The following is a 41,913-nucleotide window of genomic DNA, read 5'->3' as shown; positions in this document are numbered from 1 at the left end:
ACGGGTTTGGGTCATGAACACTCCTTGGTGGAGATTATCCACCTTAAGTTAGTGTCCACTGAGCCCGGGACAGACCACAATCTCGAAGTGCCGTATGACTGAGGCGTAGCTACGATGTGTGTTTTACCTAATAGGTGCATGAAGATAACTAGCAACTACCGAGGATTTATCGAAAGCAGGGATGCCTACAGAAGCCGGAGCAGTCCACAGCAGAATTAGACTTGTCGGTGGCAAGACTTCTTTGGCATATATTGCAAGCAGTACTCGTCACCCCCATTTCCCAAATGCCCTTTGTCGCATGGCGTGAGCTTTCCAAATCACCTTGTCGCGCAAATTGCAACCTGGCGTAATAACATCCGCACTCTATTGCCAGCGCTCGCAGAGCCGCTCCACTGCCCATCACCTGTAACATGGGGATGGGTTGACATGACATAGAAATGGCCCCAATGATCTCACTTACATACCCTTTCAGGAGAAAATTAAATATTATTATCTATTGTAGTAAGGTGTGGATGCATAATTTTCAAACTTGAGTATGGCTTCTTTCAGGCGCAAACAACATGGATTGGCTGAGCTGACTGGTATGTGAGGCTTTGATTTTAACTTTCTAAACATTAAATTAATGCATTGGTATGATTTTTAATCAAGCTGGCGTTTGTTATGATAGAAGCTAGTCAAGGTAAGGTTGGAGTAAGTTTTCTGCCCAGTTGATAAAAGCATTTAATCGTGGTGAATGTTGATGTTTCTTTGGATAAACAAACGAAATATTCATGGGTTGTGCTCTCGCATGTGGCATGACTTCAACAAGCTCACCTGTTCGCAATAGATCCTGAACATCAAATTTGGGTATTTGAATAAGGCCAAGACCAGATAAACAACATGCGATGTAGCTTTCCACATTGTTAACAGTTACTTTGCTTGGCATGATAAGAGTATGAGTTTGATCTGATGAAACATATTCCCATGGTAGTTCAACTCCCGTGGAGGGTGATGCATATCCAACCGCAAGGTGATTTTGATGTAATATGTCAGTTGATTTGGGTGTCCCGTATTTATTTAAATACTCGGGACTGCAACAATTAATTAGAAGTAAATGTCCAATTGGTTTGATCTCCAAGTTGCTGTCACATGAGTTCCCGACGCGAATTGCGCAATCAACCCCATCTTGAAGCAGATTAATAAATCGATCGGAAGACCCTAATGAAATGCTCAAATTGGGGTACTGTTCAAATAAAATTGGAAGCGCTGGCGCGATTAATCTTCTGGCTATCCTGCTGGGGGCTTCAATATTAAGGCGCCCAGAGACCTGCTGCTGATTGGTGCGGAATAAGATATTAATTGTCTCTGCATTTTCTAGCAGTGTGCATACATGCTCAAGGAGCATGGCACCATCTGTAGTTATGCTAACTCTTCTTGTGGTGCGATAAAATAGTTTAGTGCCAATGTTTGACTCAAGGCTTTGAATGGCAATAGAAATTGTAGCTCTAGGCATGTTCAATATGTGAGCAGCTTTTGTGAAGCTACTCACCTCTGCAACTTTTGCGAATATTCGGAACTGGTCAAGAGTGTCCATGTGATTTTGGGCGTGATTTAATGTGTTAGTTCGTTAAATGTTTTTATTTAAGAAAGAACTGTCGAATGCAATATGACAACAGTCTGTTGTCTGTATATTCAGACATGGGTTTGATTTTGTCAACAATGAGGTCTTCCCCCATCAGCGATACAAGCAATGAGGAGAGAGGTCCTAAGTTTGCATGGTGGTGGAAAATACCTGAACGAGCATGTCTTTAGACTCTGTGGTGGAGGCCAAGCAGATCATCGCGGCACAGGGATACGATTGCAATCTGGTCCACCCCTAGGCCGAATACCTCCAGCGGAGTTTGCTGCGCGCTATCGATAGAAACAAGCAGTAGCCCATTCATCATGGAACCTGGCATTGAAGCTTTCGACGTAGCCATTCTGCATCGGCCGGCCCGTTTGAATCAAAATGTAACAGATACCAAGGGCTTGCGCTCACCCGGCTGGTGAACTCTGGCCCATAGTCAGTTCTGATTGCTGCAGGATAGTCGCGAAGTTGTGCTGCCTGGTCTAGCATCCCTGCAACGTATTCGAAATCTACCGCTTCTGCACTGCTTCGTGGCTAAAACCATCCGCTACCGTTAGAACCTGTTCAAAGTCTTTTGAGTAAGAGCCCCAAGAAGGCCAGATGGATAAACTGTAAGCTGGTATTGAGTTTCCGCTCGCAGTTCTTCCACAGCCTTCTGCTCTTTTCCAACCAAGCGAAGCTGCGCTCATCAACCCAGCGTTTGGGCATCACCTTGAAGGTATGCAGTTCGCTCCGTTTGGCAATCTGCACCGTCACGTCCGCACCTAAAATCTCGCTCACGCCTTGAGCAAACGGTTTGCCAACATAGCCACTATCCGCCAGCAGGCTCTGAACCCCAATCAATCTGGACTCACATTGCCGTAATGACCTGCCCCCCCGGATTAGGGCCAAGGCCTACTTAGTAAAGTCGGTTAAAAATTCCTGCTTTTGCTCCAGCTCCGCTTGCTCCCCCGTGCGGAAGCCCGCCGTAAATGCGGCTGGCGTTTGATAGTTCAGCGAGCTGTGTGGTCGTGCTTCGTTGTAATCCTTCCGCCACACGGCAAGCTCGGCCCGAACATGCGAGAGACTCATGAACCAGTGCTCATTCAGGCATTCATCGCGTAAGCGCCCGTTGAAACTTTCGATATACGCATTCTGTGTGGGTTTGCCCGGCGGGGTCAGCTTCAGCGTGATTCCTCTGACACTGGCCCATTGATCCAGCGCGTTGCCGGTGAATTCCGGTCCCTGGTCGGTACGGATTGCCGCTGGATAGCCCCGAAATCGAGCGGCCTGTTCCAATACCCGCACGACGTAATGTCCGGAGATTCCGTAATCAGCAACCAGGTCGATACATTCCTTGCTGAAATCATCCGCGATGGTGAGCACTTTGATGCGACGCCCGTTGGCTAGCGCATCGGAGACAAAGTCCATCGACCATACCGCATTCGGTTTCCCAGGGCGCTCCAGCGGCTCTCGCTCAACGGCTACACCATGGCGCCGCCTCCTGTGTTTCACCATCAAACCGGCTTCACGATATAGCCTGTAGACCCGCTTGTGGTTAACTCTGACACCATCTCGGCGCAGGAGAATGTGCAGGCGGCGATACCCAAAGCGGCGTCTCTCGTGGGCCAACTCAATCAGCCGGTCCTTCAAGAGCGTAATGTGGTCCGACGTCTTTGCCTGATAGGCATGGACGCTGCGTGACACCCCCACCAGCCGGCAGGCCCGTCGCTCCGAGATAGAGGTCATCTCGCGCATTCGCTGCACCGCCTCACGCTTCTGTTGCGGGGTTAACGCTTTACGCCGAGGCCCACTTTGAGTGCTTCGGCATCAAGAATCGCCTCGGCCAGTAAGCGCTTCAGTCTGGCGTTCTCAGTCTCGAGCTCCTTCAACCGCTTGGCGTCAGAGACATCCATGCCACCGAACTTGGCTCGCCAGTTGTAGAACGAAGCATCACTAAAGCCATGCTGGCGGCACAATTCCTTCACCGGACCGCCTGCCTCGGCTTGCTTCAAAAATCCAATGATTTGCTCTTCCGTGAAATGCTTCTTCAAGTTCGTTCTCCCTGTGTAAAGCGAACTTTACTAAGTTTCGGGTGGCCCTGTTTAGGGGGAGCAGGTCACACCTATTTGTCGCGCCATTTGTAGAAGGTGGCCTCGGAGAAGCCGCCTTGGCGGCAGACCTCCTTGATGGCTATGTCAAGTTCGACTTACTTGAGGGCGTCGATGATCTGTTTTTCGGTGAGTCTGCGCTGCTTCATATTCATCACTCTTCTTCAGTGATGGACTTTTCTCAAATGTTGATTGGCATGTGCTAAGGGGGTAGATAAGTAATATTCGCCAATTATTAATACAGAATACTACTACTGAAGTTATTTTATTTCAATGCTGATATTTTACCCCGTAGAGTATTGCGTGATTAAGTATATTTACAATTGTTTAGAAAGTGCAAACAAACAATTATTGTATTGATAGACAATAATCATCTTGCAACCGCATCGAACATAATCTAACAATAAATACGCGCCAACTTTGTCATTGATGGTTGTGTTGCATCCGTTTTTGTTAATTCATTAGCGCTACTCTAAGTAGGGTTAAAAAGATCACTCAGAAAATCTGTGCCAAAGTGCGTTGCTGCAGGCAATGCAAACTGTACATTAAGAGCCGCTAAAAAAACCCGCGCAGCGTACCTGAGCCAAGGTGCGCCAACGCAGGCAGTACAAGTCGTACGACAAGGAGGCGCAACGCAAGATCAGGGGTTTTGTTAGCGGCTCTAAGGAGATGCATGCTGGGACAGGAGTGTTTGTTTGCGGGGTCCATACAGTCCACTACCAACAATACCCGCATGCCTCCCCCTGAGTGTTTTTAAAATTGACGTGCCTTGGTTGGTCATTGGCGCGAAGGAGAGTTGTTGTGGAACTAAAATTTAAACTTGAATTTTATGATGATAAGGTTGCAGATTGGTACCATAAGGCCGAACTCACCGAATTTAAAACCGAGTCTGGCGATGGCGCTGATATTACGAAAAAGCTAGTGGTGAGATTTTTAGCGCCTGGAAAAATTGAGATTGGAGATGTTACTGTTTCATTCACTCCCACTTGGCATGATTATTTGGTAAATATCCATTCGGATGATATTGGTGATGGTGTTTTTGATTACAAAATTACGGTGACACCGAAGAGTGCTGGCGATTCATTCGAACACTCCCTTAGCAAAGTCCATATCGGTGTGAATAAATCCTCCGAGAAAGCACCTGTATGGTCTGCGTTCCGCGAATCATTCGTGGCCGCTGCGGATTCAGAACCTTCAGTCGAGGGGCTGCTAGATGTCAAGTGTGATGACGCCCCTGCGGGACTAGAAACAGCCGAACTAGAATTGCGTTGGGTTCGCGGCAGCAAATCTGAGCCTCTGTCGCTGGAGTTTGGCAAGTCGAAGTCATTTTCTCTCCCAGCTGGGACCTATCAAATATATGCTGCAAGTGAACTGAAAACAAAAGATGGTACGCTACGCGCTCCAGCAATATTAAGCTCGAAGGAAATAATTATAACGAAAGGGCAGTCCACTGAGTTTCATATTAAATTTGGCTCGCTCGAGCACAGCTCTACGATCGACGTCCTCTTGGATCTTAGCGATTATCCTGAATTGCATGGCGAAGAAGTCATGATTTCCTTCAAGCTCAAGGGCGATGCGGGGAGTCAAAAATATTTCACCTTACTTTCTGGGAAGAAGTTGCATTTCGAAAAACTTCCAGTTGAAGGCGAATTTATTATTCATGCGGTTGATATTCGGCTGAATAATAAATACTACAAGTTCAAGGATGAAGCGGTAAGGCTAGATGGTCGCTATCACCAAGTTACGTTCAACAAGGATTTCATTCAGGTGGAGGATGATTCGAAGGCAGACGCCTTGCTCCACATCAATGTTCGGGCCGAGAAATCGGTTAGCAAAACTTTTTCCTTACTCCTTGTTGATAATCATAATGTAGAAGCGCCGCGACAATATCGATTTGGCGACATACTTGCGAAAAGCGGCAGCTATGAGCAGTCTGTTCATCTCGCTGCTGGTAGTTATCAGGTGGAATTTGGCGCATTTGTCCATGAGGGTATTGTTTATCACCTTGATGTCAACCCTAATCCCTTGCGAGTGGGGAGCAGTGAGTCGGTAACGCTGGACATCGCTCTTGTCGAAGGAGCCAATCTATACGTGAAAGGTTTCCCCAAGTTTCTCAGCTTTGGTGGTTGCGCCGATATGGTGCCAAGCGACCTGGACGATTTCGTCGAAGCTCGTGTTTCTTCACTGTTCAAGTATGCCGGTAATGATGGCGCAGGAGATGAGAATGTTTTCTTGGAGCCAGAAAAAGAACCAACATCCAAAGCTATCAAGTTGGCGCGTGAGGTATCTGCGAAACTGAAGGATTCAACACCTGTTCTTCCCGTCATGGTGTCGTATACGTGCAACTTTTCTGGAGGTGATGCCGTAGGTAAGCTAGGAAACGAGAGTGCACATAAATTCAGTTTTGCAAACTTTATTCAGGCATTGAGTATGGCGGAAGACGCGTATCACGAAAAAGACCATCCCGTTCCTGCCGGATTTATTGTTAATCCTGACTTTCTTGGTGAGTGTCAGAAACATGGCTTTTTACCAGAGCAAGAGGTGAAGGTAAGAAAACCACTCGAAGAAGCACTTGCCTATCACAAGAGCCATTCAACGCACAAGGTCAGTAATGCAGACATAGAGGTGCCTGATGACATTACCGATACTCTCAAAGGCTATATCAAGGCTGTAAACTGGTTGGTACGTATTATCGCTCCCCATGTAGTCATCGGTTGGCAAGTCAATTTATGGGGGGTGGCAAGCTCAAGCTGGATTTACGGAGATGCTGAGTACGCAGAAGTCTATGATCCACGGGATGGTGGACTTAAAAAGCACAAGATGACCATTAACCCTCAGTTGGCGGGTGAGTTGATCGCTAAATATGCGCTGTACCTAGGTGTTTTTGAGGATATCAAATTCACACGCAAAAACGGTTTACATGAAGTAGTCAAAGGCGCGGACTTTATGGCCGTAGATCGCTACGAAGCAGACGATTTCACAGATCGAGGCTATGGCAATGGTTACTGCTATTCACCTTACGAGTGGGGTCGACTGTTCGAGTTTTGTGCCAGCCTAAGCCGCCACTTGCGTAAACCAGTCATGCCCTGGCAGATTCCAGCAAGCCACCTCGCAACGAAGCTGGATAACGTTGCCCGTTTCAGCAATGTGCCTAGTGAACCATTTGAAAAACAACATTGGGGAAGTGGGGGTAGTTATCTGATGGGGCATCCGGAGATCGGTGCAGATGCCAATAAGATACATGATACGCTGCTTGCTGTGAAATTCACTGCGCACCCCGAAATGGGAGAAGATGCGAAGGCCTTGTTCTCACGTCATAAGTGGGATCTGTCTAAGCCAAAATATTTGGATTTTCCCACATACGGTATTTTCCACGTGCAATTAGGGGGGGGGATGACCACTGGAGTCGTTAGCACTATTGGTGATCCTAGCGATTGGATGCGCAAACGTCTCCATGACTATCGCGATAAGCCGGTGATGTTCGAACCTGAGAAGCGAGCATAACGAAATTCTTAAGCTTTCTTCAGTAACAAGCTAACAGTGTGGTTTTACGATTATTAGAAAAGTGGTAACAATATGAAGCTGAACTTAGCCGCTGAGTACGAAAAGGGAGTAAATCGCCAGTTGATGTAGTGGCAACGGTTTGAATTGATTGGTAGTAAATTTTTCTCCTCGACACGATGCGGGCACACTGGGTTGCTGCCGGTGCGCCCACATCATGCTTGTTTTCGAGCGTCGTCGGAGCGGAATATGACAAACCGCCTGTTGACTACGCCGAGGGCTGAGGAATTCTAAGCGAACGATATTGGTTATGCGCAGCTAATGCTCCGTTTTACAAAGCTTGTGTTGTTTTGAGAGTGAAGCAGACTGAGGTGAGTCTGCCTAAAATACTTAGAGTGCTTTTTGCCGTAGGAGACGAAATGATTGACAAACCGAATCAATTTTTGCCGAGTTGATGGCATCTCTGAAGTATATTTTGCTATGGAGAGATGTATGAATATGCAAATGCTTCGATGGATTTTTTGGTTATTGATCGCAATTGCTTTTTCCATTCCAAGTTATTCATTTGCTTTCAATGATGGTTCGGAGCTTTACCTTAGCTCTCGCTCTGAATTGGCTTTTAATAATTGTCGGACCGCTCAATCTTTATGCCAGTTCGAAGCTGGGCAGAAAATACGGTTAGAGCTCGAATATCGCCCGGATTGCCAAGGGAGCCAACCTGGAAGCATGAATTTATACTTGGATCGTGGAAGTGGGTATGAGGAGGTGTCTCGGCTTTGGGGTGGTTTGGTGCCTAGTAATTTTGGTTTTCTTGCAGGGTATGTGACTACTTTGCTTAAAGCTGCAGTAAAGCCTGAAGCAATTGATTATTTTAAAACATTGCACCCATTCTCTATCTCAAAAGAGGGTGATGATTCTGTCAGAATTAAATTTATCGAGCCAGGGAAGTATATGGTAGAGCTTATAACAAATCGAGAAGAAGGCTTTCCAGGTTGGACGTGTCCGTCTTTTGTGAATAAGTACTATTTCGAGATTAAAAAACCATCTCATTCGGCTCTTAGATTGATTGTCGCGCAACCTAATGCAGTATTTCCACTGACTAGTGAGAAAGTAAAGGTGGATTATGGCAACAGAGAATGGGTCACGATTACTGTTGATGCGTATGAAAATGATAAGGAATTAAATGCGAGAAATATTGATAGTTGCGAAATAGATGCAAAGACCAACTCTGAAAAAACTAATAAAGAAAAGAAGGGTGAGTATTTTGTGCACTTGTCTGGCAGCAAGACGGCAACCATTCATCCAGAATTCCTCGAGAGGGGGAGGTCTGTCACCTTGAGTGGCACATGCACATACCAGGCTTCAAATGGGTATCGTGAAACGGTCCCTATTGAAAGTCGTACTTTGGAAAGAAAGCAGCCGGATTACGGCTCGCCACGCATGCAATGGGGCGATGACAGTAATGCATCGAAGCAATTTGATTGGGCCGGTGGGGCTGGCGGCGCGGCAAAGAGCCTCAGAATAAAGGTGGTGTCAACACAACCCAATCAAAAAAATTTAAGCTGGGACTATTGCCAGATTACTGGGACAGGAAGCCAGTCGTACTCCTTTTCAGAAAGGATTACCACCGAGACTAAAAATTCTCTTGGCGTGGAGAGATTAGGAAAAGGGCAAACAGCTCCGGGTGGAGCTGGCAAGGAGGGAAATGCCACGTTTTCGGGAACTTGCTACGAGGATGAGGCGCATTGGGATTATTATTCCCAGCCTCTTAATTCGATTACGCTGCAGCGGCTGGCGCCTCGAATCATCACACAAAATTCGGTCAATCAAGGGGACGTGAATGGCGCACTCGCAAACAGCCCTCGTGAAGTTCATCCAGACGGGGTCTTCTCTGTCGACGCAAGGGCCTCGCTTACCAATTTTTATCCTGGTATCAAATTTGTAGTGGCTTTGTCAGACAATTCCCTAGCTGCGATTACAGACTGCGGAAAAATTAGCATGAAAAGTAATAATATTTGCCTTCTGGGAATGCCTGAAGATAAGGTTACCGTACAGGCCGCCTCGAAAGACAAGATCAAAGTAAAAAAACAACTGACGGTTAAGATGAACGTGGAAAGCCAGGATCTTAACGATGTCAGCGATGTCTTCACGTTTGCTTCGACGCAAATCGAAATCGTGCCGCAAATCACCGTTCGAGGTCGCTCCACTGTCCTTGATGTCAAGATGGGAGATCATTCGGTAAATGCCCAAAATATTGTGTTGCACCAGGGGCGTGAGTTGGAGGTTACGCTGTCGAATTACCGATTGATTGGCGACATGCCGGGGGGGGGAGAAAACGGGCAGACGAGCGGTGAACTGAAGGCGTTGACGCTGGCTTTGCCCCCAGAACTGGATAAAACCGCCAGACCAAAATGGGCGATTGCAGCCACGGCATTAACTGACGCTGATGCCGCGTGGACAGGGCACGATACGGCAACGAAGCTGAATTCGCAGGCAGCGAAGTATAGTGAGGATCAGCCCCTCAAGGTGACCGTTCCTATCAAGGTGATTGGAGATGCTGCGAAAAAGGTGAAATTGAAAATTTCGGGCCAATATGGCACGCCCCAGGCGGAGGTACTGAACCCGCTAGGCTCCAATGAAACGATGGTGACGATTGATATTGGCGATAAGTTACTGCCGGCAGATAAGGTATTTTCGATGAACGTCAACCAAACGGAGGCGTTACAGCTTAGTCATAACCCGCCAAATAATCTTAACTATGTCGAAGTTCACTTCAAGGCGGCGAAAGATGTTTCTGGCGTCGATTTACGGGTGGATTTGCCAGAGGGACTCCAGCGCGGTGTCCACGGCGAGTTGCAGCTTCTGAAAAACAATGTGATCTTTAAGAGCGAGAATTGTCCTAATTCTTGCTTGGTCAATGAGTGGAGAAAATCGGGGGCGGTGGTCGGTAGTTTGTCCATGAGCAAGGATGACGCATTTAACCTGAAAATCCCAGTTGAGTTAGCGGCCAGTGCGCCTGATACGCTGCATCCGATAGCCATCACAATTGAGCAGAATGACGAGAGAGTGGATCAGGATACGAAAGAGCGTGTGGTGGAGTGGAAAACGGCTAACTCGATGCTTGAGATGCGCAAGCCAGTGATCGTGAAGTCGCGGGAGCAGGTTGATGTGCATGAGATGGATCCTGCATTACAAGTCGCCGATGAGAATGGGAAAACCTTTAGAGCCGTGGTGGACGTGATGAACGCGGATGCGACGGACAAGGTAATACTGAAAGGTGGAAACCGGGAGTGGGAGATGAACGCGGTAGCTGTCGATCATGCTTCTTCTAATCAGAAGCGCTATGAAGCAACAGATGTACCGATGTTGAAGAAACTTTCGGATACGCTGACGGTCGTCGTGAAGCCGGGCAACGGCGATCCAGTGTTAAAGCGGGTGGTTACGGAAGCGGATGTGAATCGTGCGTTAACGTGCAGGACTGCGGAGAGTGATTGTACGTTGATATGGCGAGGTGCAAGGGTGCCTTATTTTCACTCGGCTAAAGATAATGCGCTGGAATTTAATCTATCCAACCTAGGAAAAGAAACATGGTTTGACAAACTGTATCAGCTCTCTGTAAGGGCTGATCCATGGGCTCCCGTGTCTTTGTTCTTACCCAAAAAATATACGCTACCGTTGCTGGATGAGGATTCTGGGAAAAAAACGCAGAGTTTTATGTTGGATGGGACGCTTCCACAGGAAGGTGATTTCCACTTTGATTATGTGCATGAATAATGTGAGTTAGGACGTGTCGGAATCTGTTGCAAGGAAAGATTGGTATGGACAATTTGGTGAGTAGTTGCCGCGGCGACTTCTCGGCGTGATTGTCTAGAGACAGTATTTGAAGAGGGCCGAGGTGAGGATCTCTCTCCCCCGGATTTCGATTGGGTATTGAGTTAGGAGACTGACGATGGGCGCCGCTTTCGATATGGATACATTACTCCCCTTTCCTGCCGATGTTGCTGCAGTATTGCGGAGCCTGGGTTTCGAGTCGGTATATGACATCAATATGATGGAAGCCGACCGCTTCCGGCTGGATTTTGATGTGCGCCTGAATGGCTGCGCGGCGGCTATTTATACTTATGCCCAAAGACAGGTTGCATTGTTGGACAACCAGTTCCGCCAGAATCTGATTCCGTTGATGGGTTCGAGCGCTAACGATGTGCTTTCTTATTCCTCCGGGCAGGTCGAGCAACTGCAGCAGAATGCGGTACCGCGAGTGGCGCGTTATCACGAACCGCTCTACCAGCAATTGTTTGATGACAAGGAAGAACGCTGCGTGGAACCTGGAGCGTTGCAGTCGCTCGATTCGCCGGTGTGCTACCTCGTGTATCTGGTGACATTATTGCGGGGGGTAAGCGGCGGGGAAGCATTACGGCGGTTGGTAGCGCAACGGCCCGATCTGACGCAATTGTTGTTGGACGAGAGTGCGTTCAAAAGCACGCTGGCCAGTAGCGAACTGACGGGCGAAATTCTGATTGATACCCTGGACGCTATTCTCGCGGCATTGCCTCAATCTCGATATCACAGGGCGGGAGGGCACGTAGGGGCTGGCGAAGCGGTATACCGCTATCTGGCAACGCAGGCACGTTATCCGCTGACGATGCCATTTGACGAGGCGATGCGCCGTATCGAGCTGGTGCTTGCGCCCTCCGGGCATGTACTGGGCGATGTGATCAGTCAACTGGGGGTGGGTTATCGGCAAGCAAACCCAGTCGAGCTTTCGCTGGACGCCCGGCGCAGGGCCGAGGAGGTTTACAGTGGGCTGAGTCCCGAGCAGATTTCCATTATTACGGGGCCAGCGCCAGATAGTGCTGTGCCCTTTAACGTGGTGATCGATGAAAACGGCCGGTTCGAGGAAAGCATTACGCCGTCGTTGATTCTAGACGGGCTGTGGCCAACCTTACGCGTTAATAGCGTGAGTCTCGAGGCTCAGGTAAGCCAACCATTTGTATGTGCATCGAAAGACGGCTCTACAACGACGGTGACACTTAGATGGTCGAGCAATCAGGCGGACGGTGTTCGCCTTGACAAGCCTGAATTTGCTCAGACGGTCGATAACCGCAAAGTGTATTGGGGAACCAGCACGTGGTATGCACGGCACGATGGACTCACAGCTGACCAGGTCGCTATTACGATTGGCGTACTGGTGATAGGCAGTCAGGCTGAAGCGAGCGTTCGCAACGGTGCACTCTCATCCAGTCGAATGGCACTGGAGGCCGATTTTGGCGTCGATGTGAGTCAAGCCACGGCGGTGCCGATGCGCGTGCCGGTGCCGATGCTATGCCAGGCAGCGCAAATATCGCGGGAGGAGCTGGAGGCGTTTTACGCCATCGGTAACGACAGGCCATCGGTATCCGTCCACGTTCCTTGGAAACTCCCTGATCGAGAGGCCCTGCCAGGACTCTACGGCGCCAGCTTTTTGTGGGGCGGCCAGGCAATTTATGACCGTGCATACCGTCCCGGCACTATCGATGCCGATCAATTAATTTGTACTCCATTTCAACTGGATAACCTGCAACGTCTGATCAGGCTTAAGAATCACCTGAACCTGCCGGCGGGACAACTGGATATGCTGCTGAACGCGGCGTTGCATGCCGAACATGTCAAGGATGTCGGAACGTTGCCGGTGTGGTCACTGAGTTCAAGCACGTTGCGTGCGTTGGGCATGTTCTTGCGCTGGCGAGACGCCTATGGCCTGGACGCCGAGGGTGGCGCCGCGCTGCTATTTGAAATTTCTCCTTATGCGCGTGTCGGGCAGGCGTCATTGCTCGACAGGCTGTTACGGGAGGACGAGGCCTGGGAGTTAAACGACAAGGTGTTGAGCGATGGTGACAAGGCGATGCTGGCCCGCGCATTCCGGATACCGGGCAATAAGCTTGAGGACCTGGTCAAGCTGCTGAAGGCCGCAAAAAATGGGGCAGAGGTGATCCGCTCGCTGTCCATGTTGTCCGCGCTCTATCGGCCGGTCCTTGTCGCGCAATTACTAGGGATCACGGTGGACGATTTGCTGGCGTTGTTGCAACTGCTCGGCGGGGAGGCAGTGACATCGACCAGTCATACTCTGTTGGCGCTGCTGTTTACGCCAAGTATTCAGAAGGAACACTACGATACCCTGGATCTGCTGCTAACCCTGGATCAATGTGTGCAGTGGTGCCAACAGAGCCACTGTGCGTTGAGCGAGTGGGTGGCGGTGGCCCGTCCGGCCGATCAGGGTGTTGACCGCGATAAGAAGTTGCGTGAGGCGTTGAAGGGGGCAGTGGAGCCATATGACATCAAACAGGTGCTATTGCGGGCAGGTCAGGAGGGTGACGGGAGTGGCAATAATCTCGGCGAATCGGACAGGAATAATGACCAGCTTCTCGATGGGATTATTACGACGTTTAAGCTGGAGTCATTGGTTCCGGCAAAGCATGCCAGTCCCCGCGCGGATAACAAGATATCGGAATTTTTGGATTTGAATCCTGCGGTGGCTTCGCATCTTCAAGTCCGCTTCCAGGCGGCCGCTTCGGCGGTGGCGAGCCAGACTGGATTGTCGCAGGGAGCGGCCGCAATCCTGACCAGTCATCACGCCGATTTGCTGGACCAGGCGCTGAAGGACGACACAATATCGTTGACCCCGTTGTTTATCAGTGCAGCTGTCGTTGGTCGCAATACTCTGGATGAGATGCAGTTGCTGCCGCTGACTGTCGGGGTTGAGGGACTGGGTTTCGAGGCGGGCCATGCCCTGGCGGACTGGCAGCGGTTACTTGTGTTGTGCGATTACGCACAACTCGCGCAGGCGGATCCAAGGCTTTCGCCGCTAGCCTTGTGGACCTCTGGGAAGTATGTCACCGCTGATGTGTGCGAGCGGGTCGGTGCGGTGATTGGCGATACTTCCCTGGCCCGGGCACTGATTGTGAGCGGGTCGGAATCGGTCATTACCAAGGTTGCCCGCGTGCAACGTATGTTGGGTGTGAGCGAGTGGACCGGCTGGTCGGTGGCTGATCTGAATGCGTGGCTGTCGGGACAAGCGTTGCAATGGGACCGGCGGTGGCAATTGAGTCTGAATTGCGGCCCGCAGTCCGGGCCGGCGGCGGCGGAGCTGGATGCCCGCTTCAGCGAAATCAGGGCCGCTGCGTTGCTGGCGTTTTACAAGGCGATTTGTCGCCGCTTCACGATCCAGTACCGGCAACTGGGGTGGAGCCTGGCCTATCGGGAAAAACAGCCGGAAACGGTCGATGTGGCCAGTACCCTGTTGATCGATCCGGAGATGACGGCGAAAGTGCCGACCACGAGAGTGGCGGAAGCGATCGCAAGTTTTCAGACGTTCATCCAGCGGATTGCAGAGGGTGCCGAAACGGGATTGGCATTGACGCCTGCGGAGCTTGAGCGCTGGCAGACCAACGATAGCCGTTATGCGATCTGGGCGGCCAATGTCCAGTTGCGCTGGCACCCGGAGCAGTATGTGAATCCCGCCGCGCGGATGAACAAAACGGACTTGTTCCGGCAGTTCGAGACACGTCTCGCGCAATCGCATTTGGACCGGGACGCGGTTGAGGGGGCGCTGAGAGAATATCTGAATGGCTTCGAAAAGATCGTCAATTTGGATGTGATCGGCGGTTACCAGGATGGCCTGGATCAAGCCAGCAGCACGATGTATTTCCTGGGACGCAGCAAAAACGCACCTTATGAGTATTACAGTCGAAGTTGGGGAATCGACGGGGCGGGCATGCGCGTCTGGAGCGAGTGGAGCCGAATCGATTTGCCCAGTCTGACCAATGCTACTCCTGATGCCGACAGCGGGGCCGGGGGGGCGGAGGCAGCCTGGACGAAGCGGTTTGGCGATCTGCCCGCATGGCAAGCTGTCGGTGACGGGAAGCTGTGGTTACCCGTGCAAGCGCGGCTGGTGGTTACGAGCGGTCGCCTGTATTTCGTTTGGATCGAGTCGAGAGAGGTGAATGGCCATTCGCAGACCAGTATGTCGGAGAATATGAAGGCGACGACTTCGGTCAAGGCGTATCAGTATGTGGTGAGCGTGATGTATCGGCGCCTGGGAGGGGGCTGGAGTGCACCGGTCGAAGTATATAAAAGCATTCCGACCTTGAAACCGGATGCCTCTCCCCCTCATCTGGCGGCGTTTTCTATTCTCGAAAATGCGGCGGTGTTTCCGGAAGAAGTATTGAACCACCCAGCACCGACGGGGGACCTGCTGTTCATCGGGTTGCTCGGCGAACCATTTTCGTTGCCGCGCACGGAAGATTCTAAACCAGATCCGCAGGTAGTGGCGTGGCAGGAGGCCGGATATAACATCAGCTTTCCAGCAGGCAAGCCGGCGAGTGTCCCGGAGCCGGTCGCCGAGAAAGTTAGTGGTGCGACCTACTTGTTGCTGGATTCCTTCCTGAGTGAGGTGACCCGGAATACGCTGTGGGGCGAGGCGGACTCCGCGAACCGACCAGGGGTGGCGAAATGGGGGGGCGATCACGTTCTCGGGCGCACGATCCAGGGGTTGATCCTCAATTCATATCGCTGGATTGTGCGAGGCAAAACAGAGGATCCGGCGAATCCCGATGAATACTTCTATTCGACCGGGGTGGCGACGCCCTGCGTGCCCAAATCGTGGCTGCTGGAGCGGCGTTACATGCAAAACCTTGGATCGTTGGTATTCGGTCCAGAGATGACGGTAACGCTAGACGTTGACGGTGCGGGCCAAACCGGCCGGGGTTCCTATGAAGTGATTTCGAAGGTGGCAGTATCGGCAACAATGTTGGCCAAGGTCCCATCGGACCGGAAGCTGGTTCATTTTCTGGAAATCAATGGCAATAGCCGCTATGCGGCAGTGAGTTCCGGCGACGATCGCCTGTCCATGTTCCTGGCCTTCGACAACGGCCTGTCGCCTTGCGTCTCGAGTATCAAGCATGGTTTGGTGCTGGTTGCTAAGGCGGCTAGCAACGTGGTGCTCACAGATGGCGTGGACGATGCATTGATCGAAACCGGTGTGTTGACGGTCGCGCGTGGCGAACTCCAGACAATGACGGCCGATATTCGCGAAAACCGGTTGGGCGTGCAATTTCTACTGACCCGAAAACCCGGTGCCCAGCACGTAGAGCCGTTGGAGTCCGATACCCCGGCGTCCGTGATTGGGATCAATGTCGCGCCGCAGGGCGTGGAAACTCGGTTGCTCACGGGGGGCAAGTTCAAGCTCCTGACAAATGTGTCGGATGCGAATTTCGGTCCGGCTCTGCAGGAAGAAAAAGACTGGATGGCGGCCACGTACTGTGACGGCATAGACGGCCAGCGGTTTTCACCGTGGGCCTATAACCTCACGCCAAAAGCAATCAAGGCGGGCGTACACCTTGCGACCAAGTGCACGAAGAAAGAGATCGCGGAGTTGAAATTGGGCGCGGGGCAAACTTTATATGCGAGCGATGCTACTACCCAAGTCCATAACGTAAAAGAAATTTCAGGCGACGCTGACACCGTCTACTTGGTTCAAGCCGTTGATCTGAGCAACTTGACGCGGGCGTCTTCGGAGCCTGAATACAAGAGTATCCCGCAGCCGACGGGAACGGGCGGGACCTTGTCGCCGATGCGCTTCGAGTTCCATGCGTTGTCGGAAGGCGAAAGCGGCCAACCATTTACCGTGCCTGGGGTCGGGCTCGCTATCTTGTCAAAATCGATGCTGAGCCGGTATCTGGCGAATTTGAAAGCGCAGACCCCTTTCGTGAAGGAGGATTGGGGCTGGCTGCCGGCGGAGTTCAGTCAGGATGTGACTCCGGCATTGCTGAATCGTAGTTTCAATCTGGCCTCCGCCGACGAAATGTACTTTGCTGTCAAGATCGATCAAGCGAAGATCAAGGGTGCACTCGACAGCAATACCAAACGATGGGTGGGTTGCAGTGTGTCGGTGTTGTCGATGTTGTCACCCGGCGATGGCTATGTACTGGGTTTGAAGTCTGGGGGGGCGGCGGAGAAGTTTTCGCTGACATCAGGCTCAGACGGATCGTCTTTGTCAACGGCCGGGTTTCATTGGGAAAATAACCGTATTTATCTGGATGCGCCAGATGATCAGGCATTGGATAAATTCCTGAAGGAATATTCTCACTTTTTCATCGTGCTGCCGTGGATTGCCAATGATTTCAAGACTGCCGCGGATACTGGCCTGTTGTTCACTCTGGCCAACGTATATACCAAGGTGGTGGTTGGCAAGATCAGTTGTAACGTCGCGCCGCTGGCCCGTAGTGTCGTGACTTCCTCATGTTCGCCGGCCGTCGTTCGGGTGGGAGAAAGCGCTCGGTTGAAGGTTACTGTGGATCTGAGCGCCGAGCCTGAGCTGAGTGACGCGGCGCATTTGACTATCGCATTGGGGAATGCATTTCAGGTTGGATCGCCGGCGGTGGTGCCGGCCGGAACCGTACTGCCGGCGGCGGGTGCCATCGGCGGTAACGTTACACTGAGCCATTTGCGCGATAAGGCCCGGGTGCTGGATTTCAACATTCCGGTTCAGGTGCGCAGTGTGCCACCTAGGAGCGCAGCCCTGCTGGCCACTGTGACGGTAGAAGATCGTCAATCGGCGCAGCGCATGACCATTGACACGCCCCAGGTATTGCCTGCGCAAGGTATGGAATGGCAGTGGCGCTTCGGGGCGAGCTTGGATCACCTCACCAACGTCGATTTCCAGCAAGCCATTAGCACTAACGATTTGCAGTCGACGTTCCTGTTGGCTGCATTCAATGTATGTCTGGGCAGCTCGGCGTACCAGCGAGGGAACAAAATCACCTTGACCCTGGTTTTACCAGACGGGTTGCTGGCCAATACGACGCAGTGGGGCGAGGTTAAGTCAAAGTTTCCGGATATCGTCAAGTTGACGAATGATTGGGACAAGTTGAATGACGGTAAGCTAGTCGTAGTCAAAGACCTGATGCTGACGGAGTCTTTTCAGACGATCCTGGTGCCATTGACGTTGACGCCCGACGCCAAAGCCGCAATTGACAACAAAAAACCGTTATTCTGGAATGCCGTTGAGGCATGGGTGAGTTCGTCGGATAGCAGTCCGACGACACTGGAGAGCGCGTTTTTTAAACAACCCAAGGTTGGCCTCAAGGCTAATTTGAGCGCTGTTTGCAATCTGCCAGACCTGAAAAACGTACCGTTAGGCCAAGCTTTTACTGATGACTTAAGGATTCTGGTGGGTGATGCCGACACGAAGATCAAAGAAGTCACATTCGAATTTCCCAAGAGCTGCCAGTCCATATTTCAATCAGCCACATTGATTGATCCAAATGGGAACACCACTGCCTTAAGCGGTCAGTTGGAGAAATACCAATTTCTGACCTTTGATTTGAGTGGAATCAATTTGCTGGCGTCCCAACTCTACACCTTGCAGGTGCCACTGCTGGCTCAGCCGCTCGAGGCCAGTGCCAGTGTTCAACGGAAAAACAAGGATAACAGAACTCAGTTTTCCGTAACGTTCAGTGGCGAGTCTGCGCCCGTTATCGTCAAGCTGGACAGCATTCTCGAGGTTCAGCCCATTGTAGAAACGAGCATCGTTGTACAAAACGCCGATGGCACCCCGCTTGACGGAAGACAGCTCTCAGTCGGTTCAACGTACCGTTACCGGATCGACGTCCGTATGAGCGAGGAGGATCTGCGAAAACAGGTGGGACAAAGCGTGGACCTTACCCTTGTTCCGCTGGCAGGGTTGGTGATGACAATTAGCGTGTCGCCGACGCTGAAGATAATGACAACCCCAAAGCCAATCACTACCACTTTGCCGACTTTGACGCAAAGCGCATTCGACGCGATCAAAGCAAGATATCCGTCCGTCAAGGGGTACCCGCCGTTTGGAACAATGGCAAGCAAGGGTTTCTATGTGAACGACGTCGGGCAGCAATGCATCATCTTTACCTTGGTGCAAGCTGGCGGCCTCAATGGGACGGTGGAGCTGCCGTTCGACGTTGTGGCAGAGGGGGATTGCTGGGCGGCGGTGTCGGTAAAACCTCCAGCGCCTGGTCTGACAAGCGACGTAGCGAGTTATCACTGGCTGAGCCTGGCGCCGGCGACCCGATATTCGGCGCCCCTGCTATCCTTCGACAGCGCGAGACTGCCGTTTAGCGATCTACGTTTCTCGCACAACGAACTAGGCAACGCGTTTTCGGATCCGCTGCCGCTGCCGCGGCCGATTCCGATGGGGGACGGCAAGCCTGCCCGCCGGCCATTGGACACTCTGATTCGGCTCAACACCCAGTTTGGGAAGGACTTGGCGCGCATCGCGCAACGCGATGGCGAAGCGGTGTTTGAATCGGCCACGCAGGAACACCGTCAAGCGCCACTCGAAAGCAACGGCGAGCCTGAGCTGCTTGAAAAGGACAGCGCAAACCTGTTGTACTTTTGGGAGCTGTTTTTCCATGCCCCCTTCCTGATCGCCTATCGCCTGAATCTGGAAGGGCGTTATGAAGAAGCGCAGAACTGGCTGCGGCGGTTGTTCGAGCCTTTCCCGGTGAGCCGCGGTGTCACGAAGCCAACCGATTATTGGCGTTGCCGGCTGCTAACGGCGCAATTCCGTTTCGTACCGCTTGCCGAGACATCCGGTCCGGTGGACCCCGATGCGGTCGCTAGCTATCAACCGGTGTATTACCGCAAAGCATTGTTCTTTGCCTATGTGAAAAACCTGATCGACAAGGGCGACAGCTATTTCAGGGAGCTCACGCGAGATGGTGTGAACGAAGCCAGGCAATGCTACCTGCTGGCGATGAGCCTGATGGGCGAACCTCAACTGGTGAGCGACGCACGGATGTGGCAGCCCTGCACGCTGGACGAGGCAAGTAAAAGGTACGGGCGAGGCACTGCCGACCAGCCGTGGCAACTGTTTTACATTCCGCGCAGCCATCTATCTCAGCAGCTTTGGGAAAAATTGACGACGCGTCTGTACAACTTGCGTAACGGCTTGACGTTGGATGGCAAGCCGCTGTCCTTGCCGCTGTACGACCAGCCGTTGAATCCGTCGGAGTTGCTGGCCGCGCGTAGCGCAACGGCAGGAGGCGGCGCTGCGGCGTTGCGAGGCAAGGTCAACGTGCCGCCGTTCCGCTATGGAGTGATGTATGCGCATGCCTCAAGCGCTGTCGACACGCTGGTGCAGTTCGGCACGACACTGCTGACGGTGATCGATAGGCAGCAGGATCTCCAGTTACAGAGCTTACTGTTGCGCCAGCAGCAGGAAATCACCCAGTTTCTGGTCGATATTCAGGCCGATACCGTGCGCTTGAGTGCGGCGAACCGTAAAGCGATGCAGGCTGCGCATGATGCCGCAGAGACGCGTGCGGAGAAGTTGAAAGCGTTAATCGAAACGGATGTGTCCAGTGATGAAATGCATGCGTTGCAGTTGCGCAGCAATGCCCAAATCGTCAGTGCGACGAGCAGTTCTTTACGGGCCGTGGCGTCGGGGCTGGACGTGGTTCCGAGAATTTTCGGGTTTTCCAATGGCGGAGGGAGGATAGGGGCCATTCCCGATGCGCTAGCGCAGGGATTGCTGGTAGCTGGCGACATTCTATTGTCTGACGCCGCGAATGCCGAGATAAGAGAGCAGTATCGCCGACGCAAACAAGAGTGGGAGCTGGCCAAGCAACAGGTTGATGGCGAAATCGATCAGTTGAAATTGCAGCTCGATGCCGACGCGATCCAGGCGCGGATCTATGAAAAACAACTGGCTCAAACGAAGGTGCAATTGCGCCAGTTTAGCGAGCAGGCTGCGTTCATGCGGGCGCGCTTTACGAGTGAAGCGCTTTTTCAATGGATGATCGGGCAGGTTTCAGCACTCTATTATCAGGCTTATGACACGGTGTCGTCTCTTTGCCTGTTGGCACAGGAGGCTTGGCGCTACGAGATGGGCGAGTATGATGGGAGCAGGAATTTCTTCCAGACCGGTGGCTGGAATGATGTGCGCCGTGGCTTGCTTGCGGGCGAGACATTGCGGTTAGGGTTGTTGAGAATGCAGCGCGAGTATCTCAGCCGGGCCGAGCGGCAATTGGAGTTGACGCATACCTTTTCGGTGAAAAATGCGTATGACGGATCGAAAGGGCGCCAGGATGGGGATTGGCGCAAAGAACGCCTTGAGGCGCCATTGAAGGGGTATAAGAAAAGAAAACCAAAAGAAAATCAGGGAGGCATCGAGGTTCAGTGGAATGGTGACGATTTCAAGAATGCGCTGGCTTTGACCATCCCATTCGCGGTCACGGAAGAGGACCTGGCGAAGCGTTACCCGGGACACTACATGCGGCAACTGGTGGCCGTGTCGGTGACTTTACCTGGCTTGGTAGGGCCTTACGAAGACGTGTGTGTAATGCTGGTGCAGAAAAAAAGTCGATTCGCGTTGAAGCCGACCGAGGCAACATTCCAGGCAATGTGTAGCGGTAGCCAAACGGCGCCAGAGATCGTTGAAAATGTGCGCCCAGGTCAGGTGGTCGCGTTGTCTTCAGGTCTGGATGACAGTGGTCTCTTTGTGCTCAATTTTGGTGATGACAGGTTATTGCCTTTTGAAGGCAATGGCGTGGTCGGCGAGTGGGAATTGAAATTTTTCAATCCCTACAACCCGTCGCAATGGCGTTTGCTGGATTCACTTTCCGATGTGATCGTCCGGTTCCATTATCGAGCCAGGGACGGCGGAGAGGCTTATGCGGCCATGGTTTCCAAATACTTGTTGACCAAGGGCGTATTCGGATTTACTGCAACAGAGACGTCGTAATGATCGTACTTCAGGAGGGGCTACCAAGGTCCACCTGCCCCCGGAACAGAGCTATATCCAGTGGAGTTAGACATGCGTAACTTTGAATCAGGCAAGGTCGCTTCGAGGCTGTCGGGAGTGTTGGGCGCGCGTCACCGGTACGGGTGGTTGCGCAGGGTGGCCGGCACGATGCTATGCGGCGTGGCGATGATAGCAGCCGTGATGCCGGTCCGGGCCAATCCGTTGGAGGGTGGCGAATATGAGATAAAAGCGCTGCCAATGCGGACGTTTACGTTTTTTCAACGTCAACAGGTGGTGTTTTTTCTAATTAAGAAATTGACTGACTTGAACGATGAAAAGGGGTTTAGACAAACCATAAAAGTGTGTGATGGCGAGCGGTATGTAGTAGGTTATAAAGAAGATAATCATTTCGCCGCTCCGGCCAAGAGCTTACTTGTCTCGATTTTTCCAAAAGGGGATGCAGATTATAATGGGCAATATGCTTCCGGTTTTTTTCGTACGATGGTTAAAGGGGATGAGGTAATAGTGCGGGTGCCCGTCAGACTGAATACACCTAACCTGGAGACGACTTCGGGAAATATATTCTCATTGGGAATCAATGATGTTCATTCGCTTGATATAAACTGCAAATATGGAAATAATCCGCCAACGATTTTGTCTCAGATCAAGTACGATACCCTATCCGATGAGGACGCCACGCCTATCGTCGTTCCGCTTGACTGGAAGGAGCAAAGGGTTGCATCTGACTCAAGCTTCATTGCCAGCGTCAGGATACTGGGCGCGCTGAAGGACGATGTCGTCAAATGGAAAGGCAGTGATGGTGCCGATGTCTCGATGACGATAGGGGATCCTATTTTGGATCGGGTCGATCACAGTAATATCGGCTATAGCTTTACGGCCACGCTAGCGATGCCGACTAGGCTGGATTACCATGCCTCAGTCGAATTGTTGCGTAAAAATAAGATAAAATCGCAAGAGCAGGTAATTAGCAGTATTAATGATGAGAGTGCCGATTCCATTGGCAAGAAGCCGATGTTGGACGTTCATGATTGTAATCCGAAACAACGCTGTACGCTGACCTGGCGTGCAACCATTCCTTACCGCGTGACGCCCGATCTCGGCGTGAGCTTGTCGTCATTCCGAAAGAATGCTGAGCTCGCACAGAAGCTGCCGGAAGACATTTTCAGTCTGGATTATCGTAGTGCGTGGCAAAATCACCATGGTTTTGACATGGCGAGCCCCGGATTGCTTCCGGCAATCAATCGCGTGTATTACCAGGGCAGTAACGATTCGTTATTGACGCATGATACGGTGATGCCACACTCGGGCGACTTTACCCTGATGTTCGAACCGGTCGGCGGCCTATGACCATGTTTGCCGACTGCATGAGAGGCGAAGGTCGGGAGTCGCTCATGAATCCCAAAACATGAGCTATCCGATTTGAACATGCTTCTGTCGGTTCATGGTAACTGAGGGAAATGCTGTTTTACCTGGTCAAGTTTGAAATTCAGAGAGGCATTATGGCCACCTCGGAAAGCATCGCTGAGCTGTGTCAACGTACTCCCATGCTGCAGGTGATTAGCAACCGGGGCCAAGTTGTACGCGTGCTGCAATACAACCGTACGCCTGGCGAAGGTGCGGAACTGGACGAGCGAGTGACACGCCAAACGGTGAATGCGCTCGGCCATATCGACAGCCAGATCGACCCACGGCTATTCAGCACCGGTAATTTGCGGCCGAACTTTCGCTATGGCTTGTCGTTGTCGGGACAGACGCTGAGCAGCGACAGCGTGGATGCCGGGATGCGTTATCAGTTGATGGATATCGAGGGCCGTCCATGCTGGAGCCAGGATAGCAGGGGTAACCAACGGCGACTCCACTACGACCGTTTGGGTCGCCCTAGCACTTTGAACGAACGAGGGAGGGGATTGCCGGAGCGGATCAGTGAGTACTGGCAATATGGCGATGAGTTAGCGGCGGCGACTCCGGGGTGCAATCTGCGCGGCCGGATGGTGGCGCATTACGACACGGCGGGTGTGCAGCGAGCAACCGCCTACAGCCTGCAAGGCCAGCCTTTGAGTACTAGTCGCCAATTGCTGTCATCGGAGAAACAGGCCAGCGATTGGTCGTTGGCAGAGGAGGCGCAGTGGTCACACCAACTGACGCCACCAGTGTACATCACCGCATGGCGCTACGACGCGCTGGGCGCGCTGATTGAGCAGCAAGACACACAGGGCAATGTGCAACAGTCACGCTATAACGTGGTCGGGCAGGCCGCGAGTTGCACACTACTACGCGCCGGCGCCAGCACGCCAATTGTGCTACAAGCGATCGATTACACCGCATCGGGACAAAAGCTGCGCGAAACCACGGGCAACCAGGTGGTGACCGACTACCAATACGAAGCGCAAACGCAACGTTTGCAGCGAGTAACGACCCATCGGCCAGCCGGAAATGGCCCGACCCTGCTGCAAGATTTGGTGTATGTCTACGACCCAGTGGGCAATATCCTGAGCGTGACCGATGAATCCAGAAGCATCCGCTATTTTGCCAATCAACAAGTGGCACCCATCAGTCGCTATGACTATGACGCCTTATATCAATTGGTGTCGGCCACCGGGCGGGAAAGTGCCGGCACTCAGGATTTGGGGGGGCGGCAGCCGGCTTGGCAACGCTTTCCGACCGATCCTAGCCAACTGGTCAATTACCGCGAGAGCTATGTGTACGACCGCGGCGGCAATCTGACTGATCTGCATCATCAAGGCGCGGCAAATTATCACCGCCAGCTGTTGATGGCCAGCGACAGCAACCAGGCGGTACTCAGCGATGCAAGCCAAGATGTGGCGGGCAACTACGATAGCAGCGGCAATCTGCAACGGTTGACGTCGAACGGGCAGCGGCTGCAATGGAACGGCCGCAACCAGCTGCGACAGGTGGTACTGGTGGAGCGCACGTACGAAGCTGTGGATCAGGAAAGCTACCAGTATGGTGGCGATGGCCTGCGGGTGTGCAAGCAGCGCCGCCGGCTGGCGAGTCAGGTGAACTGGCGGGAAGAAGTGATCTATCTACCAGGGCTGGAGTTGCGCACCCGCTATGCGAATGAAGAGGTTCAGGAACGGCTGGTGGTAATCGTGTCGGCAGGGGCGCGGGTGCTGCATTGGGAGAAGGGACGGCCCGACGCGATGCCAGACAACAGCATTCGTTACAGCCTGGACAATCACCTGAGATCCAGCGTGCTGGAACTAGACGAGCAAGCTAGGTTGATCACAGCGGAAGAATACTATCCCTATGGTGGCACAGCGTGCTGGCTGGCGCGTAATGAAATCGAGGCGAAGTACAAGACAGTGCGCTATTCGGGAAAAGAACGCGACGAGACAGGCTTGTATTACTACGGCTACCGCTATTATGCCCCATGGCTGGGGCGATGGCTAAGCCCGGATCCAGCGGGGACAGTTGATGGATTGAATTTGTATGGGATGGTGCGAAATAACCCAATAAAATATATTGATACGATGGGTTTGCTTACCGATGCGGATAAAACAGAAATCGGGATAAAGTACAATGAAAAATCAAAAAAACGCGGGTACTTTTCAAAAAAAGACAAGGTGAGAAAATTTAGCAAATGGGCATATGGAAAATATGGCGAGGGGAGGGAGGATTATTTTCGAGCGGTGGTGGAGTTGTTTGTCACAACAGGAAAGTGGAATGATATTCCAACTTCTTATCGCCCTCTAGATCCGCGAGCCAAAGCGGACGCCGAAAGGCAAGCGGCCAAGAGGCAGGCGGAAAATGATGAGGCTCGTGCCGCTGAGATTTTTTATCAGTATGCATCTCCCACTATTAATGCGGGTGCACGTGAAATTACAGGGAATTCGCGGAGGCAAGAGGAAAACAAACTTCAAGAAGCTATTCAGACAGTAGAACTTAAGTCAAATACTCAACCTGCTGGAGTGATTCGGGCGATGAAGGAAATGGCAAAAGGTGGGCCGCGACGTGTTGCCGAGAGCTTCCAAAATACGATTCTTGGATCATATTCAATGAGACAGGAAAAGGGGGTGGCTGGAAAATCGAATTCATGGTCCGGGCAAAGGTTAACGCCTGCTGCATTGGAGCAGCTAAAAAATGGAGGGGAGTATAAACTACCTAATTTTCTATCTGTCACGCCTGAGCTTTTGACAGCAACGTCCTTCATGGCTGGAGATAATCTGGAGGGGAAAGGAAAGGCGACGAATGCAACTGCATGGGTTCTGTTTGAAGTAACGGGTTTCAGTTCTATGCCATTGAATTCCTCAGAGCGAGGGACACGTGAATCGGTATATGTGTATGATGCTGCTTTTTCTGTTTCATATAAAGGGCGCGATTCTGACGGGGGGTATGAAATATTTATATTTAATGAAATTAATCCGGCTTCAGTTAGTTCTTATTTAAGATACGCCTAATAGTATTGAGGCTGGGCGTTCCATAGTCAGATCGAAGCATGACTGTTCAGCGTCGACAGCGCCCCCCCCTATGCCCGCTACGGTTTGTCTGTATCTGGACAGGGGGGGTAAACAGCGACTGTGTGTATCGATGAAATGCATGTCGATATGACAACCCTAAGGGGGAATGATTCGCACCTTGGTTCTGCCTGCCTGATGGGTGTCAAGTTATTTGGCAGAAGCGCAAGTTGAGTGCAGAGGGAATTTGCATCCTATCGTCGGGCTCGACGATGCGGACGGGCAGCAGGTTTCCAGGTTGCAATGGCTGGGAGTGCGTCGCGTTTGTTCCACGCGTTGCGGGGAGCCGGCTATCGTCAGCAAGTTGCCCATCTTCAGAGGATTAATTTGATCATGCAAAAGGACACGTCAGTTGCAGTCCAGAGCTTGGTGCTCCCCAAAGGCGGGGGCGCGATTGTCGGACTTGGCGACAGCCTGAGTCCGATCGGCCCGAGTGGTATGGCGGGGCTGACCTTGCCGTTGCCGGTATCCGCCGGCCGAGGCTATGCGCCAGCACTCTTGCTTACCTACAGCAGCGGTGCAGGAAACAGTCAGTTCGGCCTTGGCTGGCAATTGGGCCTTATGACAATCCAGCGTCGCACCAACCGTGGCGTGCCGCGCTACGACGGCGGCCCAGAAGACGAGTTTGTCGGCCCCGATGGTGAAATCCTCGTCTGCGAACACGATGCACAAGGCAAGATCGTGACGACCACTGTCACACAATACGGCGCGAAGGTTCTCGGAAAGACCTACCAGGTCACACGGTATTTCCCTCGGATCGAAAGCGCTTTTCACCGGATCGAGCGTTGGCAGGGCGCGGACGGCCCCAGCAACCCCACCGGCGATTTCTGGTTGATTCACGACGCCGACGGACAACTCCACTGCCTAGGCAAGACGGCGGCGGCTCGCATCGCCAACCCGGCGCACCCCGAGCAGGTCGCAGAATGGCTAATCGAGGAATCGGTCAATCCGGTATGTGAGCACATCTATTATCGCTATGTTGCCGAGAATGATGAAAACGTCAAGGCCACGAATGAAACGACACGCGATCACATAGCGAATCGCTATCTTGCTGAGGTGTACTACGGCAATCAGACTGCGGCGGCCGATCTATATCTGTGGGATACGCTAGATGCCCGCGGTCAGGGTTGGTTATTTAGCATGGTGCTCGACTACGGCGAGCGCGGCGTCTCGCTCAATACCGTCCCGCCCTACACGGTGCCAAGCAGCGGTACCTGGCCGCTGCGTGCCGATAGTTTCTCGCGTTACCAGTACGGCTTTGAGCTGCGTACGCACCGGTTGTGCAGGCAGGTCCTGATGTTTCATCACTTCGCCAACGAGCTGCTGCAGGACCATACATTGGTGCGGCGCCTGTTGCTGACGTATCGGGAGTTGGCTGTCGTCAGCCAGCTCACACAAGTCCGCACGCTCGCCTATGAACTCGACGGTATGGTGCAGAGCCTGCCGCCACTGGAGTTCGCTCACAGCGAATTCGATCCCCGCACGCAGACTGGCAGCCATCGGGTGTTCGACGGTGTCCCTGAACTGAACAACCTGACGCATTACCAGATGGTCGATCTGTTTGGCGAGGGTTTGCCGGGGGTGCTGTTCCGCTATGGCACGGGCTGGTGCTATCGCCCGCCGATCCGTGGCAAGACGGGGACTGATGAGGTCGCGTATGGCGAATGGCAGACGCTTCCTGTGGTGCCCACGATGCAGCCTGAGCGCCTCGCGTTGATGGACATCGACGGCGATGGCCATCTCGATTGGCTGGTGACCCAACCGGGAATCAGTGGGTGCTTCTCGCTCAAGGAGGGGAATCAGTGGTCCGGCTTTATGCCGTTCAACGCGCTGCCAGCCGAATTCTTCCATCCGCAGGCGCAACTCGCTGATTTGGTCGGCGCGGGCCTGTCTGACCTAGCGCTCATCGGACCCAAGAGCGTGAGGCTCTACGCGAATCAGCGTGACGGTTATGCAGAACCAATCGACGTTAGTTATCGAGACGACGAACCCGGGCTGCCGATTGTCGGGCGAGACTCACGTGAGCTGGTTGCGTTCAGTGACATGCTCGGCTCCGGCCAGCCCCATTTGGTCAGCATCAGGCATGATGGCATCACTTGCTGGCCCAACCTCGGTCGCGGCTGTTTCGGCAAGCCGTTCAAACTGGCACCTCTCGACTTAGATTGGACCACGTTCAATCCGGACCAAGTCTTCCTGGCCGACCTGGACGGCAGCGGCGCCGCTGATTTGATCTATATCGAGCGCGATTGCCTGATTCTCTATTTGAATCAATCAGGCAACAGCCTCGCTGCGCCTATCAGGTTGCCTCTGCCTGAAGGACTCTTTTTCGACAGGCTATGCCGCGTAAGTTTTGCAGATTTGCAGGGCTTGGGTGTTGCAAGCTTGGTGATTTCTCATCCGCATATGGTGCCGAGCCATTGGCGGCTAGATTTTACTCGAGTGAAGCCGTATCTGATGGTGTCGGTCAACAATAATATGGGAGCAAGCACGTCGTTTCAGTACCGAAGTTCGGCCCAGTATTGGCTTGATGACAAACTGGCCGACTCGCGACTCACATCGGCGTTGCCGATGCCGGTTCACACGCTTGCGCAGGTGGTGACGCTAGATGAAATCACTGGCAATTCAGAGACACAGCAGTACGGCTATCACTACGGTGTGTACGACGGCGTTGAGCGGGAGTTCCGGGGGTTCGGACTCGTCACGGCGCAGGATGCGCCAAGCGCATCGTCGGTAGCCCCATCAGCCCAATCGGATGCGCCGCCGTTACTTACCAAGGCTTGGTACCACACAGGAAGGGAAACCGACGAGTTTGTACTTCGAGGCTTGCCGTATCACGATACGAACGCGGTGATGGTCAAAGCCACCCGCCTTACGCGATACGACTCGACACAAAAGCAAGATTTGGATTTTGACCCGAAAGGTGATGCAACAATCCGTTATTGGCTTTTTCGCGCGCTCAAGGGTATGCCGCTGCGCCAGGAGGTGTACGGGCTTGATGGTAGTGACAAAGAAGCTATCCCATACTCGGTGTCGACGTCGCGTTACCAGGTTCGTCTCGTCCAAGCCGCAGCCGGTTGCGCAGGCCCGGTTGTGCTGCCGAGTGCACTCGAACAAGTGGCCTACAATTACGAGCGTATCGCGGTTGACCCGATGGTCAGCCAACAGGTTCAGCTCCAGCGTGACCAATATGGTGCCGTGACTTGGCAGGTAGGCATTAACTATCCTCGTCGTCCGAAGGGTTCCAGTAATCCGTATCCGGATTCCCTGCCATCCACCAGTTGGAGCAGCAGCTATGACGACCAGCAAACCGGTCTGATTCTAAACGAGCAGCGCAGTGCGCCGCTTCATCTCGAGAGCCCGCACGCTTGGCTATTGGGCCTGCCCTCTCTGCAGCGCGGCAATGTGCTGACCTATGAGGCCAGCCGGGTGCTGAGCGGCGGACTGAGCTTCGAGTTGCTGAGTCGGGCGGATGGGCTGCTTGGTCCGACTCAGCCTCGTGTCTATGCGGGACAGCAACGGATCGTCTATACGCATGCACCGCTAACGTGGCCGGCGCTGATCGATCATGTCGAATCTGCTGAGTTCGACGATGAAGCCCTCAAGGCGTTCGACGGTGCACTAGACGACACGGCGCGAGAGAGCTTGCTGAAGCAAGCAGGCTATCAACTGGCGGATCGCGTTCTATCGCCCGGTTCGAAGTCGGAACGCCAAGTTTGGATTGCCTCTCGCGGTTACACCGATTATCTCCCGGCTTCCGGATTCTATCGCCCGAGCAGCCAGCGTTCGAGTCAGCTGACGGGGGCCGTGAAGTACGGCTACGACGAGAACATCTGTGTACTGACGAAGACGGTGGACGCACTGGGTAACGAGACTGTCGCCCAATACGATTATCGGTTTTTGCAGCCCAGGCACATCGTGGATTTGAATGCGAACACGCAGGAGGTGCGGCTGGATGCACTTGGCCGCGCCGTGACCGGCTGGTTTTACGGCACTGAGGGAGGGCAAGAGGTAGGTTTCCTCCACGGGATGGAGTACTCACCCACAGGGCTCACTGTCGCACAGGCGATCGATAATGCTGGCAAAGCACGACAGCAGGTCGCCAGCATCCAGCTCGTAGATCCATTCAGCTGGATGGGGCAGCTTACTCAGGAGGTACTCGAGCCTGTGTCGGGCAACATGCTATCACTCTGGAGCACGTTGCAGGCACGCGGGTTCATAACGGCCGATGGCTGGATACTCTCGGCGGGCCATCGGTGGGCAACGGAGGCGGTTACACCCCCTGATGGTCTGGACAAACTTCGCGCCTTGATCCAAGAGACTGCGCGTAACCCGGTGCGATCAGCAATGCTGGTCGCTGATCGCTATCCGTCCGACTCCGAACAACAGGTACGGGTCAGTATGACATATTTCGATGGTTGGGGCCGCACGCTGCAGGCAGTCCAGAAAGTACCCCCTGGCGCATCGTGGCAACGTGATGCACATGGAGAACTCGTCGTCGATCGGGATCAAAAGCCCGTCACCGTCGATACCCCAACCCGTTGGGCCGTGTCGGGCAAGGTCGAATACAACAACAAGGGCCAGCCAGTACGCAGTTATCAGCCGTACTTCATCAACGATTGGCGTTATGTCGTCGATACAGCAATGCGCTCATGCGGGTTTGCGGACACGCACTTCTATGATGCAACCGGCCGCGAGGTCCGCGTGGTAACCGCCAAGGGCTATGTACGCCGCACCGGATTTTACCCATGGTTTACTGTCATGGAAGACGAAAACGATACCTGGCAATCAATCGCTTGAGTTGGGTCACAGGCGAGACGGCCAATCTAGCAGGCTACTGAAGTACCGGCGGCAATGTCATCGCGGAAGGCTCCTGAAGCGAAGATGGAAGGCCCCCAGGTGTCCTCTGGGGTCATGTGTGGCGCCAACACATTCGCCGAGAGATTGTTTCCCATGCGCAAGCTGGGCGACTTCGTTACGAAGTCGCATCCATTGCGTTGAATCCGCGTGATGGCGAACGAAGCGCAAGCAAAGATGGATCGGTTATTTTCCGGTCCCGGTGCTCTAAAGTTTCCGCTCGAAGCGCCAACTGATGGAGCAGGTGCAATACAACCTGCTGCTTCGCGGGTTCATCGGACGGGCCATGGATAACGAGGTCTGAGTGCCAACGGTCTTCACGAAGAACCGCGAACGTCTGATCATACATTATGCGGTGATTGAATTTTTCAACGAAGTCGTGGCGACCGCAGGGAGGATGTACTCATTGACACAGGCCCGTGCGTAGTGGCCAAAAAAGCGGCAATGAAGCCTGAAATTGGCCTTAACCGCCGAACAAGCACGGCATCGGTGCTGAAATTTCACAACGCGATAAACCTTGCGGTGAGAGCCGTGTAAGCGCAGAAAGGCTACTTCGCTCGCTTGGAAATGAATATTGCAGGGGAGGCTACAGAGTGCTTAGTGCGACAGACTTCAATGGAGAGCTATGATGAACCCTGCTTTTGGCACGCCATCACTTGTTGTACGGAGCAGCCGCGGCCTACCAGTACGGACGCTGACCTACAACCGCTCGTTGCCTGACGCAGAGCTCGACGAGCGTATCGAGCGGACCGTCCACGCTTCGCTGGGGCACGTTGCATCCCGTATCGATGCCCGTCTGTTTAGCGCTGACGTGGAACCTAACTTCACCTATACGTCGTCGCTCACCGGTCAACTATTGCTTACCACGGGCGTGGACGCCGGAGTTCAGCTGACGTTGGCCAATGTCGACGGTCGGCCTGTCTGGTCGCGCGATGCCCACGGCACTGTCTCCGCCTTCGACTACGACCCACTTGGTCGCCCGCTGGCGGTCACCGAGACCACCCACGGCGCGGCTATCGTGCGCGATGTCTGGCAATATGGCGAAACCGAACCGGATCCGGTGTCACACAACCTGCGCGGCCAGTGTGTGCGCCATTACGACTCCGCTGGCAGCCTTGCCTGGTCCGGATTTGTTCTGACCGGGCAAGCGTTAACCGAGACCCGGACGTTGCTCGCCACTTCTGACGCCGAGCCCGATTGGTCGGGCGCCGAAATTGGCTGGTCAATGGCGCTCGAATCGCAAAGCTATAGAACTGACTGGGCCCGCGACGCAATGGGCACGTGGCACACGCAGACTGATGCGAAAGGTAACGTACAGGTACGGCATTTTGATGTTGCCGGCCGGCTTGAGGCCAGTTCGCTGACGCTGGCAGGCGTTGTCAGCTGCTCGGTGCTTGTGGCGATCGACTATAGCGCTGCTGGTCAGGTGTTGAACGAAACTGGTGGCAACGGGATGTTCAGCGCGTACGCGTACGAACCCGAGACCCAGCGGTTGGTGCGATCGACCATCACACGTTCAGTCCAGGCAGGCCGCTCAACGGTGCTGCAGGATCTGCATTACGACTATGATCCGGTAGGCAACGTGATCGGCATGCGCGATGCTGCTCAACTGCCTACCTACTGGCGTAACCAGCGTGTGGAACCCGCGCGCACATATTCTTACGACGCCCTTTATCAACTGAGCAGCACGACTGGCCGCGAAATGGCCAACCGTGGTCAGCAGGGCACAACTCTGCCGCCAGTCTGCCCGATACTGCATGACGACACCGCTTACACGGGCTACACCCGTCGTTACACCTATGATCGGGGCGGCAATCTGACGTACATCCAGCATCAGGGCTCGCAAAGCTACACACAGACCATCGTGGTGTCTGACCGTAGCAACCACGCGGTACTACAGGGTGTGCACGGCAGCCTAATGCCGGCCATGGTCGACGCAGACGGTTGGTTCGACGCGGCCGGCAACCAGCAGCAATTGCTGCCGGACCGGCTGCAGCCGGTCGCGTGGAGTCGCAACCGGTTGAGCCGGGTCACGCTGGTGAGGCGCGACGGCGGCACCGATGATCGAGAGGTGTATCAGTACGGCGGCAATGGCATGCGGGTGCGCAAGCAGTTGCGCCAGCAGACATCGGGGAGCACCCGTACAAGTGAGGCGATCACGCTGCCGGGGCTGACCTTACGGGTGACGAAAAGTGACAACGGACAGGCGGTACAGGTGGTCGAGGCGCTGCAAGATATCCAGCTGGAAGCGGGCCGAACTTACGCGCGGGTGCTGCATTGGGATGTGGGCCGGCCCGGCTGGCTCGCTGATGACCAGATCCGCTACGGCACCAGCGACCTAATTGGCTCGGTGGGGCTGGAACTCGATGGGCAGGCGGAACTGATTAGCCTGGAGGAGTATTACCCGTATGGCGGTACCGCAGTGTGGGCGGCGCGCAGCGCCGTGGAAGCGGACACCAAGTACGTGCGTTACTCGGGCAAGGAGCGTGATGCTACCGGGCTGTACGACTACGGTTGGCGTAGCTACCAGCCATGGCTCGGCCGCTGGCTTAATCCAGACCCAGCCGGCACCATTGATGGGCTCAACCTCTATCGCATGGTAGGGAATAATCCGGTCAGATTGAGGGATGTGGATGGCCTTGCCCCCCGAACAAATGCAATAAGAAGAGACATTAAATCTCTATTGGCGGATGTCGATAAAATCATAATAACAGATTTGAATTTATTGAAAAATAATCACAAGGCTGTAAGTGAAACCATGAGTGTGTTGTTTGGGGACAATTCAGATGAGAAAAAAGATAGATGGGAGAAAGATCTTAAACATCTACAGCAATTGGTCTTGAGACTAGAAGTGGATAGAAACATAGGCAAAATGACAAACGATGAGCTTGAGATGTACGGCAGCAAAAAACCAATTGCCATTGCTGACCGCGATGAATATGCGCGATATAGTAGATATTGTTTCGCCATTGATAATTTAAATAAAAACAAGGACTTCATTCCGTCTGACGATTTTAAAAAACAACTCAACGAGAAAAAGAAAGATTATAGTGATGAGAGGAGTGCCAAGTTTTTTAGAGTAAATAAGGAAGAATGGGGAAGGCTAGACAAGAGCAAATGGCAAATTACCCATATAACTATTCATGAGCTATCGCATTTGACTGCCAACACAGAAGATTACGCTTATGGCAATAGCTCACTTTCAGAGGAGGCTCTATTGCCAATTTATCAACTATCAATAGGCGAGCTACCTGAGGCCAAAAAAGGAAAAGGATTTTCCAAGATACACACCTACACACCAAATATCCTCAAAGATATACCTTACGGAAATGCTGACACATTTGCTCATGCAACAATTTTACTTTCATATGCCGTATCTAAAAACAATGAAAAACTAGAAAAATATAAAACCCTTATATCAAATAAAATCTTTCAGAGAACGACTTAGACCAATAAGGGGGTTATGTGGCTTTATTTCACAAATCAGTCTGAGGGTGCGGAGCAGTGTGAGGGCATGGGTGATCTAGTCCCGAAAAAACCACGAACTAAAAAAGCCTCCAATGCTGCACTCAAGGTGAGTGGATTGTTGAGACCTGAACTGGTGCGGCACGCCAAGCGGCAAGTACAGGCAGGCCTTCAGCGACATTGACCTCCCATTGAAAAACCGTTGCAGCAAAAGAAGATAATTCGGGAAAATTTTAAGCTCATTTAGGTAGGAGATTTGTCATTAAGAAATCAAAGCTCACCAAAGAGCAGGTCTCCTCCGCACTTACATGTAGCAGAGTGCCGAGTCATGGCTTTGCAACCGCACTCATGCAAAGCAAAGCTTTATGATAACTTAGAAGCAGAGCAAAGAATTTATCTTGTCTTTGGTGTTTTCCGTACAAAAACTGTTTTAGAGTGCAGGTTAGGAGTATTAGAATATGGTAACGAAAAAACAAATACAACTATTGCAGCGATCGTGGGATGTCCTAGGGATGCAAAACCAGGAGATGATGGAGCGTGTTTATTTTAATCTATTCACAGCTCATCCGGAATACAAAAAACTCTTTATAAAATCACCCCACGACATGAGCGTATCATTGGTGCGAACTTTTAATGTGGTACTGACAAGCTTGGAAGATCTTGAGCAGCTCAGGCCTATCATATTAGGAATGGGCATATATCATCATAAATTCAAACTATCCGAATCACATTTCAAAAATCTGAGGAAGGCCATTTTGGATGCTATAGCGATTCAACTTGGTGACTTGATGACCCCTGATATCGAAGATGCATGGGGAACGGCTTTTGATGAAATTGCAAGAATTATGCTAGAGGGTATTCGTTCCGCATAAAATTGTGACCTCCTCCCGCAAAACCGTAGCAGCGAAAAGTAGAGATTTCGAGCAAATTTAAGCCCACTCGGGACGGAAGAGTAGATGGCCTTCGCATTGCGCCAAGAGGAGTCCGGCACCACCGTCGCAGAGGCCTGCCGCAAGAAGGGAAGGAAATCATTCTCATCTTCTGCCACCACGCACCATGGGATGTAATGGGGCCGACGTTGATAGTCCTGAGCCGTCCCCACTCGTATTTCCCGACTCAGCGTATCATAAAAGTGGCAATCGGAATCCCTGTTGCTGTGTAAGTAGATTTATGCTGTTTTTCTCACAAATCCCTGCAACCCTCACCATTGCTCACATTGGCATTTCAACCGGGGGCATTCAACGCCGCCAGGTCCCGCCCTGACGCATGCGGTAGACAAACTCATCTAGCGGCATCGGCCGGGCAATGTAAAAGCCCTGCAGCCAACCAATTCCTAGCCGGCTCAGATAGTCAAACTGTTCGGCTGTCTCCACGCCTTCGGCCACTGTCGTCAGGCCCAGCTTGGCTGCCAACTGTGCCACGCTGTCAACTATGTGAGCGGATAGACCATCACTGCCGATGCCGGCCACGAAGCTCTGATCTATCTTTAGCCCGCCCACCGTCAACTGCTGCAGGTAAACCAAGCTGGAATGACCAGTACCGAAATCATCCAGCGCCACTTTGACACCCAAAGCATCCAAGCGATCAAACAACGCCTCTACTTCAGGCGTGATCGCTACCATCTCGCGCTCGGTAAGCTCCAGGGCCAACACCCCACCGCAAGTGGCCAGGAGCCCCGCCCAATGCTGGCAGTCGCGGTAAAGGCCCCCCTCCTGTAAATGGGCACGGCTGATGTTGACGGCCAAATGGAAATCCGGTGGAAGCGACAATTTACCCACCTTGGCCAACACGGTGTCCATCATCTGCCGCGTCATCTCGACGATCAAGCCACTCTCCTCTGCGTGCGGGATGAAGAGATCGGGCCGAATCAGGCCCTCGCGCGGATGTCGCCAACGCATCAGTACCTCGGCGCCGCGCCAGTCCGGCAGCCCGGGTTTTACGATGGGCTGTAGATACCCTTTGAATTCATCGTTCGCCAGCCCCCGCTGCAGCTCGTCGGTAAAGGAAGCAGGCCGACCTAGCAGCCAGTAAAGTGTGGCGCCGGCAAACGCTCCCAGCAGCAGCAGAGTTACTGTCAGGGGCGCGTGTCGCGACCACAGTTGCCGGTACCAGGGTGGCAGATCGTAGCTGGAACTTACGGTGAATGGGTAACGACTAGAGTGGCGGACCTCCACCATCTGTCCGTCCACCGGAGGCGGGGCCTTGCCATCTCGATGCGGCCCCAGCCACTGTTCACCCACCTGCAGAATTACCTGAATACTGTCGCTAGCGTCCTGTAGAGCCAGCTGCAGATAACGCCCATCCACCGTTACCACCGCCGCGTCGGTGCCGCGATGCAGTCGGTAGTACAATAGCGATACATTGGGTGTGATCGCATTCCCCGGCAATAATTGCATTCTACCCTGCACAAAACCACGCTCCGGCATTGCCCAATGAACTCTACCACTCAACGATGAGCAATAGACATTATTGCCGGTCAATAGCATCGTGCTGCGGATGAAAGGCGTGATTGCCACCTGACGACGCAAGGGGTAAACGACCTTGCCGCATGGGCCGCCCGCCAGTGGTAGTAGGATGCGAGCAGCTTCGTCGGCCTGCCCGAGTATGCCCTCTACTAAGCCTAAGCCCTGCTCCACCTGATGCTGCACAAGTGTTTGCAGATCCTGCCGCTCCTGCCATAGCAGCGCTGGCGCAGTCGCCGCAAGCGGCAAGACAGTGACCAGCAGGGCGAACAAAAGATGTGATAGCCGATGGTGACGGCGTAGCTGTAGGGAATTCATCGACTCTCCCCATAATTAATTTCCATAAAAACCAGTAACGTGGTCTTTGACTGTATATTTTAAACAAAAATAAAAACTTTTAGAATTTTCACGAGACTCAGCAGGTTTATATCAAATAGTGGAAATTGCGAGTGACCACACCCCCACCTAAGCAGGTGTTGTGCTTTGCTGTGTTGTACGACCGGCACAGTTACATTGTGAGCCCTCAATTGCTCCTTTATTCCAGGTGTTATGTCCGCATATATATCGCAATATGCAGCGTGCCCATCATTTTGAATGTCAATGCTTTCTCTCCTGCGCTTCTTTGTTTTAGCCTAGGGCTAGAGCCTCCATCAAGGTACTCAGCTAGTTGGAAATAGTGAGCAACTCTTCTATAGGCACTTCCTTTCGGTTCGTAACATGATCAGATGTGCCCTCAGCAACAGACCCTTAGCATTGTCGCGTGGAGGTTAGGCCGCCGAGTGCCCGGGAGGAGGGCTTGCGGATGGTCTAGTGGCGTTCATTAAATCTTTCTAGAACAGGCCTTACAGCCGATTGATGAAGCGAAGGTTGGTCAATATGGCCTTTCTTGACGAGTAGCGAGACGCCGAGGCCGGGGTGCGGCCTAGCGATAGCCTTTGGGCTGCGCCACATGACCCCGCCAGTCGTCGTCGTTCTTGTCATGCATGATCACCACCGCCACGCTCTTACACTGCGGGCCGCCCATCAGTTGAAGCCAGAAAACCCGCGACCGTGTGATAACCGAATGAGGGACTCTCCTCGATCATCGCTTTTGATCAGCGTTACCAAGTACTGCTGGAGCTTGGGTGCACCCTTCTGCAAACGGTAATACACCATGCGACGCGGCACATCAAACCAGCGGCACAACTTGCTGATCGACACCTGAATACCACCTTCTTCCAGTCCCTGCTGGACAGACTCGATTACTTGTCATCCTCGCCCAACAGGCGATTGTAATTTTTTTCTGGCGCGGAGCTCCAGCATGGCTTCGCCGTAGGCTTCCTGCAGGTCCTTGATCTGTTTCTCGTACGGCTCACAGATCTCCATCGGCGTGGACCGCCGCGCATTTTCCATGCCATGCCTGGCCTCCTCGACCCATTCCTCGACTTCTGATGGTGTCTGATCGAAGGCTCGAGAAGCCTCGGCTACAGTGTTTGCCCTGAATAACTTCCGTCACCCGATTGGCTTTACTCTTGGCAGTCCAGCGCTTGACTTCATCTTCCATGGTCAAACTCATCACATGCCCCTGTGTGAGCCATGGCTTTAGCATGCACCTGGCGGGTCATTGCAATATCCGCCAGTTATTAATACAGAATGCCACCACTGAATCTAATTCACTTCAATGCCGATGTCTTATCCCGTGGAGTATTGCGCAGTTAAATTTGTTTGCAATTGTTTGGGGTGTGTAAACAAACTGTTATTGCATTGATGGGCAATAAGCGTCTTGCAACTGCATCAGGCATAATCTAACTATAAATACACGACAACTTTGTCATTGATGGTTGTGTGGCATCCGTTGTGTCAATTCATTAGAGCTCCTCTAAGCAGGGCTAAAAAGACCACTCAGAAAACCTGAGCCAAAGTGCGTTGATGCAGACAATGCAAACTGTGCAATAAGGAGATGCATGCAGGTCAAGTGTGTTTTTTGCGGATCCATACAATCTACTTCCAACAACACCCGTATGCCTCATCGTGATTATTTTTAAAATTGAAGCGTCTTGGTTGGTCGCCGGCGCGAAGGAGTTGTCTCGTGGATCTGAAATTTAAACTGGATTTTTTTGATGATGAAGTTAGTGCTTGGCACCACAAGGCTGAGCTCACCGAATTCAAAACCGAGTCTGGCGGTAGCGTTGATATTAAGAACAATCTTGTGATGAGATTTTTGCCGGCAGGAAAAATTGAGAAAGGGTATATTATAGCTGAATTTATTCCCACGTGGCATGAATGTCTTGCCGGTAAAGTTTCGAAGACCAAGGAGTCGTGTCGGTTGGAGCCGGTAATGCTCAGCGCCAGTGGCAAACCTCGGCGATCTACGATGATGTGCCGTTTGCTGCCGCATTTACCTCGATCGGTGGGGTTGGGGCCGGTCTCTTGGCCCCAGGGGGCTGGCAACGCTAGCCCCATCAATGCTGGCCCGGCTCCAATCAATTTGATCGTGTTGGCGCAGTTGTATCAGCAGGGCTAGGTGTAGGCGGTCCCAAATGCCTGACGATCAAATTGAAGACATACTTAACTTAAGGGGTTTGTCATGAATATCTATATTGGTGGATTACAGTGCGCATCTGGCCAAAATAAAGATTTTCCAGTCAGAAACAAGCTACAGAGTGTTGTTGAGTACACTCAAGCATGCCTGAGTAATTCATGTCAAATTGTTATGGATTCCATTTCTTTTGTCTTAAAAAATAAAGATAGATCATGCCCGCTTTTTTTTGCGCTCCCTGAGTTTTTCTGGAACATAAAGTGGTCTGATGTTTATGATATAAATGAAATTTCCCAGCTGTCTGATTTCTATCTCGATAACCTTTCCGATAGGGTTGGTTTGATATTGAGAGGAATGCCCGCAGATGTTTTTGGTAAAGTTATTTTATTGGCAGGAACTGTTGCCACTCTTATTAAAACAAAAGAAGGGCTCTATGAGCCAATCAATTATTGCCTGATTGTTGATAACTTCAGCGGTGTTGGAGGCGCTCCTTCTACGGTATCAGCATTGCCAAAAAGAAACACATCATCGATAGATTTTGGAAAGCCAGATGTTGTGGATGTTGAGTATTACATTGCGAATCTATCTGATTCACTCCACATTCCTATCTTAAACAAAAGTATGGTGGCTTCAGAGCATAACTCAGCCGAAGGCTACGGCGAGAAACTAAATAACAGACTACTTGATGGCTGCCCCTTCAGTATTGACATCTGTTTAGATTACGAGCGCTTGAATTTTGACGAGCAAAAGAAAAGCTTAATGAATGCCAACACCAAGATTGATTTCTTATTGGCCTGTGGTATGCCTATAAATGAAAATCACCGATATCCCGACTCGGTTCAGTACGCGGTGCGCAATGATGGTGCCAGCGATGGAAAAATTGAGTTTTTTTCTGTATCGAAGAATCGTATTTTTCAGAAAATCACTCCTGAGATCCTGACTCCCCCTGTCAACTTAGGGAAAAGCGCCCTTGTTATGGCGAAGCTGGATATCCGATGAATGTCAATTGGGCGGCAAGTATTCCTTCAATAAGGAGGGCATGGCCAAAAAGACAACGCAGCGCTCAAAGCGTGCGGATCGTTAATGACTTGGCACGGCACTTCGTGTGGCAAGCGTGGGCGTACCCCAGGATTTAGTGATGCTGCCATTCAATTCTGCCTGGCGATCAAATGCCTATTCAGCTTGGCGGGGTAGGTTGGCCTACGCTGGACTGCAGCACATTCAGCCAGCGACAGCAGTCCCTGCAAGTGGTGATTCCATGCCGCCCGACCACGACGGGTTTGCATCTGCGGATCGACAGCACCAGCATCAAAGTGCAGGGTGAAGGCGAGTAGAAAACAAAGAAGCTTAGTGCGTATGACAGTCAGCATTTCGATAACGTCTTCGATATCTAAAACTCGAGTAGGGATGTGTACGCTGACCGAGGCTATCCGTTCAAAGCGTAAATAGCTCTGCTCGGATTCCAGCACCAGATTCAGCTCAAGGGATAGATAAAAAACCGCTATCGAATATCAGCGGCGACATGATCAGCATATCGTGATTGAGCTGATGGGGTGCAAAATAGTCCACCTTAAGTAAATTTACGCTATTTTTGCAAGTGGTGATGAGTATGGTCTAATATTACTTATAAGCCATAGCAAGGAGCAAAGTCATGAGTTATTATCAAGCAACAATTCAATTTGGACACTTTCCTAATTTGGAAAGAATTGAAGTATTGCTTGCCAGTGGAAAACATTTCATTGGCGACTCCGCGGGCATCGGCCCACCCGATGGATGCATGTCGACCGGCGGAATTATGGTGAAAGGCCCCGACCAATCACTTCAAGCCACTATTTTTTTTCATGCACAAACATCGGCTACGTCTGTAATGGTTTATTTTTTAGATAAAAATAAAGAAATTATTGCAACATTCAATGGAGACTCAATAGCACATAAGACTGAGTTTGATGGAGTTGGCATGTGGGACTGAGGAGTCATTCTTTGATCTACCATTTGCTTGTCAACGAATTGATGTGGGCCCCTCGCGGAATTGATTCTGGCGGGTGGGTGCAAACATTTATCCTACTCACTAATCCCATCGCAACCAAATGGTCTGTCCCGGGCTCAGTGGACACTAACTTAAGGTGGATAATCTCCACCAAGGAGTGTTCATGACCCAAACCC

Annotated in this window: 15 protein-coding genes and 5 pseudogenes; 12 read left to right on the top strand and 8 right to left on the bottom strand. The window is 52.3% G+C overall.

All coding sequences use genetic code 11. The features are described 5' to 3' along the window. Positions 1–670 precede the first annotated feature (670 nt). The 5 genes and pseudogenes from NK214_RS18555 to NK214_RS25180 all read right to left on the bottom strand — a co-directional run bounded on the left by NK214_RS18555 (position 671) and on the right by NK214_RS25180 (position 3,776). The gene (locus NK214_RS18555) at positions 671–1,573 is read right to left on the bottom strand and encodes a LysR family transcriptional regulator (protein WP_253315192.1); all 903 of its coding nucleotides are present in this window, start codon (positions 1,571–1,573) and stop codon (positions 671–673) included. Positions 1,574–1,917: 344 nt separating this feature from the next. After that, a pseudogene (locus tag NK214_RS18550) lies at positions 1,918–2,163 on the bottom strand (integrase core domain-containing protein); the annotation flags it as partial. Positions 2,164–2,170: 7 nt separating this feature from the next. Further along, a pseudogene (locus NK214_RS18545) lies at positions 2,171–2,464 on the bottom strand (transposase); the annotation flags it as partial. Between the two features lie 36 nt (positions 2,465–2,500). After that, positions 2,501–3,639 (bottom strand): IS3 family transposase gene (locus NK214_RS18540; RefSeq protein WP_253315191.1). Its coding sequence is split into 2 segments (ribosomal slippage): positions 2,501–3,387 and positions 3,387–3,639, totalling 1,140 coding nucleotides; the frame shifts between segments, so codons are not numbered across the junction. Positions 3,640–3,710: 71 nt separating this feature from the next. After that, positions 3,711–3,776, bottom strand: a complete 66-nt coding sequence (locus NK214_RS25180) for a transposase (protein ID WP_371926298.1) — start codon at positions 3,774–3,776, stop codon at positions 3,711–3,713. Positions 3,777–4,497: 721 nt separating this feature from the next. Between NK214_RS25180 and NK214_RS18535 the strand changes: the two genes are divergently transcribed. The 9 genes and pseudogenes from NK214_RS18535 (at position 4,498) to NK214_RS18495 (ending at position 35,642) form a co-directional block, all read left to right on the top strand. Beyond that, positions 4,498–7,200 (top strand): hypothetical protein, encoded by a 2,703-nt coding sequence (locus NK214_RS18535; RefSeq protein ID WP_253315190.1) that lies wholly within the window; start codon positions 4,498–4,500, stop codon positions 7,198–7,200. Between the two features lie 489 nt (positions 7,201–7,689). Then, positions 7,690–10,971: a hypothetical protein gene (locus NK214_RS18530; RefSeq protein ID WP_253315189.1), complete on the top strand. Its 3,282-nt coding sequence runs from the start codon at positions 7,690–7,692 to the stop codon at positions 10,969–10,971. Positions 10,972–11,146: 175 nt separating this feature from the next. After that, positions 11,147–21,955, top strand: coding sequence for a Tc toxin subunit A (locus NK214_RS18525; protein WP_253315188.1), 10,809 nt, complete (start codon positions 11,147–11,149; stop codon positions 21,953–21,955). A gap of 72 nt (positions 21,956–22,027) precedes the next feature. Next, positions 22,028–23,323: a hypothetical protein gene (locus NK214_RS18520; RefSeq protein ID WP_253315187.1), complete on the top strand. Its 1,296-nt coding sequence runs from the start codon at positions 22,028–22,030 to the stop codon at positions 23,321–23,323. Positions 23,324–23,433: 110 nt separating this feature from the next. Further along, positions 23,434–26,394 (top strand): RHS repeat domain-containing protein, encoded by a 2,961-nt coding sequence (locus NK214_RS18515; protein ID WP_253315186.1) that lies wholly within the window; start codon positions 23,434–23,436, stop codon positions 26,392–26,394. A gap of 390 nt (positions 26,395–26,784) precedes the next feature. Beyond that, positions 26,785–31,248, top strand: a complete 4,464-nt coding sequence (locus NK214_RS18510) for a SpvB/TcaC N-terminal domain-containing protein (protein ID WP_253315185.1) — start codon at positions 26,785–26,787, stop codon at positions 31,246–31,248. A gap of 114 nt (positions 31,249–31,362) precedes the next feature. Beyond that, a pseudogene (locus NK214_RS18505) lies at positions 31,363–31,696 on the top strand (transposase); the annotation flags it as partial. A gap of 237 nt (positions 31,697–31,933) precedes the next feature. Then, on the top strand, positions 31,934–34,753 hold the full coding sequence (locus NK214_RS18500; RefSeq protein ID WP_253315184.1) for an RHS repeat-associated core domain-containing protein: 2,820 nt from the start codon (positions 31,934–31,936) through the stop codon (positions 34,751–34,753). Between the two features lie 475 nt (positions 34,754–35,228). Continuing rightward, positions 35,229–35,642: a globin gene (locus NK214_RS18495; protein WP_253315183.1), complete on the top strand. Its 414-nt coding sequence runs from the start codon at positions 35,229–35,231 to the stop codon at positions 35,640–35,642. Positions 35,643–36,008: 366 nt separating this feature from the next. Here the strand turns inward: NK214_RS18495 and NK214_RS18490 are convergent, their stop codons facing one another. The 3 genes and pseudogenes from NK214_RS18490 to NK214_RS18480 all read right to left on the bottom strand — a co-directional run. Further along, positions 36,009–37,550 (bottom strand): EAL domain-containing protein, encoded by a 1,542-nt coding sequence (locus NK214_RS18490; RefSeq protein WP_253315182.1) that lies wholly within the window; start codon positions 37,548–37,550, stop codon positions 36,009–36,011. A gap of 930 nt (positions 37,551–38,480) precedes the next feature. Continuing rightward, positions 38,481–38,624: a hypothetical protein gene (locus tag NK214_RS18485; RefSeq protein ID WP_253315181.1), complete on the bottom strand. Its 144-nt coding sequence runs from the start codon at positions 38,622–38,624 to the stop codon at positions 38,481–38,483. 882 nt (positions 38,625–39,506) lie between these two features. Beyond that, a pseudogene (locus tag NK214_RS18480) lies at positions 39,507–39,762 on the bottom strand (transposase); the annotation flags it as partial. Positions 39,763–39,798: 36 nt separating this feature from the next. Between NK214_RS18480 and NK214_RS18475 the strand changes: the two are divergent. From NK214_RS18475 to NK214_RS18465, 3 genes and pseudogenes are all read left to right on the top strand, one after another. Further along, a complete protein-coding gene (locus tag NK214_RS18475) occupies positions 39,799–40,749 on the top strand; it encodes a hypothetical protein (protein ID WP_253315180.1) in 951 nt (316 codons plus the stop codon). Positions 40,750–40,803: 54 nt separating this feature from the next. Next, positions 40,804–41,081: pseudogene (locus NK214_RS18470) on the top strand (transposase); the annotation flags it as partial. A 320-nt stretch (positions 41,082–41,401) separates the two neighbouring features. Further along, positions 41,402–41,719 carry a hypothetical protein gene (locus tag NK214_RS18465; RefSeq protein WP_253315179.1) on the top strand — a complete coding sequence of 106 codons (318 nt, stop codon included), beginning with the start codon at positions 41,402–41,404 and terminating at the stop codon, positions 41,717–41,719. Positions 41,720–41,913: the final 194 nt, after the last annotated feature.

The organism is Chromobacterium sp. S0633 (assembly GCF_024158805.1).
In the GTDB taxonomy this organism is placed as follows: Bacteria; Pseudomonadota; Gammaproteobacteria; order Burkholderiales; family Chromobacteriaceae; genus Chromobacterium.
The sequence above is the reverse complement of the archived record's forward strand: the minus strand, read 5'-3'. Positions and strand labels throughout refer to the sequence as shown.

Bases quoted from the DNA above. Each gene is read 5' to 3' on its own strand.
- NK214_RS18555 (WP_253315192.1), bottom strand. From the start codon at position 1,573: ATGGACACTCTTGACCAGTTCCGAATATTCGCAAAAGTTGCAGAGGTG.
- NK214_RS18530 (WP_253315189.1), top strand. From the start codon at position 7,690: ATGAATATGCAAATGCTTCGATGGATTTTTTGGTTATTGATCGCAATT.
- NK214_RS18525 (WP_253315188.1), top strand. From the start codon at position 11,147: ATGGGCGCCGCTTTCGATATGGATACATTACTCCCCTTTCCTGCCGAT.
- NK214_RS18520 (WP_253315187.1), top strand. From the start codon at position 22,028: ATGCGTAACTTTGAATCAGGCAAGGTCGCTTCGAGGCTGTCGGGAGTG.
- NK214_RS18515 (WP_253315186.1), top strand. From the start codon at position 23,434: ATGCTGTTTTACCTGGTCAAGTTTGAAATTCAGAGAGGCATTATGGCC.
- NK214_RS18510 (WP_253315185.1), top strand. From the start codon at position 26,785: ATGCAAAAGGACACGTCAGTTGCAGTCCAGAGCTTGGTGCTCCCCAAA.
- NK214_RS18500 (WP_253315184.1), top strand. From the start codon at position 31,934: ATGAACCCTGCTTTTGGCACGCCATCACTTGTTGTACGGAGCAGCCGC.
- NK214_RS18495 (WP_253315183.1), top strand. From the start codon at position 35,229: ATGGTAACGAAAAAACAAATACAACTATTGCAGCGATCGTGGGATGTC.
- NK214_RS18490 (WP_253315182.1), bottom strand. From the start codon at position 37,550: ATGAATTCCCTACAGCTACGCCGTCACCATCGGCTATCACATCTTTTG.
- NK214_RS18485 (WP_253315181.1), bottom strand. From the start codon at position 38,624: ATGGAAAATGCGCGGCGGTCCACGCCGATGGAGATCTGTGAGCCGTAC.
- NK214_RS18475 (WP_253315180.1), top strand. From the start codon at position 39,799: ATGAATATCTATATTGGTGGATTACAGTGCGCATCTGGCCAAAATAAA.
- NK214_RS18465 (WP_253315179.1), top strand. From the start codon at position 41,402: ATGAGTTATTATCAAGCAACAATTCAATTTGGACACTTTCCTAATTTG.